Below are 57671 nucleotides of genomic sequence, written 5' to 3'. Positions count from 1 at the left end.
TGGAGGGTGGTACTGTCGCGCAAGTGACATTGCCGCACGGGGTGGTTGTGCTACCGCGCACCCGTGGGCGCGAGCCTGCTCTGCCGCGTCCGCGCAGCCCGCTCGCCGTCGAGCAGGGCCCGTCGGCACCGGTCAGCTCCCCGCCCGCGTGGGGCGAGTCGCTCACCCCGTCGCGTACGGCCACGCTCACCCCGCCGCGCGAGCCGGCCGAGCAGTGGCAGCAGCCCGCACCGCAGCAGCCGCGCGACTTCCAGGTCAACGCGGGCACTCCGACGCAGGCCCTGCCGGTCGCCGGGCAGAACCCGCTGCGCCCCCGGCAGGACGCCACGCAGCAGCTGCCGACCATCGGCGGGTCCGCGTTCCCGAGCCAGCGGCAGACCCAGCCCGCGGCGCTCGCCCCGGCTCCGGCGGCCCCGGTCGCTCCGGTGGCCCCGCCGGTCGCACCGCCCGCCGTGGTGCAGACGCCGATCGTGCCCCCGGTCGCCTCGGCGCCCGAGGCGCAGACCATCTCCGCCACCGTCCACCCGATGTCCGCCTCCGCCGGCGGGGTCAGCACGGCCCCGTTCGAGCGCGGCGGAGCCCCGGCCGAGCAGGCCGAGGCGCCGATCTTCCGGCAGATGGAGGCGGTCTGGTTCCGCACGCACGGCCAGGCCGACACCGCGGTCTGGTCCATGCCGACGGCCGGGTACGCCCCGCCGCCGGTCGGTGGCACCAGCACGCCGGCCCCGTCGGCCTCGTCCGCGATGACGGCCGAGACCACGGCGCTGCCGGTGCGCTCTCCTGAGCCGGCCGCGCCCCGCCGGTCCGAGAGCCGTACGACGTCGTACGGCGCGGAGACCGGCACGCTGCCGAGCGCAGGGAACCAGGCACCGGTGAGCTCGGGCTACGGCGCACCCGCCGCGGCTCCGGCCCCGCCGGCTCCGGCCCCGGCTCCGGCGGCCGCTCCGTCGGTGACGCCGGACGAGGCCACCTGGCGCACCGCGGCCGACGACGGCTGGAAGCGCGCTCAGGAGGCGGCCAAGCCGGCCACCAGCGGCACCACCCGGTCCGGCCTGCCGAAGCGGACCCCGCAGGCGCAGCTGGTCCCCGGCGGTGTCGAGACGAAGCCCGCGGAACGAACCCGTCGCACCCCCGACGAGGTGCGTGGCCTGCTGTCCGCGTACCACCGTGGTGTGCACCGCGGCCGGAGCGCCGGTGCCGAAGCCGGCGACGCCGAGTCCAACCCCAAGGAGACCAACGGATGACCCGCCAAGCTGCGATGCAGGACATGGGTTGGCTTTTGAGCAACTTCGCCGACAGCGTCGCCGGCATCGCCCACGTGGTGGCCGTGTCAGCGGACGGCCTGCTGCTCGCGTCGTCGCGGGACCTCCCGCACGACCGGGCGGACCAGCTGGCGGCCATCACCTCCGGTGTGGTCAGCCTGACCGAGGGCGCCGCCCGCATGTTCCACGGCGGCGGCGTCCAGCAGACGATCATCGAGATGGACAGCGGGTATCTCTTCCTGATGTCCATCTCGGACGGCAGCTCGATGGCCGTGCTGGCCGCGCGCAGCTGTGACGTGGGTCAGGTCGGCTACGAGATGGCGCTTCTCGTGGAGCGGGTCGGTGCGGCTCTGCGCCCGCTTCCGCGCGAGGCCGTGGGTCACCCCGTATGACCCCCCGGCGAAGCCGGACAGCAGTTAATATCTTCGATGGTTCTGACAACGGGGCAGTGCGCTACTAGGAGGTGACCGTCATGGTGCAACCGGAGGACCCCCGCGGGTCACTGGTCCGTCCTTACGCGGTCACTCGTGGCCGCACAGAGGCGCGCCGAGACATCGCCGTCGAGGCGATCCTTACGGCAAGCGTCGCCAATGTGCAGGAGGCGCGCTTCGCCGGACACGACAAGCACCGCATCGCATCCCTCTGTGAGGGCCGTGCGATGTCCCTGGCGGAGATCGCCGCGTATGCTCGCCTGCCGCTCGGCGTCGCACGCGTCATCGTCGCCGACATGGTTGTCGACGGTCTGCTGACCCTGCACAGTGCCGCTCCCGTTGAAGCGTATGAGGAGCGGATGGATCTCCTTGAAAGGGTGCTAAGTGGACTTCGCAGGCTTTGACCGAGCGGGGGGCCCGGAGCGGCGCAAAGAAATAACCTCCGCCAAGATCGTGATCGCCGGCGGCTTCGGCGTCGGCAAGACCACGCTTGTCGGCGCCGTCTCAGAGATCACTCCGCTGACCACGGAGGCGGTCATGACGGCGGCGGGCGTCGGCATCGACGACCCGTCGAAGGTGCCCGGCAAGGGCACCACCACCGTCGCCATGGACTTCGGCCGTATCACCATGGCCGACGACCTGATTCTGTACCTGTTCGGCACGCCCGGGCAGACCCGTTTCTGGTTCATGTGGGACGAGATCATCAAGGGCGCGGTCGGCGCGGCCGTCCTGGTCGACACCCGCCGCATCTCCGATGCGTTCGCCCCGCTGGACTACTTCGAGAACCGCCGGCTCCCCTACGTCGTGGCCCTCAACCGCTTCGACGGCGCGCCGATGTACGAGATCGACGAGGTGCGGGAGGCGCTTGCCATCCCGAACCACGTCCCTCTGGTGCTGTGCGACGCGCGGGAGCGGGAATCCACCAAGAATGTGCTGGTCACAGTCGTCGAGCACGCCATGATCATGCTGCGGGCGCAGCGCGATCAGGGGCAGCTCGTCGGCTGAGCCTCTCCATACGGAAGCGGCGGCGCGGTGATTCCGCGCCGCCGCTTTTTTCATACCCGTTCTCCCGCTTCCGGCGTGGTCGCCTTCCGGTGCTCCCGCGGGCACCGGTCGGCCGCGGGCGGCCTCCCTGCCTGTTCCGCGGTGGCTACCGAAGGGCGGCTTCCGCGGTGGGTACGCGACGAGGGCGGCCACCGGTGACCCGGTGGCCGCCCTCGCGTGCGGTCAGCGGTGGGACTTGAGCCACGCGCGGACGTCGGTGACGACCTGCGCGTCGGGCCCGCGGAACTCCGGGGTGAACTTCGGCGTGATGTTCATCGTGTGCGCCATGCCCGGGTAGATGATCAGCGTGTGGTCCCGGTTGCCGGCCGCGGCGACCGCGGTGTCGGCGGCGATCGCGGCGCGGGCCGGGGTCTGCAGGTCGTTCTCGCCGTTGAGCAGCAGCGTCGGGCCGGCGAACTTCGGCAGCGCCTGGGTCACCGTCGGGAAGCGGGCGATGTCCGCGACGTACTCCTGCAGCTCCTCCAGACCGGGCACGTTCGGGTACTCGTCGATGCGGCTCGCCTCGCGCAGCACCGCACCGGCCTCCGCGTCGATCGCGATCTGCCCGTCACCGTTGCGGTCCGTGCTCGCCAGCACCCTGTCGCCGTCGAGCAGGATCGCGCGGAACTGCTCGGCCACCTCCGCCGGCTGCCCGGCCAGGCCGTCGGACGCCTCCAGCGCGGTCAGCTGCCCGTCGGCGTCGAGGTCGAACTCGTCGTGCAGCTGGAGCAGCTGCCGGCCGAAGAGCTGCAACGTCAGCAGCGTCCGGATGTCCTTGCCGACCACGCCCATCGCGATCACGCCGGCCGGCGTCGGGATGCCGAACGCCTTCGGGTCGGCCGCGAGGTTGGCGGCCACGTTCGTACCCTCGCTGTGGCCGAGCAGGAAGATCTTGTTCGGGTCGATCCGCTTCGACGCCGCGCCGAACCGGATCGCGGCGGCGGCGTCCTGCTGGATCTGCTCGTACGGGTTCTTCGGGTTCAGCTGCGCCGGATCGGTGCTCTCGACCGGGCCGACGCCGGTGACCCCGCGCTTGTTGAAGCGCAGCGTCGCGAAGCCCTCCCGGTTCGCGCCCTGGGCGAGCGGCACGAACGTCGAACCGCCGCCGTCCGGCAGCGTCTGGTTCATGTCGTTGCGCCCGCTGCCGTGCAGCATGACGACCAGCGGCAGCCGGCCCTTGGCGCGGCTCGGGTAGGTGAGCTCGGCGTTGGTGACCCAGCCCTCGCCGAAGTCGATCCGGACCTGCTCACGCGTGATGCCGTCCCAGCCGGAGTGCGCACCCGCGGCGGTCGCCGGCGGCGCACCGGCCAGGACGTCCGCGCCGGCGACGCCCACCCCACCGGCGAGCACCGCGGTGGCGGCGAGCGCGACGGTCAGCTTGCGGTACTTCCACCCAGTAGTCATGCATTCGACGCTATGCGCGGCACCGCCCGGCGACGATCCAGTCAGCTGGCCGATCGAGGTACAGCAGGCTGTACCTCGATCAGTCGACCGGGAGCCGGTAGCCGCGCTTGACCACGGTCTGCACGACCCCTGGCGTGCCCAGGCCGGCGCGCAGCCGGGCCACCGCCATCTCGACCGCGTGCTCGTCCGCTCCGCGCGGCAGCGTGCGCAGCAGCGCGGCGCGGGACAGCACCCGGCCGGGCGTGGCGGCCAGCGCGCGCAGCACCGCCATCGGCGCGGGGGCCAGCGGCTTGAGCTCGCCGTCGATCACCGCGGCGTGGCCGCGGAGGGTGAGCACGTGCCCGGCGATCTTGAGGTTGAGCGCACGCTGGGGCAGCTCGTCGACCAGGGTGCGGACCATCGCGCCGAGCCGGGCCCGGGTGGGCGCGATGACCGGCACGTTGTGCCGGCGCAGCGGAGCGGCGGTCACCGGGCCCACACAGGCGGCCAGGACGTCGTGGCGCATCGCGTCCAGCACCGAGTCGGCGGACGGCCCGGCGGCGCGCAGCAGCGCGCTGACGGCCGGCGCGGAGGTGAACGTGACCGCGTCGACGAGGCGGCCGGCGATCAGGTCGACGAGGCGGTGCAGCGGCGCCGGATCGGTCGGCGGGCCCCAGCGGTAGACCGGGACCTCGATCACCCGGGCGCCGGCCGCCTCCAGGGCGTCGGAGCACTCGGGCTGCCGGTCGCCGTGCAGCTGCATCGCGATGGTCTTGCCGGCGACGCCGTACTCCTTGAGGTGCTCGACCACCTCCTCGCAGCTCTCCGAGTCGGGCGACCACTGGTCCTGCAGGCCGGCGGCGCGGATCGCACCGCGGGCCTTGGGGCCGCGGGCCACCATGTAGGCGCCGGCCAGCACGGCCCGGAGCGGCTCGCCGAGCCCCCAGCCCTCGGCCGCCTCCAGCCAGCCGCGCATGCCGATGCCCGTGTTCGCCATCACGATGTCCGGTGGGGTGTCCAGGCAGGCGCGGGTGGCGGCGCGAAGCTCGGTGTCGTCGGCGATCGGCACGATCCGGAGTGCGGGCGCGAGCACGATACGGGCGCCGCGCCGCTCCAGCAGGGAAGCCAGTTCGTCCCTGCGCCGGTCGGCGGTGACCCCGATCGTGAAGCCGCTCAGCTCGTCAGACATCTGTGGAGGGGGTCACGGGCGCACTCCCTGAGTAAGCAGTGGGCGAGGAGCCGCGGCGGGTCCGGCCGGTCCACCGACGGGCACGCGACGAACACGCCGTCCTCGGCGTCGACCCGCTCCCACGTCACGCCTGCGCTTATCGACCGTGCCTCCGGCCGGTCCGCACCGCGGCTCCTCTGTGCCGGCGGGGCGGTTCGGCAGAGAACCGCGCTCGCCGGGTGTCGAACCGGGGAACCGGCTCGGCGTCACCGCCAGGTCCGTCCTCAAGCCTGGCGGTGGCTGGGGGCGGCCGGTGCGCGCGCGGCGAACCCGGGGTGATGACACCCCGTCATGCCGCCTGTACGCGATTGCACCCGCCATGTCGGAAGAGTGCCGGGGGGCGGTTTCGCTCGGACGTCTTGATTGTTTTGAGCCTGTTAAGAGCCGCTCACGCTCCCCGATGCCCGTTGGTCAGGGGCCCCGAGCTGCCGTTTTGACCCTGGGTAGGGAGAGCGGGTATCGTTGCCTGCTGTTGTGCGATGGCTAGCGATATGCCGGTCACGTCACCGTCACCAGCCCCTGTGCTTGCACCGATCCGGCCTTGTGTTCGCGCCGATGTCGGACGGGCGCAGAGCTTCTCCGTCCCGCTGCGACGTGGAAAAGAAGGTCGGGGTAATCTGGTGTTTCGCGTGCGTGCTGGATCGACGCCAAGCGCGCGACTTCAGACCGACGACGAGACAAGGTAGACCTGTGCGTACGTACAGCCCGAAGCCGGGTGAAATCGAGCGTCAGTGGCACGTCATCGACGCGTCTGACGTCGTGCTGGGCCGACTGGCCACCCACACCGCGACTCTGCTCCGCGGTAAGCACAAGCCCACTTTCGCGCCGCACGTCGACACGGGTGACTTTGTCGTGATCATCAACGCGGGCAAGGTGGCTCTGACCGGCAACAAGCGGCAGACCAAGGTGGCGTACCGCCACTCCGGTTACCCGGGTGGTCTCAAGCAGATCGGCTACGACGAGCTGCTGACCAAGCGCCCCGAGCGCGCGATCGAGCTCGCGGTCAAGGGCATGCTGCCCCACAACAAGCTCGGCCGTCAGCTGATCAAGAAGCTGAAGGTCTACGCCGGCGCTGAGCACCCGCACGAGGCGCAGAAGCCGGTCCCGTTCGAGATCACGCAGATCGCGCAGTAGTAGCGCAGGCGAGAGAAGAAGCATGACTGACATCGACGAGCAGACGCCTGCCGCTGACGCGCCGGCGACCGACTTCGACACCGACACCACCGTGGCCGTCGCCGAGGCGACCGAGTCCGAGGTCGAGGCCGCTCCGGCGACCGCGACGCTGACTCGCGTCCCGCGCGGCGAGCGCCCGATCCAGACCGTGGGCCGCCGCAAGGAAGCCATCGTCCGGGTCCGCATCGTTCCGGGCACCGGCAAGGTGACCTGCAACGGCCGCGACATCGAGGCGTACTTCCCGAGCAAGGTGCACCAGCAGCTCATCCGTGAGCCGCTGGTGACCACGGAGAAGACCGAGGTCTTCGACGTCATCGCGAACCTGCGCGGCGGCGGCATCACCGGCCAGGCCGGTGCGCTGCGCCTCGCGATCGCCCGTGCCCTCATCGCGAACGACGGCGACGACCGTCCGGCGCTGAAGAAGGCCGGCTTCCTCACCCGGGACGCCCGGGTCAAGGAGAGCAAGAAGTACGGTCTCAAGAAGGCTCGCAAGGCGCCGCAGTACTCGAAGCGCTGACCTTGCCGGTCTGACGCTGACGGCCAGGCAAACCGCCCTCGCGGGTGGTTCGCCTGGCCGTTTGCTGTTGTACGAAGTCTCCCCGCATGTAATACGCGACTGAAAGGTCGCACCACCGCCGTGTCATGGACGAGGATGCGGCGGTCGACGACGTACCACCGAGATCAGGCGAGGGAAGGACGGCAATGGGGCGGCTCTTTGGCACCGACGGCGTGCGAGGCAAGGCCAACGCGGATCTGACGCCGGAGTTGGCGATGTCCGTGGCGGTCGCGGCCGCGCACGTGCTCGCCGAGGCGGACCACAGCCACCCGCCGCTGGCGATCGTGGGCCGTGACCCCCGGGCCAGCGGTGAGATGCTGGAGGCGGCCGTGGTCGCGGGTCTGGCCAGCGCCGGGGCGACCGTGCTGCGCGTGGGCGTGCTGCCCACGCCGGGCGTGGCATACCTGGTGGGCGAGACCAAGGCGGACTTCGGCGTGATGGTCTCCGCCTCGCACAACCCGATGCCGGACAACGGCATCAAGCTCTTCGCGGCCGGTGGGCACAAGCTGCCCGACGACATCGAGGCGAAGATCGAGGCGGCGATCGAGGCGAACAACGGCGGCTGGACCCGTCCGGTCGGTGCCGCGATCGGCCGGGTGCACGACCTGCTGGACGGTGCGGACCACTACGTGAAGCACCTGGTCGCGGCCACGCCGCACTCGCTCGAGGGCATCAAGGTCGTGGTCGACTGCGCGAACGGCGCACCCGCGGACGTGGCACCGGCCGCGTTCAGCGAGGCCGGCGCGGAGGTCGTCGTGATCAACGCGGAGCCGGACGGGCTGAACATCAACGACGAGTGCGGCGCCACCCACCTGGAGAGCCTGCAGGCCGCGGTGGTCGAGCACGGCGCGCACCTGGGCATCGGCCTGGACGGCGACGCGGACCGCTGCCTGGCGGTCTCCGCGACCGGTGAGGTGGTCGACGGCGACGAGATCATGGGCATTCTCGCCGTCGCCATGCGGGAGGCCGGCACGCTGACCGGTGACACGCTGGTGACCACCGTGATGAGCAACCTCGGGCTGCGGATCGCGATGCGCGAGGCCGGCATCGAACTGCGCGAGACCAAGGTCGGCGACCGGTACGTGCTGGACGAGCTGCGCGCCTCCGACCTCGCGCTGGGCGGCGAGCAGAGCGGCCACGTGGTGATGCCCGCGCACGCCACCACCGGCGACGGCACGCTGACCGGCCTGCACCTGATGGCGCGGATGGCCGCGACCGGCAAGTCCCTCGCGGAGCTGGCGTCGATCATGACGAAGCTGCCGCAGGTGCTGATCAACGTGCCGGTCTCGGACCGGGCCGCGGTCGCGTCCGCCCCGGCGGTCAAGGCCGCGGTGGCCGAGGCCGAGGCGGAGCTGGGCGACACCGGCCGGGTGCTGCTCCGCCCGTCCGGCACGGAGCAGCTGGTCCGGGTCATGATCGAGGCGGCGACCGCGGAGACCGCGCAGCGCGTGGCCGACCGCGTCGCGGACGTGGTCCGCACCGTCTAGCACGTCGTGGTCGAGGCGTCCCCGAGCCGTTCCGGCGGCCCGGGGGGCCTCGTTCATGGACGGGGTTCGCCGAACAGCCTCAGGAACTCGAACCGGGACTGGGCGATGCCGCTGCACGAGGGGGACACCGTGCCGGAGCAGCCGTCGTTGTCCCGGTTGACGGACCAGAAGCGCACGAAGCCCAGGCCGCGCTCCTCCGCGTACCGCAGGACGGTCTGTGCGTCCGTCAGCGTGGTGACCGGGCCGGTGTCGTTGACGCCGATCATGGGGGTCACGCCGAGCATGCGGTGGACGTCCCGGTCCGGCCAGATCGCGGCCAGGTCCGCCGCGACCGCGTCGGTGGCCGCGATCATCGCGTCGGCCCAGCCCGCACCGGCCGGGTCGAAGTTCATCGTCATCGCGTTGACGGACAGCTCGACGCCGGCCGCGGCGGCGCTCCGCAGCAGCGCCGTCGTCTCGTCCGTCAGCCCCCGGGCGGCACCCGCGACCGGCACGGTCAGCGTGATCGAGGTGCCGCGCTCCCGCTGCAGGTCCGCGAGCGCGCCGGTGACCGTCTCCGGCGTGACCGGCCGCTCGACGTCCACGTCCAGGTCGTTGCTGCCGGCCGCGTCCAGCGCCGCCCGGTAGGCCGCGGTCAGCTCCGCGCGGGAACACACGCTCTCCAGGTACGTGCCGGTCGCACCGCCGGTCGACACGGTCACCTCGCCGCCCAGCCGGGCGATCGCGTCCAGGTCCGCCTGCACCCGCGGCGCGTCCAGCGGCAGCGTGCCGCCCCAGGTCGGCGCGCAGGCCTTCGTCGACCGGTCCGCGACCACGAACGCGAGCGTGAAGTCGGTCTGACCGGATTCCCGGACGGCCGCCGCGATGTCGAGCGAGCCGCTGGCGATGTCGACGTAGGGCGCCACCCGCAGCGGCGGTCGCGGATCGTCGGCGGCGGTGCAGCCGGCGGCGAGCAGGACCGGCACGAGTACGGCGAGGCGTTTCCACAGCACGCCTCTGCCCAACGAGCCGGCCGGCGGCACGGTGTCTGTGATCGCCGCCACAAACCGTAAGGAGCGCCTTGAGCCGGTCGAGGGAAGATAGTGAGGCGCTGGTTCCTGCTCATCGCGACACTCGGGCTCGTCGTCGGACTGCTGCTGGTCAACGGCGTGGTGACGAGCCGGCTCGGAGTTCCCGACGTGCCGGTCGCCGGCGCGGCCGAGCCACCGAAGCGGCATGTCGTGCTCGCGTTCGACGGCGGCCCGGATCCGGCGTTCACGCCCGAGATCCTGCGCGTGCTGGCCGAGCACGACGTGCCCGCGGTCTTCTTCATGACCGGCGCGCGCATCGCCCGGCACCCCGGCATCGTGCGTGACGTCCGGAACGCCGGCCACGAGATCGGCATCGACACGGCCACCACCCGGTACGCGCTGGCCGGCGCCGCGAACGTCACCAGCACGCTGCTGCGCGGCACGGGGACGACGCGGGAGAGCCGGGACGGCGACCCGGCCGCGACGCTGACCGACATCCGGCGCGCGGTCATGCCGCCGGGCGGCGCGGGCGCGGTCGTGCGCTTCGCCGGCGGCGACCGGACCGCGGCCGCGCTGGACGCGGTGATCCCGGAGCTGAAACGGGCCGGCTACACGATCACCACGCTGCGGGACACCCCGGTCAACCCGGCCCCGGACACCACGGAGCGGGCGCTCGGCCTGGCACTGGTCGGCCTGGTGCAGGCCGGCTGGACGGTGGCGAGCTGGTTCACGGTCGCGTTGCTGCTGCTCGGCGCGCTCCTGCTGGCCCGGGCCGCGCTCGTGCCGGCCGGGCGGCGGCGGATCACGCACGAGCGGGGCTACCACCGCCGGGTCACGATCGTCGTACCGGTACACAACGCCGAGGAGCGCATCACGGAGATGCTGGGCTCGTTCGGCCCGGCGGACGTCATCGTGGTCGACGACGGGTCCACGGACCGCACCGCGCAGGTCGCGGAGGCGTATCCGGGCGTCACGGTGCTGCGCCAGCGGCACGCGGGCCGGGCCGCCGCGCTGAACACCGGCATCGCGCACGCCACCACGGACGTGATCGTGCTGACGGACGGCGAGACGACCTTCGGGCCGGACACCGTGTCCGCGCTGGCCGGGCCGTTCGCGGACCCGGCGGTCGGCGCGGTCGCCGGTGACGCCGGCTCCGGCGCGCGCCAGCGGGCGTACGACGCGCTGCGCTGCCTGCCGACGGTCCCGGCCGCGGTCGGCGCGTACCGGCGGGAGGCACTGCGCCAGGTCGACGGGCTCTCCGACGACACGCTCGCCGAGGACACCGACCTGACCGTCGCGGTCGTCCGCGCCGGCTGGCGGGTGGTCTGCGCACCGGACGCCCGCGTCCCGGCGCGGCCACGCCCGTACACCGCGGTCTACGGCGACATGCAGGCGATGTGGAAGCACCGGCGGGTGCTCGTCGAGTCCGGTGCCGGTGGCCGCTACGGACGGCGGGCACTGCTCGCGCTGCTGCTCTTCCACACGCTGCTGCCGCTGCTGGCACCGCTGATCGACCTCTACCTGATCTACGGCCTGCTCTTCGACGACCCGGTGCGGACCGTGGCGATCTGGCTCGGCGTGCTCGCGCTCCAACTCGCCGGGGGCACGTGGACGGAGATCGTCCGGCGGCCGCTGACCTACCCGATGCTGATCGCCGCCTCCCGGCACGGCCGTCACGCGCCGCGCCGCAGCCGCGGGCTGGAGGCGCTGATGGGCGCGCGGCTGCCCACCGGGTCGGCCACGACTACGGCCCGGCCAGGCGCCTGACCGCCTCGTCGATGACCTCCTCGCGCTTGCAGAACGCGAACCGGACCAGCGTCCGCGCCGGCTCCGGGTGGTCGTAGAAGACCTGGGTCGGGATGGCCGCGACGCCGAGCCGCCCGGGCAGCTCCCGGCAGAACGCGATGCCGTCGCCGTCCGAGACGCCGGAGATGTCGGCCGTGATGAAGTAGGTGCCCTCGGACGGCAGCACACGCAGGCCGGCCCGGGTCAGTCCGTCCGCGAGCCGGTCCCGGCGGGCCTGCATGCCGTCCCGGAGGTCCCGGTAGTACGCGTCCGGCAGGTCCAGCGCGACCGCGACCGCCGGCTGGAACGGCGCGCCGTTGACGTACGTCAGGAACTGCTTGACGCGGGTGACCGCGCTGATCAGCTCGCGCGGGCCGCTGACCCAGCCGATCTTCCAGCCGGTGCAGGAGAACGTCTTGCCGGCCGAGGAGATGCGCAGCGTGCGTTCCCGCATGCCGTCCAGCGTGGCCAGCGGGACGTGCGGTGCCGCGCTGTCCGTGAAGACCAGGTGCTCGTAGACCTCGTCGGTGACCGCGTAGACGTCGTGCTCCCGGCACAGTTGCGCGATCAGCTCCAGCTCGGCGCGGGTGAAGACCTTGCCGGTGGGGTTGTGCGGCGAGTTGAGCAGCACCAGCCGGGTCCGGTCGGAGAACGCCGCGCGCAGCTGCTCCGGGTCGAAGACGAAGCGCCCGTCCGGGACCAGCGTGACCGGGCGGCGCACCGCACCGGCCAGTGCGATCGACGCGGCGTAGCTGTCGTAGAACGGCTCGAAGCAGACCACCTCGTCGCCCGGCTCGCACAGCGCCAGGATCGTCGCCGCGATCGCCTCGGTCGCGCCCGCCGTGATCAGGATCTCGCCGTCCGGGTCGTACCCCAGATCCCAGAACCGCCGCTGGTGACGCGCGACCGCGGCGCGTAGTTCCGGAACGCCCGGCCCCGGCGGGTACTGGTTCCGCCCGCCGCGCAGCGCCGCCTCCGCGGCGGCCAGCATCTCCGGCGGCCCGTCCGTGTCCGGGAAGCCCTGACCGAGGTTGACCGCGCCCGTCCGGACCGCGAGCGCGGACATCTCCGCGAAGATCGTGGTGCCGAACGGGCGCATGCGTGCCACCAGTGGATCAGTCACCCGTCTACGAAACCATGACGAACTGCATACAGGTAGCGGTGGTGGCGTTGCCGGACGCGGTGCGCTTCACGATCTCCTTGCCGTCCAGCGTGATCCGGCAGGTGAGCTCCGAGTTGTCGGTGCCGAAGTGGATGCCGGTCACGCTCAGCAGCGGCGTCTCCGAGCCGAGCGTGAACTCCTTCCGCCACGGCAACCGCACGTCCCGCTCGGACTTCGGCGTGGTGCCGGCCTCCGTGTACGTGACCGCGGCGTCGTCCGGGCCGGTGACCTCGTAGACGACCGTCGCGTCCGGGCTCGCGGTGATGCCGGCACCGGTCGGGAGCAGGTCGTCCAGGTCCGGCAGTCCGGGGATCTGGAACGGGTCCTCCGTCTCCGGCGCGCTGCCGGTGGGCGCCGGGCGGGTCGGCTCCGGAGCGGCCGTCGGCAGCGGCGGCAACGAGGGCAGGATGTCCTGCGCCGCGTTCCGCGCCTGGTTGACGACCAGCACGCCGGCCACGACCGTGCCCGCGCAGAGCAGCACGACGGCCACCACGATGACCGCGAGGATCGGCTTCACCGAGCGCTGCTGCGGCGGTGGTGCCGTCGGCGGCTGCTGCTGCGGGTCGTAGGCCCAGTTCGTGGTCGGCGGCGGCGGGTACGACGGGCCGTACGGCATCGGCTGCTCCGGCATGCCCTCCGGGGGCCGCGCCCACGGGTTGGGCTGCTCGGGCTGGTGGGACGGCGGATGGGGCTCGGTCATGGCCTCGGTGCTCCAAAGATGGCGCGTCGGTCCGGTCAGAGGGCGGGCGGTCGGGGGCAATACACCGTGTACCAGCCTGCCTCATCGCAGCAATCGGCTTACCGACAGGTACCTGGGATGTTCTGTCCGTATAGGTCCCACATAAATCCCCCAATCGCGCAATGTCCGTGAGCGAATACCCGGACTTCGCGCACGCAGGTTGAGCAAAACTCCGCTACGCTGGCTGCCATGTGCGGAATCGTGGGTTACGTCGGCGACCGGCCGGCTCTGAGCATCGTGTTGGACGGGCTGCGGCGGCTCGAGTACCGGGGTTACGACTCGGCGGGCGTCGCCATCGTCGGTGACGGCACGCTGCACACCGAGAAGAAGGCGGGCAAGCTCGCCAACCTGGAGAAGGCGCTCGGCGAGGGCGCGGCCAGCGGCATCACGGCCGGCACCACCGGCATCGGGCACACCCGCTGGGCCACCCACGGCGGCCCCACCGACCGCAACGCCCACCCGCACGTCTCGCAGGACGGCCGCGTCGCGGTCATCCACAACGGCATCATCGAGAACTTCGCCCGCCTCCGCGTCGAGCTGGAGGCGCTCGGCGTCGAGTTCAGCAGCGAGACCGACACCGAGGTCGCCGCGCACCTGCTCTCCATCGCGCTCACCGAGGTCAACTCCGAGGGGCAGAGCGGCCCGCAGGCGCTCGCCGAGGCCATGCGCCGCGTCTCCCGCCGGCTGGAGGGCGCGTTCACGCTGCTCGCCGTGGACACCGCGATCCCCGGCGCGGTGGTCGGCGCCCGCCGCAACTCGCCGCTCGTGGTCGGCCGCGGCGAGGGGGAGAACTACCTGGCCAGCGACGTCTCCGCGTTCATCGAGCACACCCGCGAGGCGGTCGAGCTCGGCCAGGACCAGGTCGTGCTGATCACGCCGGAGGGCATCGAGATCACCGGCTTCGACGGCACCGCCGTCGAGGGCCGCCCGTTCCACATCGACTGGGACGCGTCCGCCGCCGAGAAGGGCGGCTACGACTACTTCATGCTCAAGGAGATCGCCGAGCAGCCGCAGGCGGTCGCGGACACGCTGCTCGGCCGGCTCACCGAGACCGGCGAGATCGTGCTCGACGAGGTCCGCCTCACGGAGCAGGACCTGCGCGACGTCGACAAGATCTTCATCGTCGCGTGCGGCACGGCGTACCACTCGGGCCTGGTCGCGAAGTACGCGATCGAGCACTGGACCCGCATCCCGTGCGAGGTCGAGACGGCCAGCGAGTTCCGCTACCGCGACCCGGTCCTGGACCGCTCGACGCTGGTCATCGCGATCTCCCAGTCCGGCGAGACGATGGACACGCTGATGGCGCTCCGGCACGCCAAGGAGCAGAAGGCGCGCGTCCTCGCGATCTGCAACACGAACGGCTCGACCATCCCGCGCGAGTCCGACGCCGTGCTCTACACGCACGGCGGGCCGGAGGTCGCGGTCGCGTCCACCAAGGCGTTCCTCACCCAGCTCGTCGCCTGCTACCTGATCGGCCTGCACCTCGCGCAGGTCCGCGGCATCAAGTACGCGGACGAGGTCGGCGCGGTCGTCAAGCAGCTCCAGGAGATGCCGGACAAGCTGCGCACCGTGCTGGAGTCGATGGAGCCGGTCCGCAAGCTCGCCCGCGACCTCGCCTCCGCGCAGCAGGTGCTGTTCATCGGGCGGCACGTCGGCTACCCGGTGGCGCTGGAGGGCGCGCTCAAGCTCAAGGAACTGGCCTACATGCACGCCGAGGGCTTCGCGGCGGGCGAGCTCAAGCACGGCCCGATCGCGCTCATCGACCAGGGCACGCCGGTCGTCTGCATCGTCCCGTCCCCGGCCGGCCGCGGCGTCCTGCACGACAAGATCGTGTCGAACATCCAGGAGGTCCGGGCCCGCGGCGCCCGCACCATCGTCATCGCCGAGGAGGGTGACGACGCGGTCGTCCCCTACGCCGACGAGCTGATCCGCGTCCCGCGTACCCCGACGCTGCTGGCACCGCTGGTCACCACGGTGCCGCTCCAGGTCCTCTCCTGCGAGATCGCCAGCTCCCGCGGCCACGACGTCGACCAGCCGCGCAACCTGGCCAAGTCGGTCACCGTCGAGTAAGGCGGGTTTCTCGCCGAAGGCCGGTCCGCGTGCGTGCGCGGGCCGGCCTTTTCGTTCGATGCGATATACCCGCTCCCCGGGTGGTGCGGTCCGCATGCTCCCGCGGGTACCGGTCGGCCGCGGGCGGCCTTCCTGTCGGAAAGCGGGTGGTCACCACGAGCCGCGACTCGCGTCGCCGGTCACTCGCCGGTCGCGACCCGCGTCGCCGGTCGTTCGCGGACCGGACCTGTTCGTGAGTTCCGGATCGGATGTCGCCGAGTTCCGACGCCGGCGAGATCTCACCCGGCCTGCAGGCCGTCCAGGATGACCTCGATCAGGTGCGTTCGGGTCTGCTCGTCCGGGGTGGCCTGGGCGGCCCGGCCAGCAGCGATCATCAGGGCGATCAGATCGTCGAAGGAGATGTCCTGACGCACGGTTCCGGCGGCCTGGGCGCGCTGGAGCAGCGCGCCGACGGCGGAGCGCAACCGCGCGCCGACCTCGGGATCGGCGTCCACACGCAGATCCTCCAGCGCGTCGGCGAGGATCAGCTTCTCGACCGAGGTGCTGGCCACCTCGGTGAAGAACTCGCGGAACCAGGTCGGTGCGGCGTCGCCCGTCCCGGCGAGCTGGGCGCGCGCCGCCAGATGTTCCAGGCGCTGTTCGTGCACCGCCTTCAGCAGGGCCTCCTTGGTCGGGAAGTGCCGGAAGACGGTGCCGATGCCGAGCCCGGCCCGGCGGGCGATCTCCTCGGTCGAGGCGCTCACCCCGTGTTCGACAAAGACCGCGTCGGCGGCCTGGAGGACGGCGGACCGGTTGCGCGCAGCGTCAGCTCGAGGGGACACGGGCACCTTCCTTGACAAGCGGAGTGGCCACTCCGTAACGCCTCCAAGCGGAGTGGTCACTCCGATTCTTGCCTATGGAGGTCGTCATGCCCCATGCCAACTCCCGTGAGCCCCGTGACGTGATCGAGTTCCTGCTGCAGAGCCTGGCGGGCAAGGATCTGGTCGCGGTGGCGGATCTGTACGCCGACGACGCGGTGGTGCGCCAGCCGTTCGCCAAGCCCGAGATCGTGCTGACCGGCCGGGCCGAGATCGAGCAGTTCCTCGGGGTCCTGAACCGGGCCCCGATCACCCTGTCGCCGCGCGACATCCAGGTGCACCGGACCGCGGACCCGGAGGTCGTCGTGGGGGAATGGGACAACGACATGACCCGCACGACCGACGGCGCTACCGCGTCCATGCACAACATCGCGGTGTTCTGTGTCCGCGACGGGCGGGTCGCCTGGTCGCGCGACTACCACGACCACGCCGTCCTGGCCGGGCTCATGTCCTGACCCGACGCTCACCCGACGTGCTCCGGGCCGCCCGGCGACGGCGTAAGTGGCGCACGTACGACAGCGTTCCCCCGCCATGCAGCCATGTCGGCTGTTCGCCCCCGCGCCTCGAACGGCTCAGATCCAGCCCGTGCCCTGCCGGTCACCGGGGTTCCGCTGGTTCTCGGTGACCGGCGACGGGACGGACAGGGAGGCCGGCCAACGGCCGACCGGTGCCCGCGGGAGCACTGGGGACGTGGGCACGCCGGAAGTGGGAAAAGGTCAAGGAATGATCGAGGCGACCGCCTCGCGCAGCGCGGAGGCGACGTCCGGCGCCGTGACCGGGCCGTGCTCCGCGGCGATGCGGCCCGCGAGACCGTGCAGGTAGGCGGCGGTGACCGCGGACCGGACCGGATCGACGCCCGCGGCCAGCAGGGACGCGAGCAGACCGGCCAGGACGTCACCGGTGCCGCCGGTGGCCAGCGCGGCGGTGCCGGTCGGATTGACCCAGGCCGTGCCGTCGGGGGCGGCGACGATCGTACGGTCGCCCTTGAGCAGCACCACCGCGGTCAGCCGGGTGGCCAGCGCGAGCGCGGCGGCCACCCGGTCCGGTCCCGGTTCGCCGCCGGCCAGCCGGGCGAACTCGCGGTCGTGCGGCGTGATCACCAAGGGCGCGTGCCGGTCGCGGAGCCGGTCGGCCGGTGAGCCGTCGACCAGCATGGTGAGCGCGTCCGCGTCCAGCACGGCCGGCAGATCGGTGGCGAGCACGTCGTGCAGCGCGGTGCGGGCGGCCGCGTCGGTGCCGATGCCGGAGCCGCAGAGCCAGGCCTGGACGCGGCCGGTGCCGGCGACGGAGTCCGCCGCCACCACCGACGGGTGGGCCCGGAGCACCTCGGCGCGCGCGGTACCGGCATATCGCACCATGCCGGTCGGGCCGGCCAGCGCGCCGGCGGTGGAGAGCACGGCGGCACCGGGGTACGTGTGCGAGCCGGTGGCGATCCCCACGACGCCCCGGGTGTACTTCTCCGAGCCGGCGCTCAGCCGGGGCCACCAGCGGGCGACATCCGTGGCGTCGGCGATCCGCAACGCGGGCGAGGGTTCCGGCGCGATGCCGATGTCCACCAGGTCCACGTGCCCGGCCAGCGGCGCGGCCGGGCCGGCGACCAGGGCCGGTTTGAGGCAGCCGAACGTGACCGTCACGTCCGCCTCGACGGCCGCGCCCGGGACCGCGCCGGTGTCCACGTCGACGCCGCTCGGCACGTCGACCGCGACCATGATCGGGCGCGGGGTGCGGGCCCGCAGCGCCGCGACGATCGTGGCTGCCGGTTCGCGCAGGCCACCGCCGGCGCCGATGCCGACGATGCCGTCCATCACCAGGTCCGCGCCGATCGTCTCGGACCAGACGGTCCGGACCACGCCACCGGACCGGCGCAACTCGGCCAACCCGGCCGGGTGAGCGCGGTCCGGGCTCAGCAGCAGTGCGGTGACGTGTGCCCCGCGGCGGGCCAGCAGCGCACCGGCGAAGAGCGCGTCGCCGCCGTTGTTCCCGGCGCCGACCAGCAGCAGCACCCGGGACCCGTAGACCCGGTCCAGCAGCAGCGCGCACCGGCGGGCGAGCCCGGCGGCGGCCCGCTGCATGAGCGTGCCGTCCGGGAGCTCGCGCATCACTGCCTCTTCCGCCGCCCGCACGTCGGCGACCCGCCACACGCCCCGCATACCAACTCCTAGCTCTCGGCTACCACCATGGCGGACGCGATGCCGCCGTCGTGCGACAGGGACAGGTGCCAGCGGGTGATCCCGCACTCGACGGCCGCGGCGGCGACCGTGCCGGACACGGCCAGCCACGGCCGGCCGGCGGCGTCCGACACCACCTCGCAGTCGTGCCAGTGCAGGCCGGCGGGGGCACCGAGCGCCTTCGCGACCGCTTCCTTCGCGGCGAACCGGGCGGCCAGCGACTCGGCCGGCCGCGGGTTGCCGGAGGCGGTGCGCCGCTCGCCCTCGGTGAACAGCCGGTCCGCGAGCTGCGGGGTCCGTTCCAGCGCGCGGACGAACCGCTCGACGAGCACCACGTCCATGCCGACGGAGACGATCACGCCGTAGAGCCTAGTGCGGGAGTCGGCAACCCCTGTGGACAACCGGGCGGTACGCGCGTCGGCCGTTGTCCACAGGGGTTATCCGGCCCGTCGTACGGGTGGGACGGTGGTCGCCATGGAAGCCATCGACGTCACCACTCCGGCACTGCGCGCGTGCGCTGACCGGCTCGCGGCCGTGGCGCGCCGCCTGCTCGGCATGCCACCGGGCCGGCTGTCCGTCACCGCGCCCGGCTGGGCGTCCACCGGTGCGTCCGCCGACCTGGCGGACGCGGCCTGGTCCGCGCTGGACCGGTGCGGCACCGGCGTGGCCGCCGCGGCGTCGGCACTCGCCCGCGCGGCCACGGCCTACGAGGCGGTGGACCAGTCCACCGCGGCTCGGCTCCGCCGCCTCAACGGCGCACACCGATGAACCGGTGCCGGCCGCGGAGCCGGGGGACGGCTCGTGGCGCGGTCGCGATCGGTGGTGTTCGGTGCGGGCCCGGGTCCGGGCTGCGGCGGGTGGCGTGGAGGCAGGCGGTGGCGTGGCCTGCGGGCTCGGGTGGTCGCGTGCGGTGCCGGTCCGGGCGGCGGCTTCGAGCGTGTGGGGGTGACGTGGCGTGGCCGTGACGTATGAGCAGCTGTGGCAGGCGAGTCCGCCGGCGTGGCGGGAGTCCGCGGCGGCCTGGCGCGATCTCGCGGCGTCCGGTGCGCGGCGGGCGCTGGAGCTGGCCTCCGGCGCGGTCGCGGTGACCCGCGTCTGGTCGGGTGCGGGCGCGGACGCGGCGACCGGCCGCCTGCGCCGGCTGCGGGACGACCTGGAGGCCGGCCGGCTCGCGCAGTTGGAGGCCGCGGCAACCCTGACGGAGCTCGCGGCGGCGGTCCAGGCGGCGAAGGCCCGGCTGGCCGCGGCGGTCCGCGCGGCCGAGGCGGCGGGCTTGGCGGTGGAGCTCTCGGGCCGGGTGGTCGGCGCGGCCACGCCGACCGGCGCACCGGCTCCCGGCGGGTCGGCGCGGGCTGTGGCAGGCGGTGCGACTCGCGCGGGTGGGCCGGGGGAGGCCGGCACGTCGGCTTCCGGCGGGTCTGCGTGGGCCGCGACCGGCGGTGTGGCTTCCGCGGGTGGGCCGGCGGCGGGTGGCGCGTCGGGTTCCGGTGGGTCGGGGGGCGGTGTGGCTGCCGCGGGTGGGCCGGCGGCGGCCGTGGCGGCGGAGATCGAGGCGGCGCTGCGTGCGGCCGCGGTGGCCGATGCGGAGGCGGCCGCCCGGCTCGGTGAGCTGAGCGGTGCGGCCGGCCGCGGGTGGGAGAGCGCGCCGCCGGGGCACCGGCCCGGCCCGGGCGCGTCGCCGGCCACGACGCGCGCGTGGTGGGACTCGCTCACCCCGGCGCAGCGGCGCTGGCTGATCCGGCACGAGCCGACGCTGGTCGGTGGGCTGGACGGGGTGCCGACCGCAGCCCGTGACCTGGCCAACCGCGCGCTGCTGGACCTGGCGCTGGAGGCGGCCCGGCTGGGCCTCCCGGTGGACGGGCTGCGCAGTGGCGCGCCGTCCGGCGGGGTCAGCCTGACCGGCGCCGACCTGCGCGGCGTGATCGCGGGTGACGCGCCCTACGCGCGGGACGCCGCGTTGATCGCGTCGCTGGAGCGGCTGGCCGACCGGGTGTCCGCCGACGCGGATCCGCCGCGCTACCTGGTGCGGTTCGATCCGTCGGGGGACGGCCGGGCGATCGTGGCGGTCGGCGATCCGGACCGCAGCGCGGCCGTGGTGACCTACGTGCCCGGCATGACCAGCGATCTCGCGTCGGCCGGCGGCGAGCTGGACCGGGCCGCGCGGGTGGCCGAGGCCGCGACCGCGCTGGACCCGGCGCGGCGCACCGCGGCCGTGCTGTGGCTGGACTACGACGCGCCGGACTTCGTGGACCAGGCCGCGTCCGCCGCGCCGGCCCGGGACGCGGCGCCCGCGCTGCACCTGTTCCAGGAGGGGCTGCGGGCGTCGCACGAGGGCGAGCCGGCCCGGCAGGTGGTGCTGGGCCACAGCTACGGCACCGTGGTGACCGGCGTGACCGCCCGCGACCACGGGCTCGACGCCGACGGTCTGGTGCTGCTCGCGTCGCCGGGCGCCGGGGTGGCACACGCGACGCAGCTGGACGTGCCCGAGGTCTGGGCCAGCACCTCGATCACCGACCCGATCCAGTACGCGCCGGTCTCACCGGTCTCCGCGGTGACGGACGCGGCGGTCGCCGCCGCGGTGCCGGGCGTGGGGGCGGCGCTCGCCTACGGCAGGCCGGAGGACGGACTGTGGCACGGGCACAATCCCGCGGACCCGGACTTCGGCGCCCGCGTCTTCCCCAGCCAGCCCGACGCCGGACACCTCGGCTACTGGGATCGTGGCGGGACCGCACTCGACGCACTGTCCCGCATCACGCTCGGACTACCGCTGACCGGCGGGGCCCCGTGACGGCCGGGCCGTGCGGCGGGGCGGGCGGGTCAGGCCGGGGTGAGGGACCAGTCGATCGGGGTCAGGCCGGCGTCCGCGAGTGCCTTGTTGCACGCGCTGAACGGGCGGGTGCCGAGGAAACCGGCCGGGTTCATCGGGCTGGGGTGACCGGCCTCCAGCACCACGTGCTGCGGGTTGGTGACCAGTGCCGCCTTCTTCCGGGCGTAGCTGCCCCAGAGCATGAAGACCACGCGTGTGTCCAGCTCGTTCACCGCGCTGATGGTGGCGTCGGTGAACTCCTCCCAGCCCTTCTTCGCGTGCGAGCCGGCCTTGCCCTCGCGGACCGTCATGATCGAGTTGAGCAGCAGGACGCCCTGCTCCGCCCACGGGGTCAGGTCACCGGTGGTCGGCATGCCCGCGCCGACGTCGGCCGCGATCTCCTTGAAGACGTTGCGCAGCGACGGGGGCACCCGGACGCCCTCGCGGACGCTGAAGCTCATGCCGTGCGCCTGGCCGGCCTTGAAGTAGGGGTCCTGGCCGAGCAGGAGCACGCGCACCCGGTCCGGCGGACACAGCCGATACGCCGTGAACAGGTCCTCGACCGGGGGGTAGACGGTCTGCGACGCGTACTCCCCCGCGACGAACTCGCCCAGCCTGTGGGTCCGCTCGGCGTCCAGGTGCGGGGCGAGGACGGCCTGCCACGGTGCGGGCAGCAGACTGACGAGGTCGAGGGACATGCTGGCAACTCCTCCACAGGGGAACTACGGGACGTGCGGTCGCACCGTATCGGACGGGTGCGACAGAACCGTCACAGCTTCTCCAGGAAGGAGAGGAGCGCGGCGTTCACCTCGTCCGCGTGCTCCAGCATGACCACGTGTCCGCTGTCCGGGATCTCGATGAACTCCGCGTTCGGCAGGTGGCGTGCGATCTCACGCGAGTGGGTGACCGGCAGGATCTGGTCCTTGTCGCCCGCGATCACCAGCGTCGGGATGTCCTGCAGCGTGTCCAGCGCGGGGAACCGGTCGTGCGAGTAGATCGTCCGCAGGTAGCGCGTGACCGTGTCGGCCGTGGTGTGCGAGTTCATCGACTCGACGAACGTGACCAGCGCCGGGCTGGGTGCGCTGCCGCCGAAGCCGAACTGGCGGGTGAGCAGCCAGGCCAGGTCGGAGGAGGCGAGCCGGGCCCGGTCGATGACGCTGCCGGTGAGCCGGGTGGTCCGGGCGACGACCGGCAGGAACGGCGCACCGGCCCGCGCGGCCAGCGACGGCAGGGAGAGCCGTGCCTCCTCCAGCTTGCCGCCGGACGTGGCCATCAGCACGACGCCGGACACCCGCGAGCGCAGCAGGTCCGGGTACTTCTCGGCCAGCGCCATGATCGTCATGCCGCCCATCGAGTGGCCGACCAGCACGATCGGGCCGGTCGGCACGGTGGCCTCGATGACCGCCTTCAGCGACTCGGCCAGCGCCTCCAGGTGGTATTCGCCGGACTCCAGCTTGCCGGAGCGGCCGTGCCCGGGCTGGTCGTAGAAGACCATCCGGTAGTCGCCGCGCCGCACCAGCTCCTTGCGCTGGAAATAGAACGTGCCCATGTCCAGGCAGAAGCCGTGCACGAAGACGATGGTGGGCTCGGCGTCCAGGTCGGTGCCGGTCACGCCGGGGAAGTCCGGCTCGACCTCCAGCCCGTCGACCGGGTCGAGCACCTCGACGTGCAGGTCCGTCCCGTCCGGCGCGGTGATCATGAAGGACTCGTCGTAGGGCTGCTCGCCGAACTTCTCGTCCGCGTACGGGTCGATCGTGCCGCGCTTGGTGCGGCGCACGATGGTCCGTTCGGCGGCGACGCCGGCCGCGATGCCGGCGGCGGCGAGCCCGACCACCGCGCCGATGATCCCGGCGCGTTTCCCGACCTTGGGGGTGAAGACCGACGAAACGAGAGACGACGAGGACGATGACGCCGAACTCATGCTTGCCCTTCCTCCAGGCTGCGATGACGCTGTCGGACGAATCGAGCCGCCGGGCCGCTCACGCCGGACGGCCGCGGTCGCCTCCGCACCGCGTCGGCCGGCGTCGGGCCGCTGGTTCCACGCACGCCGGGTGACCACGGCCGGCTCCGCACCGCGTCGACCGGCGCGGGGCCGCGAGCCCCGCGTGTACGGGGTCGCCGTGGGCCTGTGGCGGCCGACGCTGAACGGCTGGTCCCGCGTGTGCGGGACCGCCCCGGTCGCACCGGGTCGGTGGCCGGTGGAACCCGGCCGGGAATTGTCGGGGCGAGACCAGTGGCTGCCATGGCCAGGCCGAGGGTCGGCGGGACCTGGCCGGTGGCCGCCATGGCCGGGCCGGTGGTCGGCGGGAGCTGGCTGGCGGCCGGCGGGAGCTGGCCGGTGGTCGACGGGACCTGGCCGGTGGCCACCATGGCCGGGCCGGTGGCCGGCGGGAGCGGGCCGGGGGTGGGGCTCATGAGCCGGTCTCCGGGTGCAGGCCGTCGAAGACGCGGGTCACCCGGGCGCTGCCGAACCGGGCGACGATCTCGTAGTTGATGGTGCCGGAGGCGGCGGCCCAGTCGTCGACGGTGGGCTCGCCGCCGTCGCCGGGGCCGAAGAGCGTGACCAGGTCGCCGGCCTGGACCGGGTCGTCGCCGCAGTCGACCATGAACTGGTCCATGCAGACGCGGCCGGCGATCGGCCGGACCCGGCCGCCGATCTGGACCGGGCCGCCGTTGGACGCGTGCCGGGGCACGCCGTCGGCGTAGCCGATCGGCACCACCGCGATCGTGGACTCGGCCGGCGTGACGTAGGTGTGGCCGTAGGAGACGCCGGAGCCGGCCGGTACCCGCTTGGCCAGCATCACCCGGGCCCGCGCGGTCATCGCGGGCCGCAGCCCGGCGACCCGCCCGCCCATCGGCGACAGGCCGTAGATCGCGAGGCCGGGCCGGACCAGGTCGAAGTGCGCGTCCGGCCGGGTGAGGAGCGCCGCCGAGTTGGCGATGTGGCGGTAGCGCGGGTGGATGCCGAACCGGGCGGCCACCTCCAGCCCGTCCCGGAACGCGGCCAGCTGCGCGTCGACGCTGGGGTGGCCGGGCTCGTCCGCGCACCCGAGGTGCGACCAGACGCCGACCACGTCGACCAGCCCGTCGGACTGTGCCTTGGCGGCCGCCTCCAGCAGCACCGGCCACTCCGCGGGCGTGGCGCCGCCGCGGCTCATCCCGGTATCGATCTTCAGGTGCACGCGGGCGACGCGCTCGGCCCGCTCGGCCGCGGTGACCACCTCGTCCAGCAGGCCGAGCGTGGCGACGCTCAGGTCGATGTCGGCCGCGATCGCGTCGTGCAGCGGCAGGCCGGGGACGATCAGCCAGGAGAGGATCGGCGCGGTCAGCCCGGACTCACGCAGCGTCAGCGCCTCGGGCAGCGACGCGACGCCGAGCCAGGTGGCGCCGCCGTCCAGAGCCGCGCGCGCGGAAGCGACCATGCCGTGCCCGTACCCGTCGCTCTTGACCACCGCCATGACCTCGGCGCTGGTCCCGGCGACGAGGTGGGCCACGTTCGCCCGGATCGCGTCGAGATCAACTCGAACTTCGGCCTGCCACATGGCCCCAGCCTACTGACCGGTCACAGAGCCGCGCACCCCTTGTGACATGGCACTTCCCGTGCAGGCGCTATGGTTCCGGCGATGAGTGACGCGATCCGGCCGCTGCGCTGGTGGCACATCGACGAGTTGCTGCCGATCGAGGCCGACCTGTTCGGCGTCGAGAAGTGGACCGCCGGCATGTTCTGGAACGAACTGGCGAACGGTCACTACTACGTGGTGTCACTGGACGGCGACGGCCGGGTGGACGGATATGCCGGGCTCGCGATGCAGGAGCCGGACGCCTGGGTGCAGAACATCGCGGTCCGCCGCGACCGGCAGCGGCACGGCGTCGGCCGCGCGCTGCTGGAGACGCTGCTGGCCGAGGCGGACCGGCGCGGCGCCGAGCGGGTGTTGCTGGAGGTCGCGGTGGACAACGTGCCCGCGCAGCGTCTCTACGGCACGTACGGTTTCGAGGGGATCGGCATCCGCCGGGGTTACTACCAGCCGAGCAACACCGATGCCCTGATCATGGAGCGGGAACGGTAGCCTCCGGAGTCATCCCCGCGGATGAAAGAGTTTCACCGCCAGGGGAGGAGGGGGCGATGCCGGACGTGATCGTTCGGATGTGGGAGGTCAAGGCCCGGCCCACGGGTCACGCGGAGCTGCTCACCTGGGTGTGCGACGCCGCGGTCCCGTCGATCGAGGTCTACCCGCTGCACATGTCCACCGAGGTGTTCTCCTCGGCGGACAACCGGCTCGTGGTGATCTCGAAGTGGCGCAGCGGCCCGGTGGACCTTCCCGAGCCGCCGGAGCACCTGGTCGCACGGTCGCCGCACGTCTGGGAGTTCACCCAGGTCGACCGATAAGGCCGAGATGTCCGGAATCGACGCCGGCTAGGCCCTATCATGCATCGGTGACCCGGATCGGGAAGCACATCGCGGCGCTCACCACGTACCTTCTGATGGCTCTGCTCCTGACCGTGCCGCTGTGGCGGGATCTGGACCGGGCCGTGCCGGAGGCCAACGAGGGCGATCACGCGTTCTTCGAGTACGTGCTGGCCCGGGCCGCCGCGCTGGTGACCGGTGACGCCGGCGACCCGTTCGTCACCGACCGGCTCAACGTGCCGCTCGGCGTGAACCTGATGGCGAACACGTCCGTGCTCGGCCTCGGCGTCCCGCTGGCGCCGGTCACGCTGCTGGCCGGCCCGGCCGCCACGATCGCGCTGCTGGTGCTGCTCGGCCTGGCGCTCACCGCGTACGGCTGGTTCTGGGTGTTCCTGCGCAGGCTGGCCGTGTCACCGGCCGCGGCCTGGGTCGGCGGCGCGTTCTGCGGCTTCGCGCCAGGCATCTACACGCACGCGCAGGGCCACCCGAACTGGACCGCCCAGTTCCTGCTCCCGTTCATCGTCCACCTGCTCTTCGGCGCGAGCCCGAGCCCGCGCAGAAGCCTGCTGCTCGGCCTGCTGATGGCGTGGCAGGTCTTCATCAACGAGGAGTCGCTGTTCTTCACCGGCCTGGGCTGTGCGGTCTTCGGCCTGCTCTTCCTGGCGTTGCGCCGGCAGGAGGTGGACCGGCGGCGGTTCCTGACGAACCTCGGCATCGCGCTCGCGGTCGCGGCCCCGCTGGTCGCGTACCCGCTGTGGGTGCAGTTCACCGGCCCGGGCAGCTACCGGGGCGTGCCGGAGTTCACTACCGGTTACGGCAACGATGTGGCCGCGTTCGTCTCGTTCGCCACCCACTCGCTGGCCGGGCCGGTCTCGCCGTTCGGTCATCTCTCGCCGAACGCGACCGAGCAGAACGCGTCGTTCGGCATCCCGCTGGTGGTCGCGTTCGTCGTGCTTGCGGTCCTGCTCCGGGACCGCGCCGCCGCGCTCGCCGCCGCCTGCACCGCCGTGCTCTTCGCGGTCCTGTCGATCGGCCGGGACGTGATCGTGAACGGGTACGGCGACGTGACCCGCCCCGGCCCGTGGGAGCCGTTCGCGCACCTGCCGCTGTTCGACTCCGTGGTGCCGACGCGCCTGTCGCTGATCGCGATCCCGTGCGTCGGCCTGCTGCTGGCGCTCGCGGTGGACCGCTCCCGGGCGTCGACGGCGCTGGTCGCGTTCGCGCTGCTGCCGATCGTGCCGATGCCGCTGGCCACGAAGCAGATCAGCGCCGTCCCGGCCTACATCGCCGAGCGTGGTTACCGCGAGCACCTCGCGGACGGCGGCAGCATGCTGGTCGCGCCGCGGGTGTGGACGGACACCACCGGCATGCGCTGGGCCGCCCGGACCGGCCTGGACTTCCCGCTGGCGCTCGGCTACTTCCTCGGGCCGGACCCGACCGCGGACGGGCGTGCCATGTTCGGCCCGGCGCGCCGGCCGACGCACGCGCTGATCGTGTCGGTGAGCGCGACCGGGTTCGTCCCGCCGCTGACCCCGGCGGACCGCGTCGCGTTCATCGCGGACGTGGCCTACTGGGAGACGTCCGTGCTCGTGCTGCCGAACGACCAGCCGCACCGCGCGGCCGTGGAGTCGCTGCTCACCGACCTGACCGGGCGCGCTCCCGTCCGTACCGGCGGCGTGTCGGTCTGGGATTTCTAGGCCCGGTACCGACGTGGATGGCCGGGCTGCGCCGGGGATCAGCTCTGCCAGGAACGCCAGAGCGCGGCGTAGGAGCCGTTCGCGGCGAGCAGGTCGTCGTGCGAGCCGCACTCCACGATCCGGCCGTCCTCCACCACCGCCACCCGGTCCGCGTCGTGCGCGGAGAACAGCCGGTGCGCGATCGCCACCACGGTCCGGCCGGCCAGCACGGCCGCGAGCGAGCGCTCCAGCGACCGGGCCGCCCGCGGGTCGAGCAGCGAGGTCGCCTCGTCCAGCACCAGCGTGTGCGGGTCGGCGAGGACCAGCCGGGCCAGCGCCACCTGCTGTGCCTGCGCCGGCGTGAGCGGGTGCCCGCCCTCGCCGACCACGGTCTCCAGCCCGTCCGGCAGTTCGGTGGCCCAGCCGAGCGCGTCCACCGCGGCCAGCGCGTCGCGCACCTGTTCGGTGGCGGCGGTGGGCCGGGCCAGCACCACGTTGAAGCGCAGCGTCCCGGCGAACACGTGGTGCTCCTGGGTGACCAGCGCGACCTCGCCGCGCAGCCGTTCCGGCGGGAGCGCCGTCACCGGCACGCCGCCGACCGTGAGCGCGCCGGAGTCCGGCCGGTGCACGCCGGCCAGCAGCCGGCCGAGCGTGGACTTGCCGGCGCCGGACGGTCCGACCACCGCGAGCCGTTCACCGGGCGCGATGTCCAGCGAGACGCCGCGCAGCACCGGGCGGCCGGGCAGGTAGCCGAACGTCACGTCGTCGAGCCGGATGCCGTTCCCGCGCGGGACGCCGTCCGCACCGTCCGGCGCGGTGGTGACGTTGCCGACGCCGATCACCCGGGCCAGCGCGGCCTGTCCCTCCTGGAGGTCCTCCAGCCAGGAGAGCACCTGGTCGACCGGCCCGACCAGTTGCTGCATGTAGAGCACGGCCGCGATCACGCTGCCCAGCGTCATCCAGCCGTTCGCGTAGTACAGCCCGCCGAGCAGCAGTGTCCCGGCGATCGGCAGCACGTAGGACGTGTCCGCCAGCGGGAACCAGACCGAGCGCAGGAACAGCGTGTAGCGCTCGGCCCGGAAGGAGCCGCCGATGTCCGTGTCCGTCTGCCGCCGCCGGTGCTCGTGCAGCCGCAGCGCGTCCACGGTCCGCGCGCCCTCGACCGTCTCGGCCAGGCTCTCGGTGATCCGCGCGTACGCGGCCCGCTCGCGCAGGTAGCCGCCGGCGGCGCGGCGCAGGTACCACCGGGTCGCCGGCCACAGCGTCGGCACCGCGACCAGCGGGGCCAGCAGGAACAGCGGCGACACCAGCGCGAGCGCGCCGATCAGCAGCACGATGGTGATCAGCGCGGTGAGGATCTCCGGCGCGGCCCACCGCACGCTGTACGCGAGCGAGGAGACGTCCCGGGTGGTCCGGGTGAGCAGGTCACCGGTGCCGGCCCGCTCCACGGTCCCGATCGGCACGGCCAGCACCCGGTCGACGAACTCCTCGCGCAGCTCGGCCAGCACCCGCTCACCGAGCCGGGCGGACGCGTACCGCGCGAAGTACACCAGCACGCTCTGGGCGATCACGAACCCGGCCAGCGCCAGCCCGGCCCGGTCCAGCGTGCCGGCCGTGCCGCCACCACGGATCGTCTCGACGAGCTCGCCGAGCAGCCAGGGTGCGGCCAGCCCGCAGAGCGCACCGAGCCCGTGCAGGCTGAGCATCACGGCGAGCTCGCGCGGGTGCCGGCGGAACAGGCCCAGCACGTACCGCCGGACCTGGTCGCCGTCGGCGATCGGCAGCAGCGTCATGACGCCTCCTGGCGGGTGACCGTCGCGGCGTAGCGGGGTTCGGCGGTGAGCAGCTCGCGATGGGTGCCCTCCGCGATGACCTTGCCGTCCTCGACGTAGCAGACCCGGTCCGCGTGCGTCAGCACCAACGGGCTGGTCGTGCAGACCACGGTGGTGCGCCCGGCGCGGGCCGGCCCGAGCCGGGCCGCGATCCGCGCCTCGGTGTGCGCGTCGACCGCACTGGTCGGCTCCACCAGGATCAGGATCTCCGGGTCCGCGCGCAGCGCCCGGACCAGTCGCAGTCGTTGCTGCTGCCCGCCGGAGAACTCGCGGCCACGCGCCGCGATCTCGGTCTCCAGCCGGTCCGGCAGCGCGTCCACGATGTCCTCCGCCGCGGCCGTGCGCAGTGCGTCCTCGACCGGGCCGCCGCCCAGCGCCTCGCGCAGCGGGCCGGCGAACAGCCGCGCCTCGTTCTCCGCGAGCAGCACCCGGGACCGCAGTTGCGCAACATCAAGATCCCGCAGCGGTACGTCGCCGAGCCGCGCCTCCGAGTCGGTGAACCGGGCCAGCCGCTCCGCGATCGCGGCCGCGTCCGCCGGGTCGGCCGCCGCGATCGCGGTCAGCACACCCGGGCGCACCAGCAGCCCGGAGCGCGGATCGGCGAGCACGGCCGGCTGCCGGGGCATCGGCACCGGGTGCGCCGGCGAGGCCGGGTCCGGGTCGAGTCCGAGCAGCCGCACCACGCGCCGCGCGGAGACCAGCGCGACCGCGACCTTGTCGGCGGCCTCGGTGATCGTGCGCAGCGGCGGGGCCAGGAACACGGTGTAGCCGTAGAACGCGACGAGCTGGCCGGCGGTGAGGTCACCGGTCAGCACGAGCCGCGCGCCGAGCCAGACGACCAGCGCCAGGAACAGCCCGGGGAGCAGCACCTGGGTCGCCTCCAGCACGGCGCCGACGCGTCCCACCCGTACCCCGGCGGCCCGCAACTGCTGCGACTCGCCGCGGTAGCCGGCCGCGAACAGCTGCTCGCCGCCGACGCCGCGCAGCACGCGCAGCCCGGTGACGATGTCCGCGGCCCGGGTGGTGAGCTTGCCCTGGCGCGTGCGGTACGCCTCCTGCCGGGCCTGCAACGGGCGGAGCAGCAGCGCGACCGCGGCGAGCAGCAGCGGCACGCCGATCAGCACCACCAGGCCGAGCTGGACGGACGTGCCCAGCATGATCGCGGTGATGACCACGACCGCGGCGACCGCGCCGATCGCCCGGTCGACGATCTCGATGGCGCTGCCCAGCTGCTCGATGTCCGAGACGCCGATGCTGACCACCTCGCCGCTGGACATCCGGCGGGGGAGTGCCGCGCCGAGCCGGGCGGACTGCCGCACCGTGAGCTGCACGGTGCCGTACGCGGTGTCGAGCCAGTTGTGCGCGCCGTACCGGTGCCGGAGCATCCCGGCCATGGCCTGCACCACGCCGAGGGCGAGGACGGCACCGGCCCAGGCGGTGAGCGCGCCGGCGTCCCGGCCGGTCACGCCGCGGTCGATCGCGATCCCGATCAGCGCCGGTGCCAGCGCCGTCGAGCACATCCACACCACGCCGAGCCCGACCGAGACGGCCAGCTTGTGCCGGACCCGGCGGACCATCCACCACAGCAGCCGGCCCGCCGACCGGTGGTCGGCGACTCCCGGATCCCGCCGCGGCAAATCACGCATAGTTACGAAAAGCTACTGTGCGAAGCGGGTGCCGCTCCACCGAATTAATTACGCCCGGCAGCTGATCTCCATGCCGTCGCCGACCGGGAACTCCACGCTCACGTAACCGGCCGCGGGGTCCCGCACGTACTCCAGGTACGGCGCCATGGTCGGGAAGCTGACGTCGTCCGCGATCACCAGCGCGCCCGGGGTCAGCCGGTCCTCCAGCAGCCGCAGCACCGGCAGGCACAGGTCCTTCCAGCCGTCGAGCAGCAGCAGGCCGATCGGGCCGGGCTCGTCGGCGAGCGTGGCCCGCGCGTCGCCGGCCAGCACGGTGACCGCGTCCTGCAGGCCGGCCTCGGCCAGGTTGGCCCGGGCCGCGGTCACCTTCGCGGTGCTCAGCTCCGTGGTCACCACGTGCCCGGTGCCGTTGTCGGTCACGGCCGCGGCCAGGTAGAGCGTGGAGATGCCGAACGACGTGCCGAACTCCACCACGCGCGCCGGCCGGGACGCCCGGACCAGCGCGTAGAGCAGGTCGCCGCCGCGCGCGGAGATCGGCATGTACGCGCTGGCGAGCAGGTCGGCACGCTCCTGCGCGGAGGCGCCGGCGTCGACGCGGGGATGGGTCCGGTCCTCGTCGAGATCGGCGGCGGCGTGCAGGCGGTCCAGGACGGTGCGCACACGGAGTGCTGACAGAGAGTTCATGCCGGTAGACTGGACGCAACGTTGCGTCTAGTCAAGCGTGATTATTGTCGGGCATGAAAAAGCATGACGAAAAAAGGGAGAAACGGGCGTGACGGCGCATCGAGGTAACCGCCACGGCCGCAGCGAAGAGGCGCGACTCAGCATCCTGGAAGCGGCCGACGATCTGCTGGTCGAGCGGGGCTACGCGCGCCTCACCATCGAGGGGATCGCGGCCCGGGCGGGCGTGGCCAAACAGACCATCTACCGCTGGTGGCCGTCCAAGACCGACGTGCTGCTGGAGGCGTTCACCACGGACGCCCGCGAGGCGCTGAGCCCGCCGGACACCGGCGAACTCGGCACCGACCTGCGGCTGCACCTGCGCGGCCTGGCCACGTTCCTGACCGAGCACGACGCCGGCGCGGTCTTCCGCGCGCTGCACGGCGAGGCGCAGCACGACGCGACGCTGGCCGCCCGGCTGCGCGCCGAACACCTGAGCCGGCAGCGCGAGCTGGACCGGGCGCCGCTGGAACGCGCGGTCACCCGCGGTGACCTGCCGGCCGGCCTCGACCTGGACCTGCTGGTCGACACGCTGGTCGGGCCGATCTACTACCGGGTGCTGGTCACCGGCGACCCGGTCGGCGCGGAGTTCACCGACCGGCTGGTGGACGAGGCACTACGGGGGCTTCACTCAGCGGGTCCGCGAGAAGCTGAGTGAACGCGAGCTCCGCGGCCCCGATCAGCGCCGCGTCCTCACCCAGCTTCGGCGTCCGCAGCCGCAGCAGCTCGCGGCTGGCCGGCAGCGCGAGCGAGTTGAGCCGCGACCGCACCTGGGCGGCCGTGGTCAGGTAGAGGTTCCGTAGCGTACCGCCGAAGATGACCATCTCCGGGTTGAAGATGTTGACCAGGTTGGCGACGCCGAGGCCGAGCCACTCACCGATCTGACGCAGCGCCTCATGGCTGCCCGGGTCCCCGCGCATCGCGGCGATCAGCTGGTGCGCGGGGATCCGGCCGCTGCCGTCCGTGCCCAGCGCGTGCAGCAGCGCCTCCTCGCCGATCTCCGACTCCCAGCAGCCGCGCGCGCCACAGCTGCTGCACGTACGCCCGCCCGGGTGCACGATCATGTGGCCGACCTCGCCGGCGTACCCGCCGTGGCCGGTGATCAGCGTGCCGTGCGCGATGATCCCGGCGCCGATGCCCACCTCGCCGTGCAGGTAGATGACGTCCTCGGTGTCCACCGCCACGCCACGCAGGTGCTCGGCCAGCAGCGCCAGGTCCGCGTGGTTGCCGACCCGGACCGTGTGGTCGCCGCCGAGCGCCTCGGCCAGCGGCTCGGCGAGCGGCTCGTCCACCCAGCCGGCCTTGGGCGTCAGCCGGACCAGACCGTCGTGGCGGCGGACCATGCCGGCCACGGCCACGCCCACGCCGACGTACCGCCCACCCTCCGGCGCCGTGTGCTGCATCTCCTTCACGAACGCGGCCAGCGGGCCGACCACCTCGGAGACGCGCAGGTCGCGGGGGCGGTCGTAGACCCGCTCGTCCAGCACCTCGCCGCCCAGCCCGACCCGGGCCGCGCGCAACCGGTCGACCTCGATGCTCAGCGCGTACGCGTACACCCGGGCCGACTCCGGCAGCACCACCAGCGACGGCCGGCCGGCCCGGCGCGAACCCCGCGGGGCCTCCTCGCGCACCAGGCCGGCCGCGGTCAGGTCGGCGGTCAGCGCCCCGATCGTGCTGCGGTTGAGCCCGAGCCGGGTGGTCAGCTCCGCGCGGGAGATCGGCCCGTGCACGTGCACATAGCGCAGCAGCGCCCCGAGGTTCTGCCGGCGGACCTCGTCCTGGCTGGGTCCGGCGCGCATCAGTCTGAACTCTCCATGGTGGATCTACCGGTAGCCGGTGGCCGCCGCGCGACGCCGGGACAGCGCATCGATGCTAGCGGCGGCGAGTAGCACCCCACCGGTCCAGGCGAATTTCGCGCCCGCGCTCGCGTTCATCAGGCCCATGCCGTTGTCGATCACCGCGACCACCGCGCCGCCGATCACCGCGTCGATGATCCGGCCCTTGCCGCCGAACAGGCTGGTCCCGCCGATCACCGCGGCGCCGACCGCGTAGAGCAGCACGTTGCTGCCGCCGGTGTTCGCGTCCACCGAGGCGGCCCGGCTCGCCGCCACCACACCGCCGATCGCGGCCATGAACGAGCAGATGACGAAGACCGAGATGCGGATCCGGTCGACGTTGATGCCGGCCCGGCGCGCGGCCTCGCGGTTGCCGCCGACCGCGTAGACGTGCCGGCCGTACGCGGTCCGGTGCAGCACGAACGTCAGGATCACCAGCAGCAGCACGATGAGCGGCACCACCACCGGCACGCCCTTGAGCGAGGTGATCAGCACGTTGCGGCTGCGCTCCAGGTTGAGCACGTAGACCGCGGTGCCGACCACCGCCACCAGCGCGCCGATCCGGGCGAGCACCACGCCGAGCGGGTCGGTCACCAGGCCGCGCCGGTGCCGGTTGCGCCACTGCCAGAGCTGGATCCCGGCGTAGACGGCCACACCCAGCGCGAACAGCGCCCAGCCGAGCGGCGGCGGCACGTTCCGGTTCGAGACCGCGAGCAGCACGTCGTCCCGGACCGGCACGTTGGTGCCACCCTTGATCAGGATCAGCGCGACGCCCTGGAACGCCAGGAACGCCGCGAGCGTGACCACGAACGACGGGATGCCCACCTTCGCCACCATGAACCCGATGGACACGCCGATCACCGCGCCGGTGACCAGCGCGGCCAGCGTCGCCGCGTACCACGGCCAGCCCTGGTAGGTCAGCAGCACCGCGAGCACGGACGCGCAGACGCCACTGGCGTACCCCGCGGAGAGGTCGATCTCGCCCAGCAGCAGCACGAAGACCAGGCCCATCGCGATGATGGTCACGGCCGCGCCCTGGGTGAACAGGTTCGCGAAGTTGCCGGCGCTGAAGAACGCGGGCCGCATCACACCGAAGAACACGCAGAGCGCGATCAGCCCGAGTACGGCCGGCAGCGAGCCGATGTCGCCCCCGCGCACCCGCCTGAGGTAGTCGCGGACGTGCCCGCCCACCGTCGGCTCCGTGGTCACCTCGGCCCCCCGTTCTCCGCCAGGCCGAGCTCGCCGCTGCGCCCCGCCGTGATCAGTTCGACGATCTGCGAGTGCGTCACGTCCGTGGTCTTCACCTGCGCGGCCATCCGCCCGAGGTAGAGCGTGGCGATCCGGTCCGAGATGGCGAAGACGTCGTTCATGTTGTGCGAGATCAGCACGACCGCCAGGCCCCGGTCCGCGAGCCGGCGGACCAGCTCCAGCACCTGCGCGGTCTGCGCCACGCCGAGCGCGGCCGTCGGCTCGTCCAGGATGACGACCTTGCTGTTCCAGAGCACGGCCTTGGCGATCGCCACGGTCTGCCGCTGACCGCCGGAGAGGCTGGACGCGTGCTGGCGCAGCGACTTGACCGTGCGCACCGACAGGCTGGCCAGCGTCTCCGCCGCGAGCTGCTCCATGGTCGGCTCGTCCAGCACCAGCCCGCTGCGCTTCTCCCGGCCGAGGAACATGTTCTGCACGATGTCGAGGTTGTCGCAGAGCGCGAGGTCCTGGTAGACGACCTCCAGCCCGAGCGAGGCCGCGTCGCGCGGGCTGTTGATCGCGACCGGCCGTCCCTCGAAGAAGACCTGGCCGGAATCGATGGGGTAGATGCCGCTGACGCACTTGACGAGCGTCGACTTGCCGGCGCCGTTGTCACCGACCAGCGCGGTGACCTCGCCGGGGTGGACCGCGAAGTGCACGTCGCGCAGGACCTGGACCGGGCCGAAGCCCTTGTCGATCCCGCGCAGTTCCAGCAGGGGTGTCCCGGACACATCTCTCCTAGCGGCTCGAACGTCCTCGCGCCGCCCGGAACGGCGTCCGGGCGGCGCGGTGGTGCGGGGCTCTAACTGACGCCGGCCTCGGTGCACTTGGCCGCGTACACACCGGTGCACAGCTCCGCCGCGGTCCAGTAACCGTCCGCGACCACGTCCTTGACGCTATCGAAGAAGATCGCCTTCGGGGTGAGCAGCACGGACGGAACCGCGCGGTTCGTCTCCGGATCGGTCACCCGGCCCGGTACGTCCTTCCGCTCGCCCTTCGACAGCGCGATGGCCAGCTCGGCCGCCGCGTCCGCCTCCTGCTTGACCGCCTTGTAGACGGTCATGCACTGGTCGCCGACGAGGATGTTCTGCAGCGCCTGCACGTCCGCGTCCTGGCCGGTGACCGGCACCTTCCCGTTCAGGCCGTTCCGCTTCAGCACGGTCACGACCGCGTTGCCGAGTCCGTCGTTCGCGGCCAGCACGCCGTCGATCTTGTTGTTCGTCTGGGTGAGCATCTGCTCGAAGATCGTGCCGGCCGTCGTGTTGTTCCACTGCGGCACCGGCTCCTGCGGCCCCTTGATGTAGGTGCCGTTCTCGTACAGCGGGTTCAGCACCGACTCGTAGCCCTGCTGGAAGAGCGTGGCGTTGTTGTCGGTGGGCGAGCCGTGCAGCTCCGCGACGACCGGCTTGGTCACCTTCAGGTCGGTCAGGCACTTCTGCAGGCCCTCGCCCTGAAGCTTGCCGACCTGCACGTTGTCGAAGCTCACGTAGTACTCCGCGCTGCCGCCGAGCGTGAGCCGGTCGTAGTCGATCGTGGCGACGCCCTGGCTCTTCGCCTTGTCGAGCACGGCCTTGCCGGTGCCGGAGTCAAGGTTGGTGATCATCAGGACCGTGGTGCCGTTCGTGATCATCTGGTCCGCGATGGTCTGGAACGCGTTCTTGTCACCCTGGGCGTTCTGAATGTCGTACTCGACGCCGGCCGCCTTGAACGCCGCCTCCAGATACTTGCGATCCGCGGTCTCCCAGCGGTTCGACGAGGCACTGTCCGGCAGAATGACGCCGATCTTGGCGGGTCGCGCGTCCCCGGTGCCGGAGCCGTCGCCGCACGCGACGAGCGTCCCCGCGGCAAGGCCGGCCGCGGCCAGCGTGGTCAGGACTCTGCGCATTGTGCATGGTCCTTTCGTGTGGTGGAGCTCCCTGCGGTGTCGAAGATTTGTTGTGCCCGGCAACGTATTTCGCCTGTGGCACGCGGCACAACCCCCTCTTTTGTTTAATGGCATAACAATTTCGCAACACGCCCGACACGCACGCCAAACACAAGATCAAACCCTTTCGCCGGTACGCCCGTCCACCCCCCTTTTCCGACCCCGTTCACACCCGATCACCGTCCCGAAGTCGACCACCCTCCGCCGGGTCCCGCCCGCGGTTCCGGCCGCGTTCCGGCCGGCGGCACACCCGGCGGCGACGCGTCTCGGCGTTGCCGCGCGGCCCGGCGTGCGGCGCCTCTGCCGAGCCAGCCCGTCTCGACGTGCGGCGCACGCCGGCCTGCCGCGCACGCCGGCCTGCCGCGCACGCCGGCCTGCCGCGCACGCCGGCCTGCCGCGCACGCCGGCCTGCCGCGCGTTCCGGCTTGCGGCGCGTGTTCGCCTCGCTGTGGCTCCCGCTCCGTCGCGTTCACGGCTCTGGCGCGACTCGGTTGTGCCTGGGGCGACGAGAATCCGATGTGGCCGGGCTGATGAGTCGCGTCCTTGTCGGTTGCCGGCAGCGCGTATCGCGTTGGACCGGCGGCCGGCGGCCGGCGACCGGCGGCCGGCGGCAGGGCGGCCGCTCGAGCCAGGGTCCGGGGGAGACGATGCGTGTCGCGGTGGTCCGGCCTGCGCCGCGCGCCGGGTGGCCGACAGCGCGGGTCGCCGGGGTTTCGGTGACCGGCGGCGGTACCGGCTCCGACGCCGCGTCCGGAGCGGAGCGCCAGCGGAGTCGCAGGCCGCGGCGAGGTTGGCCCGCGGGAGCATGCGGGCGTCGCCACGCCGGAAGCGGGAAGATCTATGTGCTCCGCGCGGTGTGGCGGCATCGCTGTCGCCCGGGACGCCACCGGCGGGATGCGCGGCACCGTGAGGCGATCCGCCGCCCACGGACGCGGCCTTACCTCCGGCCCGGCATCTGGACCAGATCTTCCGTCAGTTGGGACTCGAACGCCTCCGGCCCGCATCGCGTCACAGGCCGGCGGAAACGGCGACGGGGGGCGAGCTCAGCCGGTGGCGATCGGGGCGAAGATCGCGCCGGCGACGTCCGGGAAGGCGGCCGGTGGGACCTCGACCTGGAGGCCGCGGCGGCCACCGGAGACGAAGACGGTCTCCTGGCCCTCGGCGGACGAGTCGACCACGATCGGCAGGCGGGAGCGCTGGCCGAACGGGGAGATGCCGCCGGTCACGTAGCCGGTGGCGCGCTCGGCCGCGGCCGGTTCGGCCATCGTGGCGCGTTTGCCGCCGAGCGCGGCCGCCAGCGCCTTCAGGTCCAGCGACGCCGAGACCGGCACCACGCCGACCGCGAGCTGCCCGTCAACGGTCGCGACCAGCGTCTTGAACAGGCGGGTCGGCGGGACGCCGAGTGCGGCCGCGGCGGCCTCGCCGTACGAGGCGGCCTTGGGGTCGACCTCGTACGTGTGCGCGGTGAACGTGATCTTCTGCCGGGTGAGCAGCGTCGTCGCCGGCGTGCCACCGGCCTTGCTCGCAGACTTCGCCACGAACGGAAGGCTATCGCTCAGTAGATGCCGAGCTCCTGGCAGGCCGCGGCGAACGTGTCCGTGCACAGTTCGTTGCGGGTGACGTAGCCGTCCACGACCACGGACTTCACGTCCTGCCGGAAGATCGCCCGCGGGGTCAGCAGCACGGACGGGACCTCGCGGCCGCTCTCCGGGTCGGTGACCTTGCCGGTGACCGCCTGGCGTTCGCCCTTGGCCAGCGAGATCGCCAGCTTCGCGGCCGCGTTCGCCTCTTCCTCGATCGCCTTGTAGACGGTCATGCACTGGTCGCCCGCGAGGATGTTCTGCAGGCCCTGCACGTCCGCGTCCTGGCCGGTGACCGGCACCTTGCCGTTGAGGTTGTTGCGCTTGAGCACCTGGATGACCGCGTTGCCGATGCCGTCGTTCGCGGCCAGTACGCCGCGGATGTTCGGGGTCTGCGTGAGCATCTGCTCGAAGAGCTTGCCGGCCTGCGTGTTGTCCCAGTCCGGCACGGGCTGTTCCGGGCCCTTCACCGCGGCGCCGCTCGCGTAGAGCGGGTTCAGCACGGATTGATAGCCTTCCTTGAACAGCGTGGCGTTGTTGTCGGTCGGGGAGCCGTGCAGTTCCGCGATCACCGGCTTGGTCGCCTTCAGCGCGGTCAGGCACCGTTGCAGGCCTTCGCCCTGGAGCCGGCCGACCGCCACGTTGTCGAACGAGACGTAGTACTCCGCGCCGCCGCCGAGCGTGAGCCGGTCGTAGTCGATCGTCGCGACGCCCTTGGCCCTCGCCTTGTCCAGGACCGCCTTGCCGGTGCCGGAGTCCAGGTTGACGATCATCAGCACGGTGGCACCGTTGGTGATCTGCTGGTCGGCGATGCTCTGGAACGCGGTCTTGTCGCCCTGCGCGTTCTGGATGTCGAACGGGATGCCGGCGTTGGTGAACGCGCTCTCCAGGAACTTGCGGTCCGCGGTCTCCCAGCGGTCGGAGGTGGCGCTGTCCGGCAGGATGACGGCGATCTTCGGGATCGGGGCCTCGCCCGATTCGTCACCCCCGCAGGCGGCGATCGAGCCGGCCGCGACGATGGCGGCGGTGAGGGTGGCGATACCGCGGCGCATACGTGGACCTTTCATCCGCTTCAGGGGATAAACCCCACTATGCCCGCCCGAGCCCCGGCATTTTGGCAGATCAAGACATATTTCCTGACGGTACGGGTCGGCAGAGCAGCGTCACGGGTGCGCCGGCCACCCGGGTGAGCACCAGCGACAGCTCGGCCGGGCCGCTCAGTCGCAGGTCACGGCGCAGCTGGGGGACGTCCAGCGCGGAGCCGCGCTTGAGGATCTCGACCCGGCCGATCTCGCGCCGCCGCAGCTCCGCGCGCAGCCGCTTGAGCGAGAACGGCATCGTGTCCAGGACCTCCAGGCAGCGGCCGAACCCGGTCGGTGCCGGCGTGTCCGCGTAGACGTAGGCGATCTGCGGGTCGGCCAGCACGCCGCCGACCCGGTCCGCGAACGCGGCCACCAGGTGTGCCCGGACGACCGCGCCGTCCGGGTCGTAGACGTACCGCCGCACGCCGCCGACCTCGGCGGGGATGTCGGCCTCGCCGGTCAGCTCGCCACCGTCCGGCAGCACCGTGGCCCGGCGCGGCACGCCGGCCAGCGGCCCGCACCAGAACGCGGCCTCCACCACGTCACCGCCCACGCTCACCCACTCCGCCTCCGCGCCGTCCGGGATCAGCGCGTGGTCGATGCCGGGGGAGAGTTTCAGCACGGTACGCGGCACGCGCGCGGCCAGCCCGGCCACGAAGTCCCAGGGCGGGGAGAACGACGCGGGGTCGAAGACGCGCCGGCCGGTCTTCGAGGCCCGCCGGGCCGGGTCGCAGAAGACCGCGTCCACGCCGCTCAGGTCCGCCTCGGTGGCGTCACCGGTGGTCACCGTGATCAGGCCGGTCAGCCCCAGCGCGGCCGCGTTGGCCGCGGTCAGCGCCGCGGTGTGCGGGTCGGCCTCCACCGCGTGCACGCGGATGCCCGCCCGGGCCGCCGCGATCGCGTCCGCGCCCAGCCCACAACCGAGATCAGCCAGCACGCGTACGCCGGCCGCGTGCAGCCGGGCCGCCCGGCGCGCCGCGACCGTGGCGCGGGTGGCCTGCTCCAGCCCGGCCCGGGTGAAGAACATGACGTCCGCGTCCGCGCCGAACTTCGCGGTCGCGCGCCGGCGCAGCTCGGCCTGGGTGAGCGCGGCGGAGGCGAGCTCGGGCGGGAACCCGGCGCGCCGCAGCCCGGCCGCCGCGGCCAGCGCGTCACCGCCGTCCGTCGCCGCGGCCGCGGCGAGCGCGGCCTCTCCCTCGGGGGTACGCAGCAGATCCAGCTCCACGCCCCCATCCTTCCGGGCGGCCCGGGGCGGCGCGGCGCGCGGGGTGTTGGCACTCTCCTTGACGGAGTGCTAGCCGCCGGAATAACCTTCCGTTAGCACTCGCCATGGGTGGGTGCCAGCCTTCCGGGCCCGTTCCCGGGAGCACCAAGCTTCCCGGACCCGTTCCGGGAGCAACGCCTGGCGGTCCGGCACCCGCGACGACGGCCCGCCCGGTGGCATGAGGCAGATTGACGCCGTCCAGCGTGCGTTCGCGCTCGCGAGGACGGTAACGACACCAGTACCCCAGGAGGGTATGCCCGTGACTACCGCGACCCAGGTTGCGATCAAGCCGCTCGAGGACCGCATCCTCGTCCAGGCGAACGAGGCCGAGACCACCACGGCGTCGGGCATCGTGATCCCCGACACCGCCAAGGAGAAGCCGCAGGAGGGGACCGTCGTCGCCGTCGGCCCCGGCCGCGTCGACGACAAGGGCAACCGCATCCCGGTTGACGTGAAGGTCGGCGACACCGTCATCTACTCGAAGTACGGCGGCACCGAGGTCAAGTACGCCGGCGCTGAGTACCTCGTGCTCTCCGCGCGCGACGTGCTCGCCGTCATCGAGAAGTGACTTCCTAAGTAATTCTCTGCGGTCAGCCCCGGAACCCGTTTCGCGGGGGCCGGGGCTGTCTGCGCTCATAGGCGGTTCTCCAGCGGTTTCGCGCCTGACGGCGTGACCGCAGTTTCCAAGTCCGTGAAGGGACAACAATGGCGAAGATCCTGAGCTTCTCGGATGACGCCCGCCACCTGCTCGAGCACGGCGTCAACGCGCTCGCGGACACCGTAAAGGTCACCCTCGGGCCGCGCGGCCGCAACGTCGTGCTGGACAAGAAGTTCGGCGCTCCGACGATCACCAACGACGGCGTCACCATCGCCAAGGAGATCGAGCTCACCAACCCGTACGAGAACCTTGGCGCGCAGCTCGTCAAGGAGGTGGCGACGAAGACCAACGACGTCGCTGGTGACGGGACCACCACCGCGACCGTGCTGGCCCAGGCGCTGGTCCGCGAGGGCATCCGCAACCTGACGGCCGGCGCGAACCCGGCCGGCATCAAGCGCGGCCTGGACGCGGGCGTCGAGGCCGTGTCGAACGCGCTGATCGAGAAGGCGGTCGAGGTCGCGGACCACAAGGCGATCGCGCACGTCGCGACCGTCTCCGCGCAGGACGCCACGATCGGCGAGCTGATCGCCGAGGCGATGGACCGGGTCGGCCGCGACGGCGTCATCACCGTCGAGGAGGGCTCCACGCTCGCCACCGAGCTGGACATCACCGAGGGTCTGCAGTTCGACAAGGGCTTCATCTCGCCGAACTTCGTGACCGACGCCGAGGCGCAGGAGGTGGTGCTGGAGGACCCGTACATCCTGATCACCACCTCGAAGATCTCCACGGTCGAGGAGATCCTGCCGCTCCTGGAGAAGGTGCTGCAGGACAGCAAGCCGCTGCTGATCATCGCCGAGGACGTCGAGGGCCAGGCGCTCGCGACGCTCGTGGTGAACGCGATCCGCAAAACCTTCAAGGTCGCCGCGGTGAAGGCGCCGGGCTTCGGCGACCGCCGCAAGGCCATGCTGCAGGACATCGCGATCTCCACCGGCGCGGAGCTCATCGCCCCCGAGCTCGGCTACAAGCTGGACCAGACGACGATCTCCCAGCTGGGCACCGCCCGCCGCGTGGTCGTCGACAAGGAGAACACCACGATCGTCGACGGCGGCGGCAACTCCGCCGAGGTCGCCGACCGGGTCGCCCAGATCAAGAAGGAGATCGAGGCGACCGACTCCGACTGGGACCGGGAGAAGCTCTCCGAGCGTCTCGCGAAGCTCGGCAGCGGCATCGCGGTCATCAAGGCCGGCGGCGCGACCGAGGTCGAGATGAAGGAGCGCAAGCACCGCATCGAGGACGCGATCGCCGCCACCAAGGCCGCGGTCGAGGAGGGCACCGTCCCGGGCGGCGGCGCCGCGCTGGTCCAGGTCGCCGCCGTGCTCGACGGCGACCTCGGCAAGACCGGTGACGAGGCCACCGGCGTCCGGATCCTGCGCAAGGCGCTCGTCGAGCCGCTGCGCTGGATCGCGCAGAACGCCGGCCACGACGGCTACGTCGCGGTCAACAAGGTCGCGGCCTCCCCGTGGGGCACCGGCCTGAACGCCGCCACCGACGAGTACGTCGACCTGGCCGGCGCCGGCATCATCGACCCGGTCAAGGTGACCCGCTCCGCGGTCGCCAACGCCGTCTCGATCGCCGGCCTGCTCCTCACGACCGAGACCCTGATCGTCGAGAAGCCCGCCGAGCCCGAGCCCGCCGCGGCCGGCGGCGGCCACGGCCACTCGCACGGCCACGGCCACCAGCACGGCCCGGGCTTCTGACCCGTACCGCTCGCTGAAGCACCGAACGCCCCGGAGCCCTACGGCTCCGGGGCGTTTCGCATCAGCGGGTCAGCGCCTCGATCGCCTTCTTGAGCACGGAGACGCGACTGCCGCGCCGCTGCCGGTCGAGGTGCACCCAGCGTTTCCCCTCCGCCGCGATGCCCTCCAGGATGTAGAGCGTGTTCGCCAGCCCGGCCGAGTCCAGCGACACGGCGTCGGCCACGGAGGAGTCGGCCCGGGCGTCCGGCGGGCCGAGGTCAGCCTCGCGTACCTCCACGTCGATCGGCTCGCCGTTGACCAGCGTCAGCCGGAACCGGGGGTGCGCCCGTTCCACCTCCGTGACGTGCACGGACGCGACCGCCTCGTAGCGGTAGCCGGTGCGCTGCCGGATCTGCAGCCCGGCCTGCGCGAAGTCGAGATCCGCGCTCATCTGCCGCACGCCGTCCGCGGTCAGCAGGAACACGGTCAGCCGGTAGTGCGAGTAACGCCACGGGCCGTTGCGGACCCGGGCGCGCCGGGCCGGCCGGCGGGAGCCGCCGATGAACGCGCTGGCGATCACGTGCCGGGGTGCCAGCCCGTAGTGCCGCATCGCCTGGTCCAGCAGGATCCGGCGGTCGCAGTCCAGCCAGGCGGCCATCTCCTGGTCGGTGGGCCGGCGGGCGAGCCGGGCCGTCCAGCGGTCGAACGCCTGCTGATCGCTGCGCAGCCGCGCCTCGGCCTCGGCGACGTCCTCGGCGTACCGCCGGCGCTCGTTGATGATTCTCAGGTGGCCCTCGACGCCGAACCGGCCCGCGATGGCCGCGACCGCGACGGCGATCGACGCCCGGAACGGGTCCTGCGCGAGCGCGGCCGGCAGCGCCCACAGCAGCCCGGCCACGGTGGCGGCCGCACCCACCACCGCCAGCAGGCGTCCGCGGAGCGGCATCCGCAGCCGTGCCCGGTAGTCCCGGAGCGTGCCGTCCTGCCAGCGGTCACGGGCGTCGCGCAGCCGGTGGCGGACCAGCCAGGCGATCTCCCGGGCCTGCGGCGCCGAGTCCCGGAACGACGTGACGATCTCGTCCCGGATCGCCCGGTGCACGCCGGCCATCTGCGCTGTCCAGGACGTGCGGTCGACGCCGTCCGGCAGGTACCGGCCCGCGTACCGCCGGAACAGCCGGTCGACGTCGTCGGCGAAGCCACCGGCCGGAGCCTTCGGCGCGGTCCGGTCCGGCGCGCCGTGCAGCTGTTCCCTGGCCCGCAGCCGCGCGGCACGTGACCACCACTCGGCGCCGTGCCGGGCGAGCGGGACCGTGCCGGCCACCGCGGCCAGGAACGCGATCATCGACGGGACGCGGCCGGAGAGCACGGTCAGCACGCCGAGATATCCGGTGGCGGCCAGGAACACCACGCTCATGGCCCAGGCGAGCGCGGTGTCACGGCGGGTGGTGGTGACCGGTGCGGGCGTGGCCGGCCGCGGTGCGCGCGGGGTGGGCTGGAAGTACATCCACACCCGGCCCCGGCGGTCGGCGGCCTTCTGCTCCTTGCGGGCCTGGGCCAGCGACCGCTGCCACATCGCGTCCTGGATCTTGTCCTTGAGGAACAGCTCCAGGTGCCGGAGGATCTCCTTGCGCCGGTCCGCGGGCAGCGCGTCGAATGCCTTGATCGCGGTCTGCGGGTCGTCCCTCGGATCCGCGGGCGCGGTGAGGAACCGCTCGATGACCCGGAGCGCCTCCACCCACTCGTCCTCGGCCCGCAGCCGAGGTGTGCCGAGCGCATGCCGCAGGCGCTCCTCGTCGGCGTCGGTCAGCTGGCTCAGCGTCCGGCCGCTCAGCATCGCGAGGATCCAGTAGAAGCGCGCCCGGCTGTCCCGGTGACCGGCCGTCATCGCCTCCTCGATCACCTCCAGCGCCTTCGGTGCGACCCCGCCCTCCAGGTACCGCAGGCCGATCTGGAACCGCTGCGCGGGCGTCGCGCCCGGTGGTGCCTCGTAGATGTGCACGCCGTCGTGCACGACGCCGGCCTGCAGCAGGACGGTGGCGTCGCCGTCCGCGACGTTGGTGTTCGCGTCGAGGACGGTCATGCCATGCCCTGGACCAGCGCTATGACCGCGGCGACCGAGGCCGCGACGCCGGACAGGTCGACGACCAGGCCGCGGAGTCGCTTCAGCGCGACCAGCATCGTGCCGCGTTCCGCGGTCGTGTCGGCCGCGATGGCCAGCTCCGCCTCCGCCGCCCGGTAGGTCTCCTCGTCCAGCCGTTCGTCCGCGCGTGCCTGCCGCAGCTGACCGCGGAGTGCGTCGATCCGCCCGGCCAGGTCGGCCGGTGCGGACGCGCCGAACGACTGGTGCACGCCGCCGTGGATGACGCCGGCCTGCACGCCGACCCGGGCGTTGCCGCCGGCGTGGTTGTGGTTCTCTCCCAGCATCGGAGTGCTCCCCGTTCTCGTGGTGTGTCGTGACCGTCCATCGTGTGCGGTGCGGGCCAGCTCGTCCGCGAGTGCGATCGCGAACGCGGCCGCGTTCGCGGCGGCGCGGGGCTGCCAGTTCTGCCCGTCCGTGTGCTGCTTGGTGCCGTCCGCGCGGTCGCTGATGCCGCGGACCACGACGCCGGGCAGCGCGCTGTTGAGGAACGCGGCATGGACGACGCCGGCGCCCTCCATCTCGATCGCCAGCGCGTCGTTGAAGTGGTCCCGCACCCAGCGGGCGTGCGCGGACGTGGCCGAGTCCTGCACCACCTCGCCGGCCGCGATCGGCGCGAAGCGCACGGCGGGCACGTCCGCGCCGGGCGGCAGGTGCCGCGTCCACTCCCCGGTCCGGTCGAGGTGCTGGGCGAGCTGGTCGGCGGCGTGCGGGATGTCCCAGGCGCGTGGGCGGGCCTTCATGCCGTCGTCCTCGGCGGTGCCGCCGTGATACGCGTACACCTTCGACGCGACGACCACGTCACCGAGCCGGACACTGGGGTAGAGGCCGCCCGCGACGCCGACGAAGAGCACGGCCGACGGCGTGAACCGGGCGATGGCGCGCTCGGTGAGCACGGCGGCGGACTGGTTGCCCTTGCCGGCCAGGCAGAGCGCCGCGCGGCCGCCACCGGGCAGGCGGCCCACCTCGAACAGCGTGCCGGCCTCGTGCGCCTGGGTCTCCAGGCCGGTGAGATGCCGGCGGACCGCCTGGTACTCCAGGTTCAGCGCGGTCAGGATCACGATCATTCGTCGGTTCCCTTCGTGAGGGCGGTGCGGACCATGGGTGGGTGGAGCACCTGGCGGGGACCGGCGCGGAACAGCCGGGCGGGGCGGCCGGTCTCGGTCTTCCGGGTGGGGCCGGCCGCGACGATGAAGCCCTCGGTGCGCTGGACCTTCCGGTAGAAGTTGCGCGGGTCGAGGCGGGTGCCCCAGACGGCCTCGTAGACCTCCTGGAGCTCGGAGATCGTGAACGTGTCCGCGCAGAACGCGGTGGCGAGCGCGGAGTGCTCGAGCTTCGCCCGGGCCCGCTCGACGCCGTCGGAGACGACGCGGTGGTGGTCGAACGCGAGCGGGACCTCGCCGGCCAGGACGGCGTCGACCGGGTGCCAGCTCGCCCCGGCCGCGTCCGTGCCGGCGACCGGGTCCGGCAGGCGGGGTGAGATGGCCAGGTAGGCCACGGAGACCACGCGCCCGCGGGGGTCGCGGCCGGGCTCGCCGTAGACACCCAGCTGCTCCAGGTGCAGGGAGCGGTCGCCGAGCCCGGCCTCCTCGGCGAGCTCGCGCCGTGCGGCCGCCTCGATGCCCTCGCCGAGGTGGCCGAGAAAACCGCCGGGGAGCGCGAAGGCGTCCCGGAACGGCTCGACGCCACGCTCGATCAGCAGCAGCCGCAGCGCCGCGTCGCGCAGGGTGAGGATCACCAGGTCGACGGTGAGCAGCACGGCCGGCGGTTCCCATTCATCGGTCGGCATGAGTGCAGGCTAGCTTATTGTCACAATGACAGTAAGTCGGTTTCGCAGCCGGGAGCGGATCTCTCGACTTTGAGTCCGGGCCCGCGCGTCCGGAGCTGGGCAATCGCCGTTCGCGAGCCGTAAGAATTCGCACCGGGACCGCCGGGGTGCCGCGCGGCAGACTGGGGACGTGGCGATGACGACGGAGACATCAGTGCCGGTGCGCGCGGGTACGGCCCGGTGGGGTGCGGTGGCCGGAGTGGCGTCGGCCGCGACCGGGCTGGGCGTGGCGGAGCTGGTGGCGGTGCTGACCGGGCCGCGCTCGGCGCCGGTGGTGGCGGTCGGCGGCGTGGTGGTCGACCACGTGCCGGCCGCGGTGAAGGACGCGGCGATCGCGCTGTTCGGCGTGCACGACAAGACCGCGCTGATCGCGGGCACCATGCTGCTGCTCGCGGCCGCGGCGGCCGGCGTGGGCGCGCTGGCGGTCCGGTCCCTGGCCTACGCGGTCGGCGGGACCGCGGCGTTCGGCCTGATCGGGGTGGCGGCGGCGCTGACCCGGCCGGGCGCGAACGCGGCGTGGGCGCTGCCGTCGCTGGCCGCGGTGGCGGGCGCGCTCGCGGCCGGCTGGTTCCTGCTGCGCCAGATCCCGGCGGGCTCGACGGCCACGCCGGGTTCGATGGCCACACCGGGTTCGACGGCCGCGCCGGGTTCGACGGCCGCGCCGGGTATAGCGACCGCGACGACGGCCGCGCCGGATGCCTCGGTCGCGGGCGGGCCGGCCGGGGGCGGCGGGCGGGGTGCGCCGGGCCGGGTCGATCCGGAGGCGCGGCGGCGGTTTCTCCGGACGGCGGGACTGGTCGTGGCCGGTGCGGCGGTGGCGGGCTATGCCGGGCGGTGGCTGTCGACGCGGCTGAGCGTGTCGGAGGTGCGTGCGACCGTGACGTTGCCGCCGCCGGCCGACGCGGCGCCGGCGCTGCCGAGCCGCCTCGATCCGGTGCCCGACGTCGCCACCTACGTCACGAAAAACGAGGACTTCTACCGGATCGACACCGCGCTGAGCGTGCCGCAGGTCGATCCGGAGAGCTGGTCGCTGCGGATCCACGGCCGGGTCGAGCGGGAGCTCACGATCACCTGGGCCGACCTGCTCAAACGCCCGATGGTCGAGCGTTACGTCACGCTCGCCTGCGTGTCGAACGAGGTCGGCGGGGACCTGATCGGCAACGCGCGCTGGCTCGGCGTACCCGTGCGGGATCTTCTCGAGGAGGCCGGTCCGCTGGCCGGCGCCGACCAGGTGGTCAGCCGCTCGGTCGACGGCTGGACCTGCGGTACGCCGACCGAGGTCCTGCGGGACGGCCGGGACGCGCTGCTCGCGATCGGCATGAACGGCGAGCCGCTGCCGGTCGAGCACGGTTTCCCGGTGCGCATGGTGGTGCCGGGGCTGTACGGCTACGTCAGCGCCTGCAAGTGGATCACCGAGATCGAGCTGACGAGCTTCGCCGACTTCGACGCCTACTGGGTGCCGCGCGGCTGGTCCGCCCGGGGGCCGATCAAGACCCAGTCACGCATCGACACGCCGCGGCGGAAGGCGACGGCCGGCACGGTCACCGTGGCCGGCGTGGCCTGGGCCCAGCACGTCGGCGTCGCGAAGGTCGAGGTGAGCGTGGACGACGGGCCGTGGGCCGCCGCGACGCTGCACGGGTCGGTCTCCGACGACACCTGGTGCCAGTGGACCTTCCCGTGGGCCGCGACGCCGGGCGAGCACCGGCTCCGGGTGCGGGCCACGGACGCGACCGGCGCGGTGCAGACCGAGGCCGAGGCGCCGGTCGCACCGGACGGCGCCACCGGTTGGCACACCGTGAAGGTCGAGGTCACAGCCCCGTAGAAACGCGAGAGCGGCGCCCGCTGAACCATTGGGCGCCGCCGCGACGTATCCGGGGGTGTGAAGATTCACTGGGAAGTGACGGGGGGTTCAGGCCGCGGTGGGCCTGCGCTGCGCCGGGACGGCGGTCTTGTGAGGCGCGCCGAGGCGGGCCTCCAGGCGCGCCACGTCGACCGCGCTGTGCCGGCGGTCGGCGAGGTCCTCCCAGCCGACGGCCAGCAGGCGCAGGCGCTCGGACTCGCTGAAGCCGCCCCAGACGCCGTACGGCTCGCGGACGGAGAGCGCGTGCGCCGCGCACTGGGCCCGGACCGGGCAGGCACCGCAGACCTGCTTGGCCTTGGTCTCGCGCCGGTTCCGGGACGAGCCCCGTTCGCCGTCCGGGTGGAAGAACTGTGCGCTGTCGCGTCCTCGGCACAGGCCGAGTCGCTGCCATTCCCAGAGGTCGGAGATGGGACCGGGCAGTCTGCGAACGTTGGACATCGACACCCTCCCTCGCGGCGCCGCGCGACGGCTCATGTGGCTCAACCGGAAGAGCCGGATGATGGCGGCGACCACAACAGGCGCATCCGATCCGACCTGACGCCGTTCTACCCAGGGGGAGGAGTGCTCACACATGACAGATCGAATCGTTATTCGCACGCAGTTCCCCGGCGTGGCGAGGTGTCCGGAAGTTTCCTCTTCTATCCGTCGAAAGCGCGTAATACTGCCCCAGGTTCGTGGTCTCCTCCTATGAGGAGAGGAGGATCACTGTGCGTACCGTCCTCGTTTGCGTCCGGACGCCGCTGGCGGCTCAAGCCGTAGCGACCACGGCGGCCCGGCTGGGAGTGGCCGGAGCCGTCCGAACTGCGGTGACCGAGCCGGAGGCGATGCTGCGGCTGGCCGAGAGGCCGGCCGACGTGGTCCTGGCCGACACCGCGGTCACCCGGCCCGACAGCGTCGGATTTACACGGAGAGTATTGGCCAGATCCCCCGGGGCGGTGATCGTGCTCTTCGGCGCTGAAGACCCCCGTGCGGCGGCGGCCACGGTCGCCGCGGGCGCTCGCGGCGTCATCCGCGGTGCCGAGCAGGACATGGTCAGCGTGGTGGCCAAGGCGGTGCTCCTGCTCTGCCTGCCCGCCCGCCCGCCCGCCGGTGCCCGGCCGGCCGGGGCCGGTTCCGCTCCGGCGGCCGTCACCGGTCAGGTGCGTGCCACCGCCGGTGCCGTCGCCGAGCAGGGCGCCGCGTCCGCGCTCGGCATGATGTCGGGGCGGGTGCCGACCCAGGTCGTGCCCGCGCAGCGCGGTGACTTCGGGGATCCGGGCGACGGCCTGGGCGACCTCGGCCGCGGTGGCTGGCCGGCGACCCGGCCCGGGGAGAGCGATCTCGGTCGCGAGCCGGAACCGGCCGCGCGGCGGATCGCGCTCACCGAACGCGAGTTGCAGGTGTTGCGCGGCATGTCGGACGGGAAGAGCAACGCGGAGATCGGCCGCGAGCTGTTCGTCTCGGAGGACACCGTGAAGACCCATGCCCGGCGGCTCTTCCGCAAGCTCGGCGCGCGTGACCGGGCGCATGCGGTGGCTGCCGGGTTCCGCGCCGGTCTGGTGGACTGACAAAGCGGACGAACGGGGCCGGGCGCTACGAAAGCGCCCGGCCCTCACTCGTTCTCGTCGGTTCCTTCGGTGAGGGTGTCGTGGACCCCGTCGGCGTAACCCCGCGCGTACTCCCACGTCACGTAGTGATCCGGGTCGGGGTCGTAGGCCGGCTCGTGCACCCGGGGGCGCCCGGAGCTGAGCAGGTGGCGCAGGTTTCCGCGCAGCAGGTCCCAGTCGAAGTAGTGCGGCTCGTGACAGTCCTCGCACTCGATGACGAGGCCACGCACCCCGATCGGGCCCAGAAGCGCCTGGTAGATCTCGAGATCGGCCAGATCTTCCAGCACGTCCTGGCGCTCAGCCTCGGTCAGCGGATCCAGGTTGTCCCCATCGGTGAGGTCGTCCAGGCCCGCAGACGGGTCGACAGGGTCGCCGCTGAAGGGGTCGATCGGCTCGTCGTGCACGCCTCCACCGTAGCGGGAGACCCGCCCTCTTCGTCGGCCCGCCGCCCCCTGAAGGTGATCCGGGCGCCATCGACAGGGCTCAGGCGGGTGACCTGCGTCGTTTCCGGCCACGACGAAACGGTCTCGATCAGGGGTCTGGGTACGATGAACTATCGCGCCGCCGTCCAAGCTCAGGGGATTTTCATCGTGGACCTTTCGTCGTCCGTAGAGCAGACCGTGCCGTTGGGGCTCACCTTTGACGACGTGCTCTTGCAGCCGGGTGAGTCGGACCTGCTGCCGAGCCAGCTGCGCACGGTCACGCAGCTCACCAGGAACGTGACGCTCAACATCCCGCTGGTCTCCAGCGCGATGGACACCGTCACCGAGGCGCGGATGGCGATCGCCATGGCCCGCCAGGGCGGCATCGGTGTGCTGCACCGCAACCTGTCGCTGGAGGAGCAGGCCAGCCAGGTCGACCTGGTCAAGCGCTCCGAGTCGGGCATGGTCACGAACCCGGTCACCTGCAGCCCGGACGACACGTTCGCCGAGGTGGACAAGCTCTGCGGCCGGTTCCGCATCTCCGGCGTCCCGGTCGCGGACGCGAGCGGCAAGCTGGTCGGCATCGTCACCAACCGCGACATGCGCTTCGTCACCGACCCGGCCACGCCGGTGCGGGACATGATGACGAAGCTGCCGCTGATCACCGCGCCGGTCGGCGTGACCAAGGAGCAGGCGCTCGACCTGCTGCGGAAGCACAAGATCGAGAAGCTGCCGATCGTCGACGACGCCGGGGTGCTGCGCGGCCTGATCACGGTCAAGGACTTCACCAAGTCCGAGCAGTTCCCGCACGCCACCAAGGACGAGGCGGGCCGGCTGCGGGTCGCGGCCGCGATCGGTGTCGGCGAGGACGCGTACAAGCGGGCGCGGCTGCTGGTCGACGCGGGCGTCGACGTGCTGATGGTGGACACCGCGCACGGTCACAACCGCGCGGTCGCCGACATGGTCCGGCAGCTGAAGAAGGACACCACGATCGACATCGTGGGCGGCAACATCGCGACCTACGCGGGCGCGAAGGCGCTGGTCGAGGCGGGCGCGGACGCGGTGAAGGTCGGTGTCGGCCCGGGCGCGATCTGCACCACCCGCATCGTCGCCGGCGTCGGCGTCCCGCAGATCACCGCGATCATGGAGGCGGCCCGGGCCGCCCGCCCGGCCGGTGTGCCGGTGATCGGTGACGGCGGCATCCAGTACTCCGGTGACATCGCCAAGGCGCTGGTGGCCGGCGCGGACACGGTGATGCTCGGCAGTCTGCTGGCCGGCTGCGAGGAGAGCCCGGGTGACCTGCTCTTCATCAACGGCAAGCAGTTCAAGACGTACCGGGGTATGGGATCGCTGGGCGCCATGAAGGGCCGGGGTCCCGAGGCCAAGTCATACTCCAAGGACCGTTACTTCCAGGCCGACGTGACCAGCGACGACAAGCTGATCCCGGAGGGCGTCGAGGGCCAGGTTCCCTACAAGGGCACGGTGGCCCAGGTGTCGCACCAGCTGGTCGGCGGTCTCCGGCAGGCGATGTTCTACGTCGGCGCGGAGAACGTGGCCGAGCTGCACAAGCGTGGGCAGCTCGTCCGGATCACCGCGGCGGGCCTCAAGGAGAGCCACCCGCACGACATCCAGATGACCGTCGAGGCCCCGAACTACCACAGTCGCTGATCCGAGAAGGCTGGAGCTGACCCCGTGCGTGACGTCGTCGAGATCGGGCTGGGCAAGACCGCGCAGCGCGGTTACCACCTGTCCGACATAGCGATCGTGCCGAGCCGCCGCACCCGGGACGTCGACGACGTCTCCACGGTGTGGCAGCTGGACGCGTACCCCTTCAAGATCCCGTGTGTGGCGCACCCGTCGGACGCCACCATGAGCCCGGACACCGCGATCGCGCTCGGCCGCCTCGGCGGTCTCGGCGTGCTCAACGTGGAGGGTCTCTGGACCCGCTACGAGGACCCGACCAAGGTCCTCGCGGAGCTGGCCGGGCTGAGCGACGACGAGTCGGCCACGCCCCGGCTGCAGGAGATCTACTCCGAGCCGATCAAGCCGGAGCTGATCGCCGAGCGGGTCCGGCAGATCCGTGCGGGCGGCGTGACCGTCGCGGTGCGCGTGTCGCCGCAGCACACGCTGGCGCTGGCGCCGGTGATCCTGGACGCGGGCGTGGACCTGCTCGTCATCCAGGGCACGCTGGTCTCCGCGGAGCACGTGTCCACCACGGACGAGCCACTGAACCTCAAGGAATTCATCGCCGACCTGGACCTGCCGGTCATCGTCGGCGGCTGCACGGACTACAAGACCGCGCTGCACCTGATGCGTACCGGCGCGGCCGGCGTGATCGTGGGCATCGGCGCGGACGAGTGGGCCACCACCGACACCGTGCTCGGCATCCGGGTGCCGATGGCGACCGCGATCGCGGACGCGGCCGCGGCCCGCCGGGACTACCTGGACGAGACCGGCGGCCGGTACGTGCACCTGATCGCGGACGGTGGCATCTCCACCTCCGGCGACATCGCGAAGGCGCTCGGCTGCGGCGCGGACGCGGTGATGCTCGGCGAGCCGCTGTCGCTGGCCGAGGGCGCGCCGGCGGCCGGTGCCTGGTGGCACTCCGCGGCCAGCCACCCGAACCTGCCGCGTGGCTCGTTCGGCCCGGCCAACGAGCCGCTCGGCTCGCTGGAGACGCTGCTCTACGGCCCGGCCGCGGACCCGAGCGGTCAGCTGAACCTGTTCGGCGGCCTGCGCCGGGCGATGGCGAAGTGCGGCTACCGGGACCTCAAGGAGTTCCAGAAGGTCTCGCTGGTCCTGGACTGACGCCTGATCACGGGCCGCGTTCCGTCACGGGGCGCGGCCCGCGGTCGGATACCGTTGCCGCCGTGAGTCTGCGGAAGAGCGACCGGGAGAACGGCCGGCGCGGCCTGCGGCGGAGCGCGGCGGCCGTGCTGATCGCCGCGCTGCTGACGACGGCGTGCACGTCACCGCCGCGCACCCCGACCGGGCTACCGTCCGGCACGGGCGGTGCGGACGGCGTCGGCGCCGAGGGCATCGGCGACCCCTACTTCCCCCGCTACGGCAACGGCGGCTACGACGTCGGCCACTACGGCATCCAGGTCCGCTACGACCCGGCCACCGACCGGCTGACCGGGCGCGTCGCGATCACCGCGGTGGCGGCGGCACCGCTGCGGCGGTTCAACCTCGACTTCACCGGCCTGCCGACCAGCAAAGTCACCGTGAACGGGCAGCCGGCCACCGCGCGGCAGGAGGAGTCCGAGCTGGTCGTCACGCCGGCGGCCGTGGTGCGCGGCGACTTCACGGTGGAGATCGACTACGCCGGCGTGCCGCAGCCGATCAAGGCGATCCTCGGCGACGGCGGCTGGCTGCACACCGACGACGGCGCGATCGCGCTCGGTCAGCCCGAGTCCGCCAGCTCCTGGTTCCCGGTCAACGACCACCCGCTCGACAAGGCCACGTTCGACCTGGCGATCTCGGTCCCGGAGGGCCTGTCCGCGCTCAGCAACGGCACGCCCGAGGGCACCACCACCGCGGACGGCTGGACCACCTGGCGGTGGGCCGAGCGCGCGCCGATGGCGCCGTACCTGACCACGCTGGTGATCGGCGACTACCGGATCACCTCGGGCAGCCACCGGAACCGGCCGATCCTGACCGCGGTCGCGTCCTCGTTCCCGGCGGACGGCGACGCGGACCGCGCGATGGCCCGCACCGCCGAGGTCGCGGACTTCCTGGAGACGCAGTTCGGGCCGTACCCGTTCGAGTCCTACGGCGGTGTGGTCGTCGCGGACCCGCGGATCAGCTATGCGTTGGAGACCCAGTCCCGCCCGGTCTACGGCCCGTCGTTCTTCCGCGCCGGGTCGGACAGCACCTGGGTGGTCGCGCACGAGCTGGCCCACCAGTGGTTCGGCGACAGCGTGTCGATCGGCGGCTGGCAGCACATCTGGCTGAACGAGGGCTTCGCCTCCTACGCCGAGTGGCTGTGGGCCGAGAAGGACCGGAAGATCAGCGTCCAGTCGCAGTTCGACGACGTCTACCGCCTGATGGACTGGAGCATCCCGACCGGCGATCCCGGCCCGGCGAACATCTTCAGCGGCGCGGTCTACCGGCGTGGCGCGCTCACCGTGCACGCGCTGCGGCTGACCGTCGGCGACGACGCGTTCTTCAGGATTCTCAAGGCGTGGACCGGCGAGCGACGCAACGGCAACGCGGTCACCGCCGACTTCGTCTCGCTGTCCGAGCGCGTCTCCGGTAAGTCGCTGCGCCCCCTCTTCGACGCCTGGCTCTTCGGCACCACCCAGCCGCCGGTGCCGAAACCGTAGATTCTGCAACCTTTCCGGCCGGGCCGGTGTCTTCCACAGTGTGTCACCCTTCGTGAGAGCCGCGGCGCTGCTGCTGGCCGGCGCGCTGGCCGGCTGCGGCACCATCGCGGCCGAGACCGTGCCCGGCCTGGTGTCCGAGACCACGCCCGAGTCCGGGCCCGGCTTCGGCGCCGACGGCCTCGGTGATCCCTACTTCCCGCGCTACGGCAACGGCGGCTACGACGTGCGCCACTACCGGCTGCAGGTCCGCTACGACCCGGGCACCGACCGGCTGACCGGCACGGTCGTGCTCACCGCGACCGCGCTCGCGCCGCTGCGGCGGTTCAACCTGGACTTCGCCGGTCTGCCGGTCAGCCGGGCCGAGGTCGGCGGCCGGCCCGCGGTGACCCGGCAGTACGGCGGCGAGCTGCTGGTCACGCCGGAGGCCGAGCTCACCGGTGAGTTCACCGCGGAGATCGACTACGCCGGGGTGCCCACGATGATCGGCGATTCCGCGCTCGGCCGCGGCGGCTTCCGGCACACGCCGGACGGCGCGGTGGTGATCGGCCAGCCCGAGTCGGCCGGTTCCTGGTTCCCGGTCAACGACCACCCGCTGGACAAGGCCTCCTACGACCTGGAGATCACGGTTCCGCAGGGCCGCGTCGCGCTCAGCAACGGCACGCCCGAGGGCACCACCACGGCGGACGGCTGGACCACCTGGCGGTGGGCCGAGCGGGTGCCGATGGCCAGCTACCTCGCGACCATGGTGGTCGGCGACTTCCGGGTCTCGTCCGGGCAGCACCGGGGCCGCCCGATCGTCACGGCGGTCGCCGCGTCCATCCCGGCGGGCGGGGTCGAGGACGCGGCCATGGCGCGGACCGGTGAGATCGCGGACTTCCTGGCGGAGCGCTTCGGGCCGTACCCGATGGACGCCTACGGGGGTGTGATCGTCGCGGACGAGACCGTCAAGTTCGCGCTGGAGAACCAGTCCCGCCCGGTCTACGGCCCGGACTACTTCCGGCGCGGGGACGACGGCACCTGGCTGGTCGCGCACGAGCTGGCCCACCAGTGGTTCGGCAACAGCGTGTCGATCGGCGGCTGGCAGCACATCTGGCTGAACGAGGGCTTCGCCACGTACGCGCAGTGGCTGTGGGACGAGCACAACCGGGGCGTCGGGGTGCAGGAGGTGTTCGACTCGACCTATGCGGGCACGGACTGGAGCATCCCGACCGGTGACCCCGGCCGCGCCAACATCTTCAGCAACGCGGTCTACCACCGGGGCGCGCTGACGGTGCACGCGCTGCGCCGGACCGTCGGCGACGACGCGTTCTTCACGATCCTCAAGGCGTGGACCGGCGAGCGGCGCAACGGCACCGCGGTCACCACGGACTTCATCGCCCTCGCGGAGCGCGTCTCCGGCCGCCCGCTCCGCGGCCTCTTCGACGCGTGGCTGTTCGCCGGAACCCCACCGGCGAAGCCGTGACGGACGATATTCCCGCTTCCGGCGTGGCCGGCGTCCGCATGCTCCCGCGGGCACCGGTCGTCGCCGGGGCTCCTCCCTGACTGATCCGTGGCGGGTCACCTCAACCCCGGTCGACCAGCTCGGGATGGTCGCGGGTGAAGTCGGGCAGCGTGCCGGCGCGCAGGCACTTGAAGTAGTCGGCGGAGGGCGGCCGCAGCGCCTCGCCGCGGTACTCGCCGACCTCGCGGACCGCGTCGCCCGGCAGGCCGACCAGCGTCAGGTCCGCGGGCCGGAGGTGGCTCAGCGCGAACGCGAGGTCCACCGCGGTGTGCGCGCCGCCGTCGAGGACCAGCATGTCGCCGACCGCGGCCAGCACCGATTCCATCCGCGCGGCGTCCCGCAGCAGGCCCTGGTCGGTGGCCGCGGTCAGCATCGCCTTGAGCAGCTGCCGGTGGTGACGCTGCCGGGTGTAGTCGCCGCCGGCCAGGTAGCGCTGCCGGGCGTAGTCGATCGCCTGCCAGCCGGTCATGGTCATCGTGCCGACCCGGTAGATCTGCTGCGGGTCGCCGTCCCCGGCCCGCCGGGTGCCGTCCGGCTTCCGGTGGATCGACGGCGTCTGCACGTCCACCCGGATCCGTACGCCGCCGAGCGCGTCGATCAGCTCGTCGTAGCCCTCCATGCTGATCACCGCGGTCGCGTCGAAGTCCCTGATCCCGGTGTAGCCGCCGACCGTGGTGGCCAGCAGCCGGACGCCCTGCGCCGGGTCCGGCCGCCCGCCGGGCACCACGCTGCCGTACGCCATCGCGTCGGTGATCTTGTGCTTGCCGCCCGGGAAGCCGGCCGGCGGGAACGCGGGCACGTCCACCACCAGATCCCGCGGCAGCGACGTGAGGTACGCCGCGCGCAGGTCCCGGGTGACGTGCAGGATCAGCAGCGCGTCCGAGTGCGGCCGCCAGCCCGGCTCGTCGACGCGCGTGTCCAGGCCGACGATCAGCAGGTTCAGCGGCCCGCCGGTGATGTCCGCGCCGGGCGGCGGCGACGGCGTGGACGACGCGCCGGCCGGGGACGACGGCCCGGCCGGGGACGGTGGCGGGCCGGCGACCGGACCGGCCGGCCGGGCCCGCGCTACCGCGTACGCACCTCCGGCGATCAGCACCGCGAGCGCGGCCGTGAGTGAGACGATGAGCAGGCGCCGCCGTGGCATATCGACATCCTTTCCCGCAGTGGGAAGACGCATGACGCCCGCCGCGCGTTGCCGCCCCACGACACTCAGCGGGTTTTCTGCGATTTGCGTCACCCGTGCCGATGGTGCGGGGGCAGGCTGAACGCGGCGAAAGGGGGCAACGGTGATCCGACCGTTCGAC

52 protein-coding genes (2 of these 52 only partly in view) are annotated in these 57671 nt (G+C 72.7%); 25 read left to right on the top strand and 27 right to left on the bottom strand.

What is annotated here, in order from left to right; translation table 11 throughout:
• From J2S44_RS15445 to J2S44_RS15430, 4 genes are all read left to right on the top strand, one after another.
• On the top strand, positions 1-1244 hold the 3' portion of the coding sequence (locus J2S44_RS15445) for a sensor histidine kinase (protein WP_374727849.1). It extends 1927 nt beyond the left edge of the window; 1244 of the gene's 3171 nt are visible here — the last part of the coding sequence; its start codon lies beyond the left edge, outside the window; the stop codon is at positions 1242-1244.
• The gene (locus J2S44_RS15440; RefSeq protein ID WP_310413900.1) at positions 1241-1654 is read left to right on the top strand and encodes a roadblock/LC7 domain-containing protein; all 414 of its coding nucleotides are present in this window, start codon (positions 1241-1243) and stop codon (positions 1652-1654) included. Before J2S44_RS15445 ends, J2S44_RS15440 begins: the two co-directional genes overlap by 4 nt.
• Before the next feature lie 80 nt (positions 1655-1734).
• Entirely contained in the window at positions 1735-2097 is a 363-nt protein-coding gene (locus J2S44_RS15435; protein WP_307240984.1) for a DUF742 domain-containing protein, read from the top strand.
• On the top strand, positions 2078-2698 hold the full coding sequence (locus J2S44_RS15430) for a GTP-binding protein (protein ID WP_310413897.1): 621 nt from the start codon (positions 2078-2080) through the stop codon (positions 2696-2698). Before J2S44_RS15435 ends, J2S44_RS15430 begins: the two co-directional genes overlap by 20 nt.
• A gap of 222 nt (positions 2699-2920) precedes the next feature.
• Here the strand turns inward: J2S44_RS15430 and J2S44_RS15425 are convergent, their stop codons facing one another.
• Together J2S44_RS15425 and J2S44_RS15420 are read right to left on the bottom strand one after the other, a co-directional pair.
• Positions 2921-4141, bottom strand: a complete 1221-nt coding sequence (locus J2S44_RS15425) for an alpha/beta hydrolase (protein WP_310413894.1) — start codon at positions 4139-4141, stop codon at positions 2921-2923.
• 79 nt (positions 4142-4220) lie between these two features.
• Positions 4221-5309: a uroporphyrinogen-III synthase gene (locus tag J2S44_RS15420; RefSeq protein ID WP_310413891.1), complete on the bottom strand. Its 1089-nt coding sequence runs from the start codon at positions 5307-5309 to the stop codon at positions 4221-4223.
• A gap of 729 nt (positions 5310-6038) precedes the next feature.
• On the opposite strand from J2S44_RS15420, the gene rplM reads away from it, so the two are divergent.
• From rplM to glmM, 3 genes are all read left to right on the top strand, one after another.
• Complete coding sequence (rplM, locus tag J2S44_RS15415; protein WP_310413888.1) at positions 6039-6482, top strand: 50S ribosomal protein L13; 444 nt, start codon at positions 6039-6041, stop codon at positions 6480-6482.
• Positions 6483-6504: 22 nt separating this feature from the next.
• A complete protein-coding gene (gene rpsI / locus J2S44_RS15410) occupies positions 6505-7038 on the top strand; it encodes a 30S ribosomal protein S9 (protein ID WP_310413885.1) in 534 nt (177 codons plus the stop codon).
• A 185-nt stretch (positions 7039-7223) separates the two neighbouring features.
• Positions 7224-8564, top strand: coding sequence for a phosphoglucosamine mutase (gene glmM / locus J2S44_RS15405; RefSeq protein WP_310413882.1), 1341 nt, complete (start codon positions 7224-7226; stop codon positions 8562-8564).
• Positions 8565-8617: 53 nt separating this feature from the next.
• Here the strand turns inward: glmM and J2S44_RS15400 are convergent, their stop codons facing one another.
• Positions 8618-9607 (bottom strand): glycoside hydrolase family 18 protein, encoded by a 990-nt coding sequence (locus tag J2S44_RS15400; RefSeq protein ID WP_310413879.1) that lies wholly within the window; start codon positions 9605-9607, stop codon positions 8618-8620.
• Between the two features lie 39 nt (positions 9608-9646).
• Here J2S44_RS15400 and J2S44_RS15395 point away from each other — a divergent pair, with 39 nt between their 5' ends.
• Positions 9647-11341, top strand: coding sequence for a bifunctional polysaccharide deacetylase/glycosyltransferase family 2 protein (locus J2S44_RS15395; protein WP_310413877.1), 1695 nt, complete (start codon positions 9647-9649; stop codon positions 11339-11341).
• On the opposite strand, the gene J2S44_RS15390 is transcribed toward J2S44_RS15395, so the two are convergent.
• Both J2S44_RS15390 and J2S44_RS15385 read right to left on the bottom strand, forming a co-directional pair.
• The gene (locus J2S44_RS15390; RefSeq protein ID WP_310429689.1) at positions 11319-12458 is read right to left on the bottom strand and encodes a pyridoxal phosphate-dependent aminotransferase; all 1140 of its coding nucleotides are present in this window, start codon (positions 12456-12458) and stop codon (positions 11319-11321) included. The genes J2S44_RS15395 and J2S44_RS15390 overlap by 23 nt on opposite strands.
• A gap of 28 nt (positions 12459-12486) precedes the next feature.
• The gene (locus tag J2S44_RS15385) at positions 12487-13221 is read right to left on the bottom strand and encodes an MmpS family transport accessory protein (RefSeq protein ID WP_310413875.1); all 735 of its coding nucleotides are present in this window, start codon (positions 13219-13221) and stop codon (positions 12487-12489) included.
• 228 nt (positions 13222-13449) lie between these two features.
• Between J2S44_RS15385 and glmS the strand changes: the two genes are divergently transcribed.
• Positions 13450-15330, top strand: coding sequence for a glutamine--fructose-6-phosphate transaminase (isomerizing) (gene glmS / locus J2S44_RS15380; RefSeq protein ID WP_310413872.1), 1881 nt, complete (start codon positions 13450-13452; stop codon positions 15328-15330).
• A gap of 278 nt (positions 15331-15608) precedes the next feature.
• On the opposite strand, the gene J2S44_RS15375 is transcribed toward glmS, so the two are convergent.
• Positions 15609-16151 (bottom strand): TetR/AcrR family transcriptional regulator, encoded by a 543-nt coding sequence (locus J2S44_RS15375; RefSeq protein ID WP_310413866.1) that lies wholly within the window; start codon positions 16149-16151, stop codon positions 15609-15611.
• A gap of 86 nt (positions 16152-16237) precedes the next feature.
• Between J2S44_RS15375 and J2S44_RS15370 the strand changes: the two genes are divergently transcribed.
• On the top strand, positions 16238-16642 hold the full coding sequence (locus J2S44_RS15370; protein WP_310413863.1) for a nuclear transport factor 2 family protein: 405 nt from the start codon (positions 16238-16240) through the stop codon (positions 16640-16642).
• Positions 16643-16903: 261 nt separating this feature from the next.
• Here the strand turns inward: J2S44_RS15370 and J2S44_RS15365 are convergent, their stop codons facing one another.
• Together J2S44_RS15365 and J2S44_RS15360 are read right to left on the bottom strand one after the other, a co-directional pair.
• Complete coding sequence (locus J2S44_RS15365; protein WP_310413860.1) at positions 16904-18337, bottom strand: NAD(P)H-hydrate dehydratase; 1434 nt, start codon at positions 18335-18337, stop codon at positions 16904-16906.
• A gap of 8 nt (positions 18338-18345) precedes the next feature.
• A complete protein-coding gene (locus J2S44_RS15360) occupies positions 18346-18714 on the bottom strand; it encodes a holo-ACP synthase (RefSeq protein ID WP_310413855.1) in 369 nt (122 codons plus the stop codon).
• Positions 18715-18829: 115 nt separating this feature from the next.
• Here J2S44_RS15360 and J2S44_RS15355 point away from each other — a divergent pair, with 115 nt between their 5' ends.
• Together J2S44_RS15355 and J2S44_RS15350 are read left to right on the top strand one after the other, a co-directional pair.
• The gene (locus tag J2S44_RS15355; protein ID WP_310413852.1) at positions 18830-19123 is read left to right on the top strand and encodes a type VII secretion target; all 294 of its coding nucleotides are present in this window, start codon (positions 18830-18832) and stop codon (positions 19121-19123) included.
• Positions 19124-19310: 187 nt separating this feature from the next.
• Positions 19311-21143 carry an alpha/beta hydrolase gene (locus J2S44_RS15350; RefSeq protein WP_310413850.1) on the top strand — a complete coding sequence of 611 codons (1833 nt, stop codon included), beginning with the start codon at positions 19311-19313 and terminating at the stop codon, positions 21141-21143.
• A 29-nt stretch (positions 21144-21172) separates the two neighbouring features.
• Here the strand turns inward: J2S44_RS15350 and ung are convergent, their stop codons facing one another.
• The 3 genes from ung to alr form a co-directional block, all read right to left on the bottom strand.
• Positions 21173-21859, bottom strand: a complete 687-nt coding sequence (ung, locus tag J2S44_RS15345; RefSeq protein WP_310413847.1) for a uracil-DNA glycosylase — start codon at positions 21857-21859, stop codon at positions 21173-21175.
• A 71-nt stretch (positions 21860-21930) separates the two neighbouring features.
• Complete coding sequence (locus J2S44_RS15340; protein WP_310413844.1) at positions 21931-23082, bottom strand: alpha/beta fold hydrolase; 1152 nt, start codon at positions 23080-23082, stop codon at positions 21931-21933.
• Between the two features lie 490 nt (positions 23083-23572).
• Positions 23573-24703 (bottom strand): alanine racemase, encoded by a 1131-nt coding sequence (gene alr / locus J2S44_RS15335; protein WP_310413841.1) that lies wholly within the window; start codon positions 24701-24703, stop codon positions 23573-23575.
• 81 nt (positions 24704-24784) lie between these two features.
• Here alr and rimI point away from each other — a divergent pair, with 81 nt between their 5' ends.
• The 3 genes from rimI (at position 24785) to J2S44_RS15320 (ending at position 27263) form a co-directional block, all read left to right on the top strand.
• Complete coding sequence (rimI, locus tag J2S44_RS15330; RefSeq protein WP_310413838.1) at positions 24785-25228, top strand: ribosomal protein S18-alanine N-acetyltransferase; 444 nt, start codon at positions 24785-24787, stop codon at positions 25226-25228.
• A gap of 65 nt (positions 25229-25293) precedes the next feature.
• The gene (locus J2S44_RS15325; protein WP_310429687.1) at positions 25294-25548 is read left to right on the top strand and encodes a hypothetical protein; all 255 of its coding nucleotides are present in this window, start codon (positions 25294-25296) and stop codon (positions 25546-25548) included.
• 47 nt (positions 25549-25595) lie between these two features.
• On the top strand, positions 25596-27263 hold the full coding sequence (locus J2S44_RS15320) for a hypothetical protein (RefSeq protein WP_310413835.1): 1668 nt from the start codon (positions 25596-25598) through the stop codon (positions 27261-27263).
• 38 nt (positions 27264-27301) lie between these two features.
• Here the strand turns inward: J2S44_RS15320 and J2S44_RS15315 are convergent, their stop codons facing one another.
• The 3 genes from J2S44_RS15315 to J2S44_RS15305 are packed head-to-tail and all read right to left on the bottom strand — an operon-like array spanning position 27302 to position 31404.
• On the bottom strand, positions 27302-29035 hold the full coding sequence (locus J2S44_RS15315; protein ID WP_310413832.1) for an ABC transporter ATP-binding protein: 1734 nt from the start codon (positions 29033-29035) through the stop codon (positions 27302-27304).
• Positions 29032-30720: an ABC transporter ATP-binding protein gene (locus J2S44_RS15310; protein ID WP_310413829.1), complete on the bottom strand. Its 1689-nt coding sequence runs from the start codon at positions 30718-30720 to the stop codon at positions 29032-29034. The genes J2S44_RS15315 and J2S44_RS15310 overlap by 4 nt, the downstream gene beginning before the upstream one ends.
• A gap of 48 nt (positions 30721-30768) precedes the next feature.
• Positions 30769-31404: an O-methyltransferase gene (locus tag J2S44_RS15305; RefSeq protein WP_310413826.1), complete on the bottom strand. Its 636-nt coding sequence runs from the start codon at positions 31402-31404 to the stop codon at positions 30769-30771.
• Between the two features lie 88 nt (positions 31405-31492).
• Here J2S44_RS15305 and J2S44_RS15300 point away from each other — a divergent pair, with 88 nt between their 5' ends.
• Complete coding sequence (locus tag J2S44_RS15300; RefSeq protein WP_310413823.1) at positions 31493-32098, top strand: TetR/AcrR family transcriptional regulator; 606 nt, start codon at positions 31493-31495, stop codon at positions 32096-32098.
• Here the strand turns inward: J2S44_RS15300 and J2S44_RS15295 are convergent.
• The 7 genes from J2S44_RS15295 to J2S44_RS15265 form a co-directional block, all read right to left on the bottom strand.
• The gene (locus J2S44_RS15295; RefSeq protein WP_310413821.1) at positions 32031-33239 is read right to left on the bottom strand and encodes an ROK family protein; all 1209 of its coding nucleotides are present in this window, start codon (positions 33237-33239) and stop codon (positions 32031-32033) included. The genes J2S44_RS15300 and J2S44_RS15295 overlap by 68 nt on opposite strands.
• 24 nt (positions 33240-33263) lie before the next feature.
• Positions 33264-34484: a sugar ABC transporter permease gene (locus J2S44_RS15290; protein ID WP_310413818.1), complete on the bottom strand. Its 1221-nt coding sequence runs from the start codon at positions 34482-34484 to the stop codon at positions 33264-33266.
• Positions 34481-35254 (bottom strand): ATP-binding cassette domain-containing protein, encoded by a 774-nt coding sequence (locus J2S44_RS15285; protein ID WP_310413815.1) that lies wholly within the window; start codon positions 35252-35254, stop codon positions 34481-34483. The genes J2S44_RS15290 and J2S44_RS15285 overlap by 4 nt, the downstream gene beginning before the upstream one ends.
• Before the next feature lie 71 nt (positions 35255-35325).
• Positions 35326-36408, bottom strand: a complete 1083-nt coding sequence (locus J2S44_RS15280; RefSeq protein ID WP_310413812.1) for a sugar ABC transporter substrate-binding protein — start codon at positions 36406-36408, stop codon at positions 35326-35328.
• Between the two features lie 1082 nt (positions 36409-37490).
• Positions 37491-37985, bottom strand: coding sequence for a Cys-tRNA(Pro) deacylase (ybaK, locus tag J2S44_RS15275; RefSeq protein ID WP_310413809.1), 495 nt, complete (start codon positions 37983-37985; stop codon positions 37491-37493).
• Between the two features lie 17 nt (positions 37986-38002).
• The gene (locus J2S44_RS15270; protein ID WP_310413806.1) at positions 38003-39079 is read right to left on the bottom strand and encodes a sugar ABC transporter substrate-binding protein; all 1077 of its coding nucleotides are present in this window, start codon (positions 39077-39079) and stop codon (positions 38003-38005) included.
• Between the two features lie 70 nt (positions 39080-39149).
• Positions 39150-40328 (bottom strand): THUMP-like domain-containing protein, encoded by a 1179-nt coding sequence (locus J2S44_RS15265; RefSeq protein ID WP_374727984.1) that lies wholly within the window; start codon positions 40326-40328, stop codon positions 39150-39152.
• Between the two features lie 304 nt (positions 40329-40632).
• On the opposite strand from J2S44_RS15265, the gene groES reads away from it, so the two are divergent.
• On the top strand, positions 40633-40941 hold the full coding sequence (groES, locus tag J2S44_RS15260) for a co-chaperone GroES (RefSeq protein WP_503128928.1): 309 nt from the start codon (positions 40633-40635) through the stop codon (positions 40939-40941).
• 137 nt (positions 40942-41078) lie between these two features.
• Entirely contained in the window at positions 41079-42728 is a 1650-nt protein-coding gene (gene groL / locus J2S44_RS15255; protein WP_310413800.1) for a chaperonin GroEL, read from the top strand.
• Between the two features lie 61 nt (positions 42729-42789).
• On the opposite strand, the gene J2S44_RS15250 is transcribed toward groL, so the two are convergent.
• Genes J2S44_RS15250 through J2S44_RS15240 form a run of 3 tightly spaced genes read right to left on the bottom strand, consistent with a single transcriptional unit; the run spans position 42790 to position 46633 of the window.
• The gene (locus J2S44_RS15250) at positions 42790-44787 is read right to left on the bottom strand and encodes a hypothetical protein (RefSeq protein WP_310413797.1); all 1998 of its coding nucleotides are present in this window, start codon (positions 44785-44787) and stop codon (positions 42790-42792) included.
• Complete coding sequence (locus J2S44_RS15245; protein ID WP_310413794.1) at positions 44784-45911, bottom strand: 5'-methylthioadenosine/S-adenosylhomocysteine nucleosidase family protein; 1128 nt, start codon at positions 45909-45911, stop codon at positions 44784-44786. The genes J2S44_RS15250 and J2S44_RS15245 overlap by 4 nt, the downstream gene beginning before the upstream one ends.
• Positions 45908-46633: an NUDIX hydrolase gene (locus tag J2S44_RS15240; protein WP_310413792.1), complete on the bottom strand. Its 726-nt coding sequence runs from the start codon at positions 46631-46633 to the stop codon at positions 45908-45910. Before J2S44_RS15240 ends, J2S44_RS15245 begins: the two co-directional genes overlap by 4 nt.
• 199 nt (positions 46634-46832) lie before the next feature.
• On the opposite strand from J2S44_RS15240, the gene J2S44_RS15235 reads away from it, so the two are divergent.
• A complete protein-coding gene (locus tag J2S44_RS15235) occupies positions 46833-48494 on the top strand; it encodes a molybdopterin-dependent oxidoreductase (RefSeq protein ID WP_374727983.1) in 1662 nt (553 codons plus the stop codon).
• Positions 48495-48581: 87 nt separating this feature from the next.
• On the opposite strand, the gene J2S44_RS15230 is transcribed toward J2S44_RS15235, so the two are convergent.
• Complete coding sequence (locus J2S44_RS15230) at positions 48582-48971, bottom strand: WhiB family transcriptional regulator (RefSeq protein WP_310413789.1); 390 nt, start codon at positions 48969-48971, stop codon at positions 48582-48584.
• Positions 48972-49240: 269 nt separating this feature from the next.
• Here J2S44_RS15230 and J2S44_RS15225 point away from each other — a divergent pair, with 269 nt between their 5' ends.
• Positions 49241-50080: a helix-turn-helix transcriptional regulator gene (locus tag J2S44_RS15225; RefSeq protein ID WP_310413785.1), complete on the top strand. Its 840-nt coding sequence runs from the start codon at positions 49241-49243 to the stop codon at positions 50078-50080.
• Between the two features lie 44 nt (positions 50081-50124).
• On the opposite strand, the gene J2S44_RS15220 is transcribed toward J2S44_RS15225, so the two are convergent.
• Positions 50125-50523, bottom strand: coding sequence for a DUF5319 domain-containing protein (locus J2S44_RS15220; RefSeq protein ID WP_306837945.1), 399 nt, complete (start codon positions 50521-50523; stop codon positions 50125-50127).
• A 177-nt stretch (positions 50524-50700) separates the two neighbouring features.
• On the opposite strand from J2S44_RS15220, the gene guaB reads away from it, so the two are divergent.
• The 4 genes from guaB to J2S44_RS15200 all read left to right on the top strand — a co-directional run bounded on the left by guaB (position 50701) and on the right by J2S44_RS15200 (position 56328).
• Positions 50701-52209 (top strand): IMP dehydrogenase, encoded by a 1509-nt coding sequence (gene guaB / locus J2S44_RS15215; protein ID WP_310429683.1) that lies wholly within the window; start codon positions 50701-50703, stop codon positions 52207-52209.
• A 24-nt stretch (positions 52210-52233) separates the two neighbouring features.
• Positions 52234-53349 (top strand): GuaB3 family IMP dehydrogenase-related protein, encoded by a 1116-nt coding sequence (locus tag J2S44_RS15210; RefSeq protein ID WP_310413783.1) that lies wholly within the window; start codon positions 52234-52236, stop codon positions 53347-53349.
• A 62-nt stretch (positions 53350-53411) separates the two neighbouring features.
• The gene (locus J2S44_RS15205) at positions 53412-54866 is read left to right on the top strand and encodes a M1 family metallopeptidase (RefSeq protein WP_374727847.1); all 1455 of its coding nucleotides are present in this window, start codon (positions 53412-53414) and stop codon (positions 54864-54866) included.
• Positions 54867-54918: 52 nt separating this feature from the next.
• On the top strand, positions 54919-56328 hold the full coding sequence (locus J2S44_RS15200) for a M1 family metallopeptidase (RefSeq protein WP_374727846.1): 1410 nt from the start codon (positions 54919-54921) through the stop codon (positions 56326-56328).
• A 100-nt stretch (positions 56329-56428) separates the two neighbouring features.
• Here the strand turns inward: J2S44_RS15200 and J2S44_RS15195 are convergent, their stop codons facing one another.
• A complete protein-coding gene (locus J2S44_RS15195) occupies positions 56429-57511 on the bottom strand; it encodes an LCP family protein (protein WP_310413780.1) in 1083 nt (360 codons plus the stop codon).
• Positions 57512-57653: 142 nt separating this feature from the next.
• Here J2S44_RS15195 and J2S44_RS15190 point away from each other — a divergent pair, with 142 nt between their 5' ends.
• On the top strand, positions 57654-57671 hold the start of the coding sequence (locus J2S44_RS15190; protein WP_310413777.1) for a PAS domain S-box protein. 1470 nt of this gene lie beyond the right edge of the window; only the first 18 of its 1488 coding nucleotides appear in the window; its start codon is at positions 57654-57656; the stop codon falls past the right edge of the window.

This window comes from Catenuloplanes niger, from assembly GCF_031458255.1.
Classification (GTDB): Bacteria; Actinomycetota; Actinomycetes; order Mycobacteriales; family Micromonosporaceae; genus Catenuloplanes; species Catenuloplanes niger.
The sequence above is the reverse complement of the archived record's forward strand: the minus strand, read 5'-3'. Positions and strand labels throughout refer to the sequence as shown.

Coding starts and splice junctions, on each gene's coding strand:
- J2S44_RS15440 (WP_310413900.1), top strand. CDS start 1,241: ATGACCCGCCAAGCTGCGATGCAGGACATGGGTTGGCTTTTGAGCAAC.
- J2S44_RS15435 (WP_307240984.1), top strand. CDS start 1,735: ATGGTGCAACCGGAGGACCCCCGCGGGTCACTGGTCCGTCCTTACGCG.
- J2S44_RS15425 (WP_310413894.1), bottom strand. CDS start 4,141: ATGACTACTGGGTGGAAGTACCGCAAGCTGACCGTCGCGCTCGCCGCC.
- J2S44_RS15420 (WP_310413891.1), bottom strand. CDS start 5,309: ATGTCTGACGAGCTGAGCGGCTTCACGATCGGGGTCACCGCCGACCGG.
- rpsI (WP_310413885.1), top strand. CDS start 6,505: ATGACTGACATCGACGAGCAGACGCCTGCCGCTGACGCGCCGGCGACC.
- glmM (WP_310413882.1), top strand. CDS start 7,224: ATGGGGCGGCTCTTTGGCACCGACGGCGTGCGAGGCAAGGCCAACGCG.
- J2S44_RS15390 (WP_310429689.1), bottom strand. CDS start 12,458: ATGCGCCCGTTCGGCACCACGATCTTCGCGGAGATGTCCGCGCTCGCG.
- J2S44_RS15385 (WP_310413875.1), bottom strand. CDS start 13,221: ATGACCGAGCCCCATCCGCCGTCCCACCAGCCCGAGCAGCCCAACCCG.
- glmS (WP_310413872.1), top strand. CDS start 13,450: ATGTGCGGAATCGTGGGTTACGTCGGCGACCGGCCGGCTCTGAGCATC.
- J2S44_RS15370 (WP_310413863.1), top strand. CDS start 16,238: ATGCCCCATGCCAACTCCCGTGAGCCCCGTGACGTGATCGAGTTCCTG.
- J2S44_RS15365 (WP_310413860.1), bottom strand. CDS start 18,337: ATGCGGGGCGTGTGGCGGGTCGCCGACGTGCGGGCGGCGGAAGAGGCA.
- J2S44_RS15355 (WP_310413852.1), top strand. CDS start 18,830: ATGGAAGCCATCGACGTCACCACTCCGGCACTGCGCGCGTGCGCTGAC.
- ung (WP_310413847.1), bottom strand. CDS start 21,859: ATGTCCCTCGACCTCGTCAGTCTGCTGCCCGCACCGTGGCAGGCCGTC.
- J2S44_RS15340 (WP_310413844.1), bottom strand. CDS start 23,082: ATGAGTTCGGCGTCATCGTCCTCGTCGTCTCTCGTTTCGTCGGTCTTC.
- alr (WP_310413841.1), bottom strand. CDS start 24,703: ATGTGGCAGGCCGAAGTTCGAGTTGATCTCGACGCGATCCGGGCGAAC.
- rimI (WP_310413838.1), top strand. CDS start 24,785: ATGAGTGACGCGATCCGGCCGCTGCGCTGGTGGCACATCGACGAGTTG.
- J2S44_RS15315 (WP_310413832.1), bottom strand. CDS start 29,035: ATGACGCTGCTGCCGATCGCCGACGGCGACCAGGTCCGGCGGTACGTG.
- J2S44_RS15310 (WP_310413829.1), bottom strand. CDS start 30,720: ATGCGTGATTTGCCGCGGCGGGATCCGGGAGTCGCCGACCACCGGTCG.
- J2S44_RS15305 (WP_310413826.1), bottom strand. CDS start 31,404: ATGAACTCTCTGTCAGCACTCCGTGTGCGCACCGTCCTGGACCGCCTG.
- J2S44_RS15295 (WP_310413821.1), bottom strand. CDS start 33,239: ATGCGCGCCGGACCCAGCCAGGACGAGGTCCGCCGGCAGAACCTCGGG.
- J2S44_RS15280 (WP_310413812.1), bottom strand. CDS start 36,408: ATGCGCAGAGTCCTGACCACGCTGGCCGCGGCCGGCCTTGCCGCGGGG.
- J2S44_RS15270 (WP_310413806.1), bottom strand. CDS start 39,079: ATGCGCCGCGGTATCGCCACCCTCACCGCCGCCATCGTCGCGGCCGGC.
- groL (WP_310413800.1), top strand. CDS start 41,079: ATGGCGAAGATCCTGAGCTTCTCGGATGACGCCCGCCACCTGCTCGAG.
- J2S44_RS15250 (WP_310413797.1), bottom strand. CDS start 44,787: ATGACCGTCCTCGACGCGAACACCAACGTCGCGGACGGCGACGCCACC.
- J2S44_RS15245 (WP_310413794.1), bottom strand. CDS start 45,911: ATGATCGTGATCCTGACCGCGCTGAACCTGGAGTACCAGGCGGTCCGC.
- J2S44_RS15240 (WP_310413792.1), bottom strand. CDS start 46,633: ATGCCGACCGATGAATGGGAACCGCCGGCCGTGCTGCTCACCGTCGAC.
- J2S44_RS15230 (WP_310413789.1), bottom strand. CDS start 48,971: ATGTCCAACGTTCGCAGACTGCCCGGTCCCATCTCCGACCTCTGGGAA.
- J2S44_RS15195 (WP_310413780.1), bottom strand. CDS start 57,511: ATGCCACGGCGGCGCCTGCTCATCGTCTCACTCACGGCCGCGCTCGCG.